Here is a 42,810-nt window from a genome sequence, read left to right on the forward strand (position 1 = left end):
TCCTTATGCAGGTCGGCCAGCAGCTCGTGCGCCAGCTTGGTCATGCGCACTTCGGTGTATCGCATGGCCGCGGCGTTGTCGCCGTCCACCGAACCGAAGTTACCCTGGCCGTCGACCAGCAAATAGCGCAGGGAGAATGGCTGGGCCATCCGCACGATGGTGTTGTATACCGCAGTGTCGCCGTGCGGGTGGTACTTACCGATCACGTCACCGACAACACGGGCGGATTTCTTGTATGGCTTGTTCCAGTCGTTACCGAGCTCGCTCATCGCGTAGAGCACGCGCCGGTGCACGGGCTTCAAGCCATCGCGCGCATCCGGCAGAGCCCGCCCGACAATTACGCTCATCGCGTAGTCGAGATAGGACTGTTTCAGCTCGTCTTCGATATTGACCGGGAGGATTTCTTTGGCCAGTTCACCCATGAGAAGCCTGATTCCTTTTTCTGGTGAAACTTCATTACATCCATATGGGACGAACGAAGCTCGCCGCTGCAGGCTGAGTGCCATGCACCGACTTACGACAAATCAACGAGTTATGCCATGGATCTGCGCAGTAAAGGCCGCCGCGTCGGGCAACCCTGGAAACCGCCGGATGTTATCACAAGAGCCGCCACGCACCTATCCCCCAGATGCGCATGGAGCATAGTTAGTTGACCGGTGACAGGCTTGAAGAGGACGTGAGGGGCTTAGAGCCGTATCAGATGAAGATTTGGCAACCAATTAGGCCTGTTTGCCGGTTTCGAGCCCCCTATCGCAAGCAGGCTCGCTCCCACAATGCCTTCCAGTGCGCCGACGATTGCGAACACACCTCTATTTACTGTGGGAGCGAGCCTGCTCGCGATAGCGGTCAGACAGACGCCAAAGCAATCAGTGCAGACGCTTGCGGCACATCAACTGCGCCATTTTCGCCGCATCCGGACGCTCGACAATGCCTTTTTCCGTGACGATGGCATCAATCAGGTCCGCCGGCGTCACATCGAACACCGGATTGAACGCATCGACCTCGGCGCCGACCCGCTTGCCGCTGACTTCCAGCAGTTCACGCCCGTCACGCTCTTCGATCGGAATGTCGTCACCACTGGCCAGATTCATGTCGATGGTCGAACTCGGCGCCACGACCATGAACCGCACGCCGTGGTGCATGGCATTGACTGCCAGTTGATAGGTGCCGATCTTGTTGGCTACATCGCCATTGGCCGTGATCCGGTCCGCCCCGACAATCACCCAGGTAATGCCCTTGGTTCTCATGATATGAGCGGCCGCAGAATCGGCGTTGAGGGTCACCGGAACCCCCTCGTTGGCAAGCTCCCAGGCCGTCAGCCGCGAGCCCTGCAACCACGGACGGGTTTCATCGGCGTAGACGCGCTCCACCATGCCTTCGATGAACGCGGCGCGAATCACCCCCAGCGCCGTACCGAAGCCGCCAGTGGCCAGCGCCCCCGTATTGCAATGCGTCAGGATCGCCTGGGCATTGCCCTGGTGCTTGCGGATCAGGTCCACGCCCAGTTGCGCCATGGTCAGGTTGGCCTCGCGATCACTTTCATGGATGGCGATCGCCTCGGCCTCCAGCGCTTCCACTGGATCGGCATTATCCTTCAAGCGATCCAGTCGATCGTGCATGCGACCCAGCGCCCAGAACAGATTGACCGCTGTCGGACGGGAGTCGGCAAGCAGTGCGAAGTCCTCTTCCAGCGCGGCGTACCAGTCACCTCCCTCGGCAATCCGGGCGCGGGCGGCCAACACAATGCCATAAGCGGCGCTGATACCGATCGCCGGGGCTCCGCGCACCACCATCGAGCGAATGGCCTCGGCCACGCCTGCCGCACTGGTGTAGGCGATCCAGGTTTCCTCGAACGGCAAAATACGCTGATCCAGCAGATACAGGGCGCCATCACGCCAATCGATGGCTTTCACCTTCTCCGCAGCCAACAGTCGATCGCGCATCCCACACCCCGCACTCATGAACAAAAGCCGCCGATTATAGCGATCCCCCCGCGAAGACGCTCGGGTATACTTCGCCATCTTTTACAAAAGCACTGGAACCGTCCCTCGATGCCGAACACTGCCGCTGCGCTCGACCTGTTATTGCTGCCGACCTGGCTGGTACCCGTCGAACCCGCTGGCGTCGTGCTCAAGGATCACGGCCTGGGCATCCGTGACGGGCGCATCGTTTTCATCGGCCCACGTTCCGCCGCACTGAAGCTTAATGCAAGCGAAGTACGCGAATTGCCCGACATGTTGCTCAGCCCTGGCCTGATCAATGCCCACGGGCATGCGGCGATGACCCTGTTCCGCGGCCTGGCGGATGATTTGCCACTGATGACCTGGCTGGAGAACCACATCTGGCCGGCCGAGGCCAAATGGGTCGACGAGGATTTTGTACGCGACGGTACGGATCTGGCCATCGCCGAGCAGATCAAAGGCGGCATCACCTGTTTTTCTGACATGTATTTCTTCCCGAAGGTTGCCAGCGAACGCGTGCACAACAGTGGTATTCGCGCGCAGATCGCGATTCCGATCCTCGACTTCCCGATCCCGGGCGCTGCAACCGCGGACGAAGCCATTCGTCAGGGCATCGAACTGTTTGGCGATTTGAAGCACCACGAGCGCATAAAAATCACCTTCGGCCCCCATGCGCCCTATACCGTTGGCGATGAAAACCTGGAAAAAATCCGGGTGATCGCCGAAGAGCTGGACGCTTCGATCCATATGCATGTGCATGAAACCGCCTTCGAAGTGCAGCAATCGGTCGAACAGCGCGGCGAACGCCCACTGGCCCGACTCGCCCGCCTGGGCATGCTGGGACCGCGCTTCCAGGCCGTTCACATGACCCAGATCAGCGATGAAGACCTGGCGTTGCTGGTAGAAAGCAATACCAGTGTCATTCATTGCCCTGAGTCGAACCTGAAGCTGGCCAGCGGTTTCTGCCCGGTAGAACGCTTGTGGCAGGCGGGTGTCAATGTCGCCGTCGGCACCGATGGCGCGGCCAGCAACAATGACCTGGACTTGCTCGGCGAAACCCGCACGGCCGCGCTGCTGGCCAAAGCCGTTGCTGGCTCCGCCACCGCCCTGGACGCCCATCGCGCCCTGCGTATGGCCACCCTCAACGGCGCCCGCGCCCTGGGAATCGATGCCGAAGTCGGCTCGCTCGAAGTCGGCAAAGCCGCCGACATCGTGGCCTTCGACCTGTCCGGCCTGGCCCGGCAACCCGTCTACGATCCGGTTTCGCAGCTTATCTATGCAACCGACAGGGACTGCGTGAAACACCTTTGGGTCGCCGGCAAGCAACTGCTCGACGATCGTCGCCTGACTCGCCTGGACGAACAACAGCTGATTTCCGCCGCCAAGGCCTGGGGCCAGCGCATCGGCGGCCACACCGAATAACGAGCCCCTGTGGGGCATCAGGACTTTTCAAGTTTTTCGAGGACTTAAACCATGAGCAACGTCGACTACGCCGAAATCGCCAAATTCGAAGCCCTGGCCCATCGCTGGTGGGACCGCGAAAGCGAGTTCAAACCCCTGCACGATATCAATCCGCTGCGGGTCAACTGGATTGACGAACGGGTCAACCTGGCCGGCAAGAAAGTCCTCGATGTCGGGTGCGGCGGCGGCATCCTCAGCGAGGCCATGGCCCAGCGTGGCGCCACCGTGACGGGTATCGACATGGGCGAAGCGCCTTTGGCGGTCGCTCAATTGCATCAGCTGGAATCCGGGGTGAACGTCGAATACCGGCAGATCACCGCCGAAGCACTGTCCGAAGAATTGCCCGGGCAGTTCGACGTTGTCACCTGCCTGGAAATGCTGGAACACGTGCCGGACCCCTCCTCGGTGATCCGCGCCTGCTTCCGCATGGTCAAGCCCGGCGGACAGGTGTTTTTCTCCACCATCAACCGCAACCCGAAGGCGTATCTGTTCGCCATCGTCGGCGCCGAATACATCATGAAGCTGCTGCCCCGCGGTACCCACGACTTCAAGAAGTTCATCCGTCCGTCCGAACTGGGTGCCTGGAGCCGTATGGCCGGCCTGACCGTCAAGGACATCATCGGCCTGACCTACAACCCGCTGACCAAGCACTACAAACTGGCGGCCGACGTGGACGTCAACTACATGATCCAGACCCTGCGCGAGGAGTAAGCCGATGCGTATCAGAGCAGTTCTTTTCGACATGGACGGCACCCTGCTCGACACCGCGCCGGACTTCATTGCCATTTGCCAGGCAATGCGTGCCGACCGCGGTTTGCCGCCGATGAATGACAAACACATCCGCGATGAAATCTCCGGTGGCGCCAAGGCAATGGTCGCCGTGACCTTTGCCATGGACCCCGAATCCCCGGGCTTCGAGGAACTGCGCCTGGAGTTCCTGGAGCGTTACCTCAAAGGTTGCGCCGTTCACAGCAAACTGTTCGACGGCATGGGGGAACTGCTGGCGGACATCGAGAAGGCCAATCTGGCCTGGGGCGTGGTCACCAACAAACCCGTGCGTTTCGCGGAGCCGATCATGCAGCAGCTCGGCCTGGCCGAGCGCTCGGCACTGCTGATCTGCCCCGACCACGTGAAGAACAGCAAACCCGACCCCGAGCCACTGATCCTTGCCTGCAAGATGCTGGACCTGGACCCGGCCAGCGTGCTGTTCGTGGGTGATGACCTGCGAGATATCGAATCGGGACGTGACGCCGGCACCAAAACCGCGGCCGTGACCTTCGGCTACATCCATCCGGACGACAACCCGCGGCACTGGGGCGCGGATGTGGTGATCGATCACCCTCTGGAATTGCGCAAAGTGCTCGATAACGCCCTCTGCGGCTGTTGAGCCGATCTGTTTTCTGTGGGAGCGCAGCTTGCAACGCCGAAGACGCTAACGGCGGCAAGCCGTGCTCCTGCAGGGGCCAATCCCTGAATTCGAGGTTTTTATGTTTGATTATTCCGCCCGCCCCGACCTGCTCAAGGACCGCGTCATTCTCGTCACCGGCGCCGGTCGCGGCATCGGCGCCGCCGCTGCCAAAACCTACGCGGCCCACGGCGCCACCGTGTTGCTGCTGGGCAAGACCGAAGCCAACCTGGCTCAGGTCTACGATGAAATCGAAGCCGCCGGTCATCCCCTGCCAGTGGTCATTCCATTCAACCTGGAAACCGCACTGCCTCATCAATACGATGAACTGGCGGCAATGATCGAAGGCGAATTCGGCCACCTCGACGGCTTGCTGCACAACGCCTCGATCATTGGCCCACGCACGCCGATCGAACAGCTTTCCGGCGAAAACTTCATGCGGGTGATGCAGGTCAACGTCAACGCCATGTTCATGCTTACCAGCACGCTGCTGCCCTTGCTCAAGCTGTCTCAGGACGCGTCGGTGGTATTCACGTCCAGCAGCGTCGGTCGCAAGGGGCGCGCGTATTGGGGAGCCTACGGCGTATCCAAGTTCGCCACCGAAGGCCTGATGCAGACCCTGGCGGACGAAGTCGACACCGTGGCGCCGGTACGCTCCAACAGTATCAACCCCGGTGCAACCCGAACCAGCATGCGTGCCCAGGCGTATCCAGGCGAAAACCCGCTGAACAATCCGACACCTGAAGAGATCATGCCGGTCTACCTGTACCTCATGGGTCCGGACAGCAGCGGCATCAACGGCCAGGCATTCAACGCTCAGTAGATACCGTACGTCGCTTTTGTGCCGTGCCAGCTTACTGTCACGGCACTTGGGGAATGTCGAATTCTCAGTCAATCAAATGTCGCGGAATCTGACCTCCCCATTTTCAACATAAATAATTCTTTGATTTATATACGTTTTTTAAACCACCCCTTGAATGGCACGACTTTCGCTGTGAAGTGGTCCAGACACACTGCGTGAAAACGAGCAGGGCGAGTTCGGGGTCGGCAGTCTCCTAATCTTGTACAAAGCAGATTAAACTTGTACGAATTGTCCTACGGGACTGACGGACCAGTATGACGCGCAGCCCAAAGCCGCTCTCACCCAGCTTGTAAGACAGCCTTACTGCTCAAGGGCGCATGCCATATGAAATCACCGTCCCAGACCAACGCAATTGACTTCGATAGCGCCAAATTGCAACGCCTGGGCTTTGGTCAGCAGCAACCAACTCTGGAAAGACCTGTCAGCCTTGCGCAATTGCGCCAGCAATTGAACATGCAGCTGCAAACCAGCCTTGAGCCACAACGCATCCTCGGACTGTTCTTCCACGAAATTCAGCGCCTCGTACCACTCGATGCATTGAGCTATGAGCACAAGAGCAGCGACTTGCGCCTGGAATTCGGTCAACGCGGCCACCATTCGATCAGTTACAGCCTCAGTCACGAAGGCGAACACCTGGGCGAACTGGTGTTTCGCCGCAACCAGCGCTTCAGTGAGCAGGAGCAGGGCAATCTGGAGTCGCTATTGGCTGCACTGCTCTACCCGATGCGCAACACCCTGCTCTACCGCGCCGCCACTCAAAGCGCACTGCGTGACCCGCTGACAGATACTGGTAACCGTATCGCCATGGACCAGACGCTGCTGCGAGAAATCGAACTGTCGCGACGCCACCTGCAGCCTTTGTCCCTGCTGATGCTGGATATCGATCACTTCAAGCAGATCAACGACAATTTCGGACACAGCGCCGGTGATGACGTGCTCAAGGCCGTTGCCGCCTCGATCAAACGTCAGTTGCGCAACGTGGACATGGTGTTTCGTTATGGTGGCGAGGAGTTTCTGATACTTCTGTCCAACACGAGCCGGGAAGCCGCTGCAATGATTGGTGAACGCCTGCGAATGGCGGCACAAGTCGAGGAGTATCTTGCCGATGGCCAGTCGATCGGGCTGACCGTAAGCCTGGGCTGCTCGACCTTGCTGCCCGGTGAGTCTGTCGAAAGCCTTTTGCGACGAGCCGATAACGCGCTCTATATCGCCAAGCGCGAGGGGCGCAACCGGCTCACGATGGCAGGTTGAGTTTTAGCCACACTACAAAACCGATGTGGGAGCGAGCCTGCTCGCGATGGGGTCGAATCAATCAACGAACATGTTGATGAGTCGATCTCATCGCGAGCAGGCTCGCTCCCACAGTTTATTGCAGGCTGCCTGTATCAGCTCTCCGCCAACTCCAGCCGCTCACGAGCCACCGGCGCTCTTTCAGCGTGCTCCAGTTGCATGCAGCGCTCCAGGAACAGGTACATGTAGTCGTAGCTCTTGCAAATCGCCTGGCGCAACTCCGTCTGCAGCGCCTTGCTCGGGTTCATCCCCGCCAGCGTGCAGATGATTTCAAGCGCTTCCCACGGGTGGGCATCGTCGTATTGTGCATGCATCTTCAACCACTTCATTGCACGCTTGCGATTTTCCTCAGGGAACGATGCTGCATACACGCCGCTGGAACAAACCACCGCCGACCATTCACCGGTTGCACCTTCAATGGCGTAGTTGGTGGCGGCAATGGCCACGATCAGCGAATCGGCGGAACTTGTGTGCCAGCACCAGTGACTCAGGGCATGAAGCTCCGGAGACACCTGCTGCGCCTGCAGATCCTCGAGACTGACACCGTGGGCCTGACTCCAGTTCAGCCAGTAGTCAGCGTGGTTCAATTCGACACGAATATTTCGCATCAGCCAGCGACGCGCCATGTCTTCGCCCGGATGACGGGCAAAACGGGTCTTGGTCAGGTTTTGTGCCATGTACAACGCGAACTGTTCGACCACCGGCCAGCCACCGATCAGGTACTGACGCATGGTCTTTGCACTGAGTTTGTTGTCACGCATGCGCTGATACAGTTCGTGTTCGACAACCCGGCGCTTGCTCTCGCTGCAATCCTGAATCAGGCGCTGGGCCCAGGCAGGATAACTGGCAGCTTCCATGAGTGGTCCGGTTCGGTTGAATGTGTCGATCACTGTCGGGCTCCTTTTGATTGTGATTGTCAGATCAACGCGAGACTTCAACGGAACGTGCCCGGAGCCTTGAACAACAGCGGCTGGGGCCTGGCAGGACGACTTTGCAAGCTGTCACAGGTAAACAGCTGAGGACGTTCAATGACATACCCTTGAGCGTAATCCACCCCGATCTCCAGCAATGCCTGCTCGATCTGAGGTGTCTCGACAAACTCGGCAATCGTACGCTTGCCCATGACATGTCCGATGTGATTGATCACCTCGACCATGGCGCGGTTAATCGGGTCGTCCAGCATATCCTTTACGAAACTCCCGTCGATCTTCAGGAAGTCTACAGGCAAATGTTTCAGGTAAGCGAATGAAGACATACCGGCGCAAAAATCATCCAACGAAAAAAGGCAACCCAAGCCTTTGAGTTCATTGATAAAACGAATTGCGCTGCCCAAATTGGAAATTGCGCTGGTTTCAGTGATTTCAAAACAAATCATTTCAGGCGGCACGGAATAAGCCACAAATTGTTCCCGCAGGAAGTCGAGAAACGCCTCGTCACCAATGGTTGTGCCTGACAGATTGATCGCACACATGGCCAGCGGCCCCTGACGGCGTTCAGCGTGACACTGGGCAATGATCTTGAAAACGTTCTCCACGACCCAACGGTCAAGGGACATCATCAACCCGTAACGCTCGGCGGCCGGAATGAAACTGTCCGGCAAGATCATCCGGCCGGCTTCATCATGCAAGCGCAACAGAATCTCGATATGCCCCCCGTCCTTTGCAGTACCGCCCAAAGGCGCGATTTCCTGGGCATACAGACAGAAGCGATCCTCCTCCAGCGCCATGTGCAAGCGCTGTACCCACGCCATTTCGCCGAAGCGCAGGGACAGCTCCGAATCGTCAGGATGATAGACCTGCACGCGGTTACGCCCCTTTTCCTTGGCCATGTAGCAGGCCATGTCGGCAGCACGCAGCGAGGCCTCCAGGGTCGTTGGATTTTGCGCGACATGAACCAGACCGATGCTCACCGTGGTCACGAATGGTCGGCCCTTCCAGACAAAATGCAGGTTTTGCACGGTCTGGCGCAGCGCTTCGGCGATTTTCTCCGCCGCATCCGGGGCGCAGTTCTCCAGCAAAATCCCGAACTCGTCGCCGCCCAGGCGGGCCAGGGTATCGCCTTCGCGCAACCCCGACTGCAACAAGGCGCAGATGTGCCGCAGCAACTCATCCCCTGCAGCATGCCCGCAGGTATCGTTGACCAGTTTGAACTGATCCAGATCGAGGAACATCAGGGCATGGCGCCCCGGATGCCGTGACAGGGTATGCAGCGCCATCTCCAGGCGGTACTCGAACTCGCGACGGTTGGCCAGGCCGGTCAGGGCGTCATGGGTGGCCTGCCAGGACAGGTTGGCGATGTATTGCCGCTCCTGGGTCATGTCGTGCAACACCAGCACCGTGCCGCTGACCTTGCCGGCATTGCGGATTGGCGCACCGACCAGCGTTACCGAGACGGTACTGCCATCCAGGCGCTGGATGAGTCTGGAATGCTCGCTGCCGCCGCTGAGTTGCCCGCTCAAAATGCGTTCGATCAGGGTAAAACCATCGGCCTGCGTATTCTCCTCCAGCAGATTGAACAGCGCCGCCAAAGGCAAACCCGTTGCCTGCTCGGACTTCCAGTGAGTCAAGGCTTCGGCGGCCGGATTCATGTAGGTGATGGCACCCTCCACATCGGTGGTGATCACTCCATCGCCAATCGATTGCAGGGTGATTTGCGCACGGTCCTTCTCCAACTGCAACGCGTCGGCAAACGCGTGACGCTGTTTGAGCAGCTTGTGCGTACGCATCAGCGCCAGGGCGATCAAACCCAGAGCGGTGGCGAGGTTGATCGCCAGCAACAGGCGAAGTATGACGCGCGACCCCTCACCCAAGGCATCGCTGAAGGCCTTTGCCGGCGGCGTCACTTCCTCATTGATTGCAAAAATCTGCTCCTTCCAGCGCAGGATATCGGCGCCGGTGGCCGGGCTGGCAGTAATGTGCCGGTGCATGTCCCGGGCAACATCATCGAGCTTGACCAGATACGCATCGCCCAGCGTCCAGAGGTCGATGGCTTTTTCCAGATAACTGAAGTGTCTGAAATTGAGGTAGAGCCAGATCAGGCTGGAAACATCATCCGGATGGTTGCCGCCCTTGAGGATCGCCGCACGCGCCGCTTCGATATCAGGTGGCTGAAGGTCCAGCGCCACGCGCAACTCATGGCCGCCCTGGGGCACGGCAATCGCACTCTGATACTTGTGGAAAATCGCCTCGTCACCGCTGTCGGCATAGAGGTTGAGGTAATAGATGGCGTCTTTCTGGCCCTTTGACCACAGGCTTTCGCCGCCGACATAGCCACGCACGGCCGACAGCACGTAAAGGCTGACACCCCCCAACAAGGCTTGAAATAACACAACGGCGATAAATGGCCAGACGATGCCCAACAACCGTGGCGTTCCGAGAGTCCGCGTTTGATTCATGTGGTCCCTTGCAATAGCACTGCTTGATCGTCATCCGGACGAATTCGCTATGGGTAGCCTAGGGGGCGTTGCAGGTCCCGGCAAGTAACGAATAAAAACGCACGTCAGTCCTTACGCCATACACATGTACCGCACGGACTCTCTTGCAGGCCGTTGTAATCGGTAGCACCCCGGTCAAGTACCGCAGGGAACCGACCGAAACCTGACAAGAGATGCCACATCATGCACACACCGCTTTCAAATGAAACGCCAAGCGTCCCGGACACCTCCAGGCCTGACACCGCCCAGGTGCATCAGGGTCAACTTCAGGACTATGAACTGTTGTTATCCACGTTGAAGGAGAAGGTGACTTCCCTGGCTCTATTTTCACAGACATTGATCAGGCCTCACCCCTCTTCACCTTTGGGGCAGGAAAACGCAATCGGCCAGGTCGCGTTACGATCGCTGATCGAAGATCCGGATTTCAAAGGGTTGTGCCTGGACAACGGCGTCTCTGCGAACAATCTGATCGTCACTCTGGAAGATGGGAACTTTGTGTATGAAACGTCAGATGCCGATGGAGCCAACAGGACCAGACTGTCGTTGCAAGGAAACTCGATATGGCAGGAACTGCGAATCGTCATCGAAAAATCTGTCGCCTGGATGGGCGGACAAATTCGCCATGACGGCCTGGTTTCAGTCCCGAGATTCGCCACCTTCCATGGCATGGCACCTTGGAATCCGACTGTCGCCGCCGAACATCAGACCGCCATCGAAATCCTTGAAGACATTCATGCAAGCTACCAATTGGGGTTGGAAGAAGACTTCAACCTGCTTGATCTGATCTCCAGCCCTTTCGAAGCAGCCGGACAACATTTTTTCCATGGCGATCAATCAGACGAATCCCGGGATGAACTGAATCGCCAATTCATGACGGGCGAAATCAAAAAAGTCATTCAAAGGGTATTGCCAGAAGAAATTGCATCTCCACTGTCCCATCTGGCCAATGACATTCTTTCTTCGGCATCGCTTGAGAGCGTCCGCATCCAGCCAGCTGTCTTCCTGCAAAAAATACTGCAAAGCGACGAAGCGCAGGAGTTGGGTGATACGTTGCTATCTGCGCTGGACTGGTACGGCACAAAACGTGGAGAAGAAACCGCGCCGAACATCCGCACCAAAGTAGTCGCCAACGCACTGCAGATCTGGTTTACGTCACAAGTCATTGAGTATCCCGACAGAATCGCCGGGTACGACCTGCAATCCCGCTTGAACTGGGGAAAGAGCTACAAAGCCATTTGGACCGATTTCGAGCAGCACTTGCAGGCTTCAAAACGAGCGGCGTCGGAAGCTGAAGCCATTGTCATGGCGAGATTATTCCTTTGCCGGTTCCCAACCGAATTCCAGATTCGCGATATCCCCGAAGAGCTGCCTTACAGAGGCACGGTGGCCTGGGTCAATTTTGTGAATGGCGTAAACCTCGTTCATGCGATCTCCTCCCGGGCGCTAAGCGGCTATAGGTTTGAGCGGTTAATTAACTTGCCACTGAAAATCAGCGAGACAGCATCGCAAGACCAGCTTTACGGAGTAGCACTTGCACGACTGCGACCGACGATGGAATGGGCGACAAGCCAGAACATTATTCCTGAAAAGCCATTTGAAGAATACACACAGGCTCAGATTGATATTGCCGTGTCAGAACTGGACAAATGCACCCGCGAACTGACCGATACCCCCGCAGAACTTGACAAGTTACCGCCCGAACGCCTGGCCCTCGCAAAAGCTGTTATCGAAGATATTCCCCCGAAACTTTCTGATAAAAACAGCCTCTTCAACAACTTTTCCTGGAACGACCATGAACTGGCACTTTTCACCCAAGATCGTTATTGGGAGAGAGTGCGCTATTGCATTGATGACATCGTGGCGGAAAACAAACTTGGGAACAACGAACACTGGGTCGTATTCAAAAAAGGCACCAACACCGAAAATTTCGCTTTATTCATCGATGAGCATCGAAACCTTCATGTCGAAACGCGTAATACATGCAATGCATACGGAGTCATTCCCGATATCAAGAAACTGTTTGAAAAAAAATTCGGCGACTACATGGCTTCACTGACTTCTGCCTATGAAACGCTGATACGTCATCTTCTGTCCTCACTGACCTATTCCGACCGCGAGGCCCTTGAACGCGGCACACTCAAAATTTACACATTGAGGAGAAAGAGTGATGAATTATCCCCCCTGCAAAATAATCAAAAAAATGTCCTTCCACTTCGCGCCCGCAATGGCTTGCTTTTGACAACAAGGTATAACGGGATTGTCAGAACCTTTGAGCTGCTGCCAAGAGCCGCCGTTATACGCCGCATCAACAACCTGGATCCAGGTCAATTCGGCGGCGTTCTCAAAACGGAGACAAGAGGCATAGGGCTGGCTCAGTATCTCGCCAAATTCCTCGATCATCAGATGTTACCTTTTGACTGGAAGGCTCATTCAACGGGTAGCCTCCCCACAAATGCAGCCCGTTGCGAGGCAATCATCGAGCAACTGGGCGACTCATTCCATGCACCTGCCACCGTTCCCGAGGATGCCGACGACCTCGTTCTGACACTGAGTTCAAAACGGTGCAAGGAAATCAGTCATTTCATCGCTACCCATTTATTGTTCATTGACCCGGAAGCACTTCGCGAGTCGGCTTATGGCCAGACAAAATTTGACCGCGAAACTTCTTCCCGGAAAAAAATTCAAGACTTTTTCACATCGCTCGTACCCATCTGGGGTGCTATCGACAACATGACCTCCAATGATTTGGAACGTAAGGTGAACGGTGCATTCGGTCTGGGAATGGATGTCGCACTCTTCATCGCGCCGATAGGAAAACTTGTCTCGGGCTCGGTGAAACTGCTGCGCAATACAGGTCAACTGACGGTAGGTGCACGACTGATTGCGTTTTCGACGCTGGTCAAAGACGTGACAATCCTGGCTCTGCAATCACTCAATCCACTGTTGCTGTTCCAGGCATTGGGAAGCGTCGCGCTAAAGTTGGGAAAGTCAGGCATTTTCAGAATCAAAGCCACCGCTGGCATGGCCGGCGACTACAACTTCGTCAAAAGCGTTCCACGAATAAACAACGCAGGCCGCTGGAAACCTTTGTCGACCAGCGATCAACTGGCCACGGTCAGGGGTGTGGACGATGTCCATGTGCGCACCGCCCTTCCCTTGCGTTCCGGGTTTTACCTGATTGATCCGCGGTCCTACCGCCCATTCGGACCTCGCCTGCTGACTTCATCGGGTGAAGTCTCCCAGGGGCGTTCCAACTACAGCATCGTGAAAAGAAACGAAGAACTGGCTTTTGTCGAAGTCCCTGGTCAGACGCGGTCTCGACAGGTTCTGGAAATCGACGGCCGCACAACCGTATTCATAGACGACGTGCCCTATCGTATAGATCGCAACGCACTGCGCCGCTTCGACCTGATCGATGATAGCAAGCAATGGACACCAATACCTTGCCGACCACGAAGGGTGCCCGGTCACTCGGGGGAGTGTCGTGTCAGCTATGTGGCCGGCAATGAACCCGCCCCCACGCCACCAATCGACACAATCGACAAAAAAAAGGGCTACGCCCCCTGGTTTGGCGACAGGGTATCCGAACCTGCCCCACTCCGGGGACACGAGGGGGAGTTTCTAGCGCTCGACAACCAGCTCTATCGCATCACTAACGATAAGCCGACGCTCTTTACCGGCAACCTTGCAATGCTCGGCTTTAAAAGGGGCAAGCTGATTCCAAGGCAACAGACCCGCGCGATATTGCAGTTTCGCAAAGGCATTTTTGCTCGAGTCAATGTCAAGGGGACCTACGACGGGATTGATGACTCCCACCGGGTCGGTGCCATTTTGGTGCCCGCAATCGACGACTCAGCGCAATACGCTTTTTTCAGGGTCAATACCCGCGAGTATTACCTGGCGACAATCCCCAAAGGGCAGACACCCGGAAAGGAACTGACATTCCATCGCATACCGCCGGACCAGATGGCCGAAGGAACGCTCGGAGCAGAATTACTGGTGGTGTATGAAGGCGGCTTGATGGCTAACAACAACGCGCGTATTCACAAACTTGAAGACATCGAACGCGCCATGAAAACCATGGAGGAAATTGCCCTGCCACTCGGTGTTCCGAGCGATCCCCCAATCACGATGAAATGGTTGAAACTGGACACCAGCCCTGGAGAAGCGTTGATGTACGATCATCGAACCCGAATGATTATCGCGCAGAAACAAGAAGGCGCGACTGCCTGGACCCGTAGCAAGGACGCTTCCCAGGCATTTCGGGAGAGGACAGCGGAAATATTCGATACCCTCTTCCTTTCGCCAGTCATCAATCCGGCGAATGCAGGCGCCTCACTGCGTATCGACAGCACCATGCAAAAACTGCAAACCCTGTTGCCCAGGTATGAGCGCCCGCTCAACGCGAGGAACATTGCCTATGCCGACGTTACCACCACCAATGGCAAACGGGAGATCTATGTCAGCGTATCGGGGGCACAAGGCTCCACCACCCGCCTACCGCTGTTCCGACATCTGGGCGCAAATCACGTGCGGATCGGCGACACAACCTACATCAACATCGACTACAACCAGTCCTTTCCCCGGACTTCGCTGGATCTGACAAACGACGATCATCTGCTGGCCGTGCCGCTGACCATCAAGAATATCGGCACGTATCATCCCTCGATGGCGGTACGCCCCACTTCACTGGACAGCGAAAGCAAACTGATTCGTGTGCTGCGCGAGAAATACCCCGACCCCAATGAACTTCGCTCAGTCGACATCGCGACCACCATGCGACCCTGCGAGTCATGTTCCATGGTCATGAAAGAGTTCGGTCATACGGGCGGGGCAGACGCCTTGAGGGTGCTGTGGCAGTGACTCAGTGCTGCTGCAAATGCCCATACAACTTGGCGTACAACCCACCCTCGGCAATCAACTGCTGATGGTCGCCATCCTCGGCAATTTGCCCGCCGTCGAACACCAGCACCCGGTCGGCCTGTTTCACCGCCGATAACCGGTGGGCAATGATCAGCGTGGTGCGGTGGCTCAGGAACCGCGCCAACGCCTGATGCAGGTTGTATTCGGTGGCGGCGTCGAGTGCCGAGGTGGCTTCGTCGAGGATCACCACTTTCGGCTCGGCCAATACCATCCGGGCAATCGCCAGGCGTTGCCGCTGCCCACCGGACAGGCGCACACCGGAGCGGCCGACAATGCTGTCCAGGCCATTGGGCAGCTCGGCAATGGTGGCGTGCAACTGGGCGATCTCCAGGGCCCGCCAACAATCGTCATCGCTGCGGCTGCGCCCCATGGTCAGGTTGGCGCGCACGGTATCGTTGAACAGCGCCGGGTGTTGCAGGACTACGGCAACGTTCTCCCGCACGGTTTCCAGGCCGATGTCCTGCTGAGTCGAACCACCGAAACGAATGGTCCCGGCCTGCGGTGTGTACAGCCCCAGCAGCAACTGCACCAATGTGCTCTTGCCACCGCCGCTGGCACCGACAATCGCGACCTTTTCACCGGGGGCGATGGACAGGTTCATCTGGTTCAACACCAACTCGTCGCCATAGCCGAAACTCAGGCCCTGAACCTCGATACCGACGGTTTCACGTCCATTGAACGGATCGACACCATTGGGATACTCCGGCTCGTCGGCACGCGACAGCAGTTCGTTGATGCGCGACAGCGCCCCACTGGCGGCGTAATAGGCATATTGCAGATTCAACAGCTGTTCTACCGGACCGATCATGAACCACAGGTAGCTGAACACCGCGAGCATCTGGCCGACGGACAGGTCGGAGAACAGCACGGTCAGCATCGCCGCCGCCCTGAAAATATCGATACCGAACTGGAACAGCAGGCCACTGGCACGGTTCGACGCGTCGGTCTTCCACTGCGAATTGACTGCATAGTTGCGCACTTCCTGGGCCCGCAAACCCAGCCGCCCAAGGAAATACCCCTGACGGTTGCCGGCGCGAACTTCCTGGATCGCGTCGAGCGTTTCAGTCAGGGCCTGGGTGAAGCGCGAAGTGCTGTCATTCTCGAGTTTCTTCAGGTGTTTGACCCGTTTGCCCAACTGCACCGTGGCGTAGATCACCAAGGGGTTGAACAGCAGGATCAGCAATGCCAGCTTCCAGTGCATCCACACCAGGATCCCTGCGGTGCCGACCAGCGTCAGCATGGCCACCAGGAATCGGCTGAGGGTTTCGCCGACAAACTTGTCCAGGGTATCGAGGTCGGTCACCAGGTGCGTGGTCACCGTGCCACTGCCCAGGCTTTCATACTCACCCAGGGAAATGCGCTTGAGCCGGTCGATCAAGCGGATGCGAATGCGGTACACGATGTCCTTGGCCAGGGCGGCGAACAAGCGCGCCTGGACCACGTTGAACAACAAGGCCGCGCACCGCAGGATCAGCGTCACCAGCAGCATCAGGCCGATGTAACCCGCTGCCTTTTGCCAGAACGCAGGCAACACGAGGTTCATGATCTTCAGCGCGGCGTCACCGTGCCCCAGCAGCACTTCGTCCACCAGCAGCGGCAGGAGCAGCGGAATCGGCACGCTGCACAGGGTCGCCAGAACGGCGACACCGTTGGCGATCCACAGGGATTTCTTGTGATGAAGGGCCAGGCGGCGGATTTCCGCCCAGCTCAGGCGGTCGACACGTTTGACGGTTGCAACGTCGTCGGGCATGTCATGCACAGGCAGCGCGCTCCAGCCAGCGGCCGAGTAGCGCAGACAAGACATTGAGCGGCTGATAGCCATTGGTCAGCAGTGCCAATTGCCCGTTCCGCTCTGCGAGCAGGGTCGGGAAACCGGCGATACCCAGATCCTGCACCCAGGTGAAATCGGCAGCGGTTGCGCTGTGCATGTCGGCGCGATCGAACGCGGCAGCGAACTCGATACGCGGCAAGCCGGCCTTTTCGGCCAGTTCGACCAGCACACTGGCGTGAGTGACGTCGCGACCTTCTGCATAAAAGGCATGTTGAATCAGGCCGAGCAGTTTCCAGGCACAGTCCGGCGCCAGGCTGCGCGCGGTGACCAGCGCGCGACAGGCAGGCTCCGTGTCATAGACAAATCCCTCGGGCAATGCACCCTCCAGTTTGAACGGCTGGCCGGTGGCCTCGGTGACTGCCTGCCAGTGTTCAAGAATGTAACGCCGGGTGGCCGGTTCAAGTGCTGCACCACTGCCGGTACGCAAACCACCCACCACCAGGTGCACATCCACGCCGGCGGCCGCCGCCTGCTCGACCAATGCGTTTGCAACCGGAGCAAAGCCCCAGCACCAGGAACACATCGGATCCATCACATAGAGCAGGCGTGCAGACATGGTTCAGGCCTCGGTGGATGCTTGCTTGTAGTTGTAGCCGATCGGGTGAGGCATGTTGCGAGCTTTTGCCAGTTCGATCTGTTTTTGCCGGTCGATGGCGCTGCGACGGGTTTTCTCGCTCAGCGTGTCCCAGCAATGCGGGCAACTGATGCCGGCCACGTAATGTTCGGAGGCGCGATCCTCGACGCTCACCGGAGTGCGGCAGGCATGACATTGATCGTAGTCGCCTTCGCTCAAGTCGTGACGCACCGTCACACGGTTATCGAACACGAAACAGTCGCCCTGCCATTTGGTTTCGTCCTGCGGCACTTCTTCGAGGTACTTCAGGATGCCGCCCTTGAGGTGATAAACCTCCTCGAAGCCTTCACCCAGCATGTAGCTTGAGGCCTTCTCGCAACGAATGCCGCCGGTGCAGAACATTGCGACCTTCTTGTGCACGGCCGGATCGAAGTTGGCTTTGATGTAGTCGGGAAATTCGCGAAAACTCGTGGTTTTCGGGTCGATCGCACCTTCGAACGTGCCAATCGACACCTCGTAGTCGTTACGGGTATCGATCAACAGTACTTCGGGATCGCTGATCAGCGCGTTCCAATCCTGAGGGTCGACATAGGTACCGACTTTTTTGTTCGGGTCCACGCCTTCGACGCCGAGGGTGACGATTTCTTTCTTGAGCTTGACCTTGGTGCGGTAGAACGGCTGCTCGTCGCAGTACGACTCCTTGTGGTCGACATCGTGCAGGCGAGAATCGTTCTTCAACCAGGCCAACAGCCCGTCGATGCCTTCGCGGCTACCGGACACGGTACCGTTGATGCCTTCTTCGGCGATCAGCAGCGTGCCTTTGATGCCGTTGTCGACCATTGCCTGGAGCAGTGGCTCGCGCAGGCTGACGTAATCCTCGAGGGTGACGAACTTATACAGTGCCGCCACGACAATCTGTTGTGTCATGGGTAAATCTCCAGGTGGCTACCCTCGCAAAGGGTGAACCGGATGCGAAAAAAAACGCGCCGGGTGAGCGGCGCGTTTCGCATTCTAACAAAAATGAAGGACCACGGCTTGCTGGAGATGACGTACTCAAGATCGCCTTCGCCGGCAAGCCGTGCTCCTACAAGTGTCGATTTCAGTGCTTGCTGCCACCGGCGCAGGTCGGCGAGGCCGGAGCCGCGTCGATCTGTGCCCATTCCTCAGGCGTATAGGTGTGCAGTGCCAACGCATGAAATTCGCCCATCAACTCGCCCAGCGTGGCATAGACTTTCTGATGGCGCTTGACGCGATTGAGCCCGGCGAACTGATCGCTGACGACCACGGCCTTGTAGTGGGTCTGCAAGCCGCGGCTGTGCATGTGGCTTTCATCCAGCACCTCAAGATGCTGGGGCTGCAGCAGAGCCAGCGTCGATTCGATGCGTTGTTGCATGGTCATACCCAACTCCGCTTAAGGCTTTTTCTTGGCTGGTGCGGCTGCGTCTTTCGGCGTCAGCTCGGCGGTCATGTCCGCCAGCAGCTTGTTGACCACGGGCACCGCGCTCTCAAGCTTGGCTTGAGTCATCTGGGCCGATTGCTGAGTCAGCTGCGGCATTTTTTCCATGACTTTCTTGCCCAAAGGCGACTGGTAGAACGCAACCAGGTCCTTGAGCTCGGATTCGGTGAAGTTGGTGGTGTAGAGCTTGACCATGTCCGGCTTCAGCTTGTTCCAGCCGATGGCCTGGTCCAGAGCGGCGTTGGCCTTGGCCTGGTAGGTTTCCAGCACGGCTTTTTTCGAATCCGGCGCTTTGGTTTGTTCGAAGCGCTGGGCGAACATCTGCTGGACTTGCATGTACACCGGAGTGCCCAATTTGTCAGCATGCGCCAGGGTCAGGAAAGCTTCGGCGCTGGCATTGTGGCTGGCAGTATCGGCAAAAACCTGGCCGCTGGCACAAACCAGTGCAACCGCGGTACAGATGGCACGAAGACGAGTCATCGAGTTTCCTTTTCTAGCAGGCGAGGTAAAACCCCAAGGGCGACCATTCTGCGCCTAAAAAAGTGTGTCACTCAACCCCAAGCCTTGTCGTGCCTGAATTAGAGGGGTTGAATGAAGAGAATCCAGACTGATGGAACCCCGGCCGTCGATCTCGGCCTAAACTGCGCAATCAGACCTGAAGGAGTGTGACCGATGAGCCGTATCGAAACCGACAGCCTGGGCCAGGTTGAAGTCCCGGACGACGCCTACTGGGGCGCTCAGACACAACGCTCGCTGGTTAACTTCGCCATAGGCAACGAACGCATGCCACTGGCGGTATTGCACGCCCTGGCACTGATCAAGAAGGCCGCCGCCCGGGTCAATGACCGCAATGGTGATCTGCCGGCCGATATTGCCCGGTTGATCGAACAAGCGGCCGATGAAGTGCTCGAAGGCACGCATGACGATCAGTTTCCACTGGTGGTCTGGCAGACCGGCAGCGGTACGCAGAGCAACATGAACGTCAACGAAGTGATTGCCGGTCGCGCCAACGAACTGGCCGGCAACCCGCGCGGTGGCAAGTCACCCGTCCATCCCAACGATCATGTCAATCGCTCCCAGAGCTCCAACGACTGTTTCCCTACCGCCATGCACATCGCCGCCGCCCAGGCGGTACAACAGCATTTGTTGCCGGCGATCGGCGAATTGTCCGGTGGACTGGCCGAGCTGTCTGCGCGCCACATGAAGCTGGTCAAGACCGGACGCACCCACATGATGGACGCAACGCCCATTACCTTTGGCCAGGAGATCTCGGCGTTCATTTCGCAACTCGATTACGCCGAACGCGCCATCCGCAGCGCCCTGCCGGCGGTCTGTGAACTGGCCCAGGGCGGTACGGCGGTCGGCACCGGCCTGAACTCGCCCCACGGTTTCGCAGAAGCCATCGCGGCAGAACTGGCTGCGCTTTCCGGCCTGCCATTTATCACTGCGCCGAACAAATTCGCTGCCCTGGCCGGCCACGAGCCGCTGACCACGCTATCGGGCGCACTGAAAACGCTTGCCGTGACCCTGATGAAAATCGCCAACGACTTGCGCCTGCTGGGTTCCGGACCACGGGCCGGTTTGGCCGAGGTGAAACTGCCGGCCAACGAACCTGGCAGCTCGATCATGCCCGGCAAGGTCAACCCGACCCAATGCGAAGCACTGTCGATGCTGGCCTGTCAGGTGCTGGGCAATGATGTGGCCATCGGTTTCGCCGCGAGCCAGGGGCATTTGCAGCTGAACGTGTTCAAACCGGTGATCATTCATAACCTGCTGCAATCGATCCGCCTGCTGGGTGACGGTTGCAGCAACTTCCAGCAGCATTGCATCGCCGGCCTGGAACCGGACGCCACACGAATGGCTGAACATCTGGAACGTGGCTTGATGCTGGTGACGGCGCTCAATCCGCACATCGGCTACGACAAATCGGCGGAAATCGCGAAAAAGGCTTACAGCGAAGGGCTGACCTTGCGCGAAGCGGCGCTGCAATTGGGGTATCTGACCGACGAGCAGTTCGACGCCTGGGTCAGACCCGAAAACATGCTGGAGGCTGGGGCCAAGGGCTGAATTCTGTAGCACCTGGCAGTCAGTCTTCGCGGGCAAGCCTCGCTCCTACAGGTCTAAACGAAAACCTGTAGGAGCGAGGCTTGCCCGCGAAGAACGATGATGCGATTAACCTGCCGCCATCCTGATCTTGCGCGCCTTGAGCCCGGCAATCAACGAAGGCCCGAGTGCCACCAGCGCCGATCCCAGCACCACCAGCACCGCCCCGCCATATGCCAGGCCATTGATGGTTTCGGCATGCACAAACTCCGGCCACAACCACGCCGCCAGGGCAACGGCGCCAAATGTCACCAGCGGCGTGATCGCCAACGTTGCACTGACCCGCGAGGCTTCCCAATGGGCCAGGGCTTCGGCAAATGCGCCATAGGCGATCAGGGTGTTCATGCAGCACGCCAGCAACAGCCAACCTTGCAAGGGGGTCAGTTGCAGCGCTTCGAGCGGGTGCACCCACGGCGTCAGCAGCAGCCCGCAAAACAGGTAGATCACCATCATGACCTGCAACGAATTCCACACCGTCAGCAATTGCTTCTGCCCCAGTGCATAGAACGTCCAGACGGTCGACGCCAACAACACCAGCAACACGCCGGCGGTGTAGTCGGTCAGGGACGTGAGCAGTTCACTCAGGCGTTGATTGAAAAACAGCGCGAAGCCGATCAACAGCACCAGCAGGCCAATGCCCTGCCCCAGGCTGAAGCGCTCCTTGAATACAAAGACACTGGCGATCAGCAACATGATCGGCCCCATCTGCACCACCAGTTGCGCGGTGCCCGGGCTGAGCAGGTTCAGCCCCATCAGGTACAGCACGTAGTTGCCCACCAGGCCCAGTACCGCCATCAGTACCAGCCAGCCGCCACGCGGTCCGAGTACTTTGCGGCTGGGAAGGCGTCTGGTTGCCGCCAGATAAACGAACAGACAGCCACCGGACACCATCAGACGGAACCAGGTGACTGTGACCGGGTCCATCACCAGCAATACCTGCTTGAGCTTGATCGGCAGGATTCCCCACAGCAGCGCGGTCAGCAGGGCCAGGAACAGACCGTAAACCCAGCGCCCCGATGAAATGTGCATGCGAACCCCGATAGCCAATGTCTGGAATCGACATTCTAGGCCCACAGGTGCAGGGCACACAGGGACAGTTTGCGTCTGGCCGTAAATGAAACTGTGCAGGTCGCACCCGCAATCCCGTTGCCCTCATCGCGAGCAGGCTCGCTCCCACAGGATTTGTGGCATACACAGCATTTGTGATCGCCGCTGATCTCTGTGGGAGCGAGCCTGCTCGCGATGGCTACCTGACCGGCAACGAGGACCGCGCGGTTTAACGCACCGCCTCAAACAATCCGGTCGCCCCCATCCCGCCCCCCACGCACATGGTGACAATGCCGTATCGCAGGTTGCGTCGCTGCAACTCGCGAACGATATGCCCGACCTGACGCGAACCGGTCATGCCGAACGGGTGGCCGATGGCAATCGAACCGCCATTGACGTTGTACTTGTCGTTGTCGATTTCCAGGCGATTACGCGCATACAGGCACTGCGAAGCGAACGCTTCATTGAGTTCCCACAAGTCGATGTCGCCAATCTGCAAGCCCTTGGCCTTGAGCAGCTTCGGCACGGAAAATACCGGCCCGATGCCCATTTCATCCGGCTCACACCCCGCCACGGTGAACCCGCGGAAAAACGCCTTGGGCGTCAAACCCAGCGCCAGGGCTTTTTCCAGGCTCATAACCAGGGTCATCGAGGCACCGTCGGACAGCTGCGAAGAGTTGCCGGCCGTGACCGAACCGTCCTCGGCGAAGACCGGTTTCAATCCCGCCAGGCTGTCCAGGGTGGTGTCGGGTCGGTTGCAATCGTCGCGATCGACAATGCCGTCGAGCACTTGCACCTGACCGGTCGCCTTGTCTTCGACACGATACTTCACGGCCATCGGCACGATTTCGTCATCGAACAGCCCCGCCGCCTGTGCCAGAGCCGTACGCTGCTGGCTCTGCAGGGCATACAGATCCTGTTCCTCGCGGCTGACGCTGTAGCGACGGGCAACGATTTCCGCCGTCTGACCCATGGGAAAGTAGATGCCCGGCACCTGCTCCTTGAGCAGCGGATTGATCAGGTTGTCCGTGTTGACGCTCTTCATGGTCAGGCTGATCGACTCGACGCCACCGGCGACGATGATGTCGCTGCAACCGGAAGCGATCTGGTTGGCGGCGATGGCGATGGCCTGCAAACCCGACGAACAGAAACGGTTGAGCGTCATGCCGGCCGTGCCGATGCCCAGGCGCGACAATACCGCGACATTGCGACCGATGTTGTAGCCCTGGGCACCTTCATTGGAGCCGGCACCAACGATGCAATCCTCGACACTGGCCGGATCGATGCCGGTGCGCTCCAACAACGCGTTGACACAGTGCGCAGCCATGTCGTCCGGACGAGTCTGATTGAATTTGCCGCGAAAGGATTTGGCCAGGCCAGTCCGCACGCCGTCGACGATCACCACTTCACGCATGGCATACCTCATTGTTGTTGTCGGTAGTAAGTGGACCGAGCATAAGTCCACGCAATTACCGACCGCGACAATCATTCACCCCGCGTATGCGTAACCATCGTTTCACCGCTTGTCTTTCTTCTCCTTGCGTGCGCGCTTGTCGGATCGCTCGAAGGCTTTCTCAAGCGCCTGATTGATCGTGCGCAATACCTTGACCCGCGCCCAGCGCTTGTCATTGGCCTCCACCAGGGTCCAGGGCGAGATTTCAGTGCTGGTGCGATCGACCATGTCACCGACGGCCGTGCGGTAATCATCCCATCTGTCGCGGTTGCGCCAGTCGTCCTCGGTGATCTTGAAGCGCTTGAAGGGTATTTCTTCCCGCGCCTGGAAGCGCTCCAGTTGCGTCTGCTTGTCGATGGACAGCCAGAACTTCACCACGACCACGCCGGCATCGGTGATCTGCTCTTCGAAATCGTTGATTTCACCATAGGCGCGCAGCCAGTCCGCCGGGCTGCAGAATCCCTCGACGCGCTCCACCAGCACGCGGCCATACCAGGAGCGATCGAATACGGTGAATTTCCCTCGGGCCGGTATGCGCCGCCAGAAACGCCACAGATACGGCTGCGCACGCTCATCTTCGCTGGGTGCGGCAATCGGCACGATGCTGTACTGGCGCGGGTCGAGCGCTGCGGCGACCCGCCGAATCGCACCGCCCTTGCCCGCCGCATCGTTGCCTTCGAAGACCGCCACCAGTGCATGGCGACGCATGCGCTTGTCGCGCATCAACCCGGAAAACCGCGCCTGCTCGGTAATCAACTGCTCTTCGTAATCCTCCTTGGTCAAACTCAAGGTCAGGTCGAGGCTGTCGAGCAGGTTCAGTTGATCGACGCTGGGTAAAACGGGAGCAGCGCTGACTTTTTCCGGGTGGATTTTCGGCCGTTTCAGGGCCGCCTGCAGGCCTTCGAGCAACAGCTTGCCCACCACAAGGCTGCGATAGTGCGCGTCCATTCCGGCGATCACATGCCAGGGCGCATAGTCGCGGCTGGTACGACGCAAAACGCGCTCGCCGTATTTCACGAAGTGGTCGTAGGTTTGCGATTGTTGCCAGTCCAGCGGGCTGATGCGCCAGCTGTGCAGAGGGTCGTCCGCCAGCGCCTTGAGACGCGCCTTCATTTGCTTTTTGGAGAGGTGAAACCAGAACTTGAAAATCAGCGCGCCTTCATCGCACAACATCTTTTCCAGCCGTTCGGCAGCGTTAATGCTTTGATCGAATCGAGGATCCTTGATCACGCCATGAACCCGCGCCTGCAGCATCTGGCTGTACCAGTTACCGAAAAAAATCCCCATGCGCCCCTTGGCCGGCAGCATCCGCCAATAACGCCACGCCGGAGGCCGAGCCAGCTCTTCATCGGTTTGCTGATCAAAGGTGCGCACTTCAATCAGGCGCGGGTCCATCCACTCATTGAGCAACTTGACGGTCTCACCCTTGCCGGCGCCTTCGATGCCGTTGATCAGGATGATGACCGGAAACCGGCCCTGCTGCTGCAGTTCGAATTGTGCTTCGAGCAAGGCTTCACGCAGGGCTGGAACTTCGGCGTCGTAGGTGTCTTTGTCGATAACGTGGTCGATTTCAGCGGATTCGAACATGGATGGCTCCCTTCCAGATGTGAGCAAGACTAGCGGATAGACATCCCCCACGGGGGAGAAATCCGATTTTCGCTGCCGGCTCCCCCCTCGACGTTGCCATGGATCAAGCACCCCGCCCGCGATCGGCTAGAATGGCCGCCTTGACGTTGCCGAGCCTGCCATGAAACCTGTAATGCCCCACGCCCAACTCGACTGGGACGACCAAGGTCGCCCGTACTCGCGAGTGTTCGATGATGTCTACTTTTCCGATCAATCGGGGCTGGACGAAACCCGCTACGTGTTCATCGAACAAAACCGCCTGGCCGAGCGTTTCGCCGCATTGCCGGACAACGGTCGCCTGGTCATCGGCGAGACCGGTTTCGGTACGGGGCTGAACTTTCTGTGTGCCTGGCAGGTGTTCGAGCAGCACGCGACGGCGAGTGCGCGATTGCATTTTGTCAGTGTCGAGAAATACCCGCTCAGTCCTGCCGACCTGCAACGCGCCCTAGCGCTATGGCCCGAGCTCAAGGTGTTTGCCGATCAACTGCTGACGCAGTATGTAGCGATTCACCAGGGTTTTCAGCGCCTGACCCTGGCCGATGGCCGGGTGACACTGACCCTGCTGATCGGCGATGCCCTGGAACAGTTGCCGCAACTGGATGCACGAATCGATGCCTGGTTCCTCGATGGTTTTGCTCCGGCGAAAAACCCCGACATGTGGACCGCCGAATTGTTCGCCGAACTGGCACGATTGGCTGCCCCCGGCGCAACCATCAGCACCTTCACCAGTACCGGTTGGGTTCGACGCCTGCTCAATGCCGCCGGCTTCAAGATGAAACGCACGCCGGGTATCGGCCACAAATGGGAAATACTGCGCGGTGAATTCATCGCTTGGCCACAGGACGTTCCCGCCCCGGCGCCGGATAAACCCTGGTTCAGCCGACCTGCACCGCAAACCGGTGACCGCCGGGCGCTGGTGATCGGTGCCGGGCTTGCCGGTTGCGCCAGCGCTGCCAGTCTGGCGGCGCGGGGCTGGCAAGTGACCGTGCTGGAACGCCACAACGACATCGCCCAGGAAGCGTCGGGCAACCCCCAAGGCGTGCTTTACCTCAAGTTATCCGCCCACGGCACCACGTTATCGCAAATGATTGTCAGTGGTTTCGGTTACACCCGGCGCCTGCTCGAACGCTTGCAGCGCGGCATCGACTGGGACGCTTGCGGCGTTCTGCAGCTGGGTTTCAACACCCGGGAAGCCGAACGTCAGGTGCAGTTGGCTCAAGCCTTTCCGGAAGATCTGTTGCAGTTGCTCGATCAACCTCGAGCACAGGCACTGGCCGGTATCGGGCTGGCACAGGGTGGTCTGTACTTTCCGCAAGGTGGCTGGGTCCATCCGCCCGCCTTGTGTCGATGGCAGGCATCGCAACCCGGCATTCAACTGCTGACGCATCACCACGTGCTGGAACTGCGCAGGATCGAGGGTCAATGGCAGGCCTGGGACGCAGAACGTCTACTCGCCAGCGCACCGGTGGTGGTAGTGGCCGGCGCCGCCGAGATCCAGCAACTGGCGCAATGCGAGGGGCTGCCGCTCAAACGCATTCGTGGGCAAATCACCCGTCTGGCGCAAACCCCGCAAAGTCAGGCACTGAATATGGTGGTCTGCGCCGAAGGCTATGTCGCTCCCGCGCGCCTGGGTGAACACACCCTGGGTGCCAGTTTCGACTTCAAGAGCGATGACCTGACGCCGACCACGGCTGAACACCAGGGCAATCTGGCCATGCTCGAAGAAATCTCCCACGATCTGGTCACCCGTTTACAAGCCGACACGCTTGATCCGCAGAGCCTCCAGGGCCGCGCCGCGTTTCGCTGCACCAGCCCCGACTATTTGCCCATTGTCGGTCCCTTGGCCGACAACCAGGCCTTCGCTCAGGCTTTTGCAGCACTGGGCAAGGACGCAAGGCAGGTACCGGATATCGAATGCCCATGGCTCGATGGCCTGTACGTCAACAGCGGCCATGGCTCCCGGGGACTGATCACCGCGCCGCTGTCCGGTGAATTGCTCGCGGCCTGGCTCAATGACGAACCGCTGCCGATCCCCAGAAGCGTGGCCGAAGCCTGTCACCCCAACCGTTTTGCCTTGCGGCGCTTGATCCGGGGCAAATAGCCCCGGTCAATCAATCTTCCGGCATTGCACAGATACCCAGGTCGGCCACCCTGATTGCCGCTTCGGTCAAGCGTTCAAGCACCGCGTTTTCCGCGTCCTCTTTCGCAACCTTGATCGCATCGAGTTGCGTGAGATAGGAGCCGGAAGTGAGGCGGTCGGCCTGATCGAACACTGCGTCGATTTTGCTCGACCAGGTTTCATTGATTGAGTTGAACTGCCGTGGATACTGCCGCTTCAGGTAATCGCACCAGAACGGTTGCTGCGCCAGGAACGTGAGCAACGCAGGCGACAGTTCGGCGCGGGTGACTCTTGATTTCGCGGCTTCCAGAGCACTGGCCGTGACTCCACTCAACGATGCGTAACGCATATGCCTGGGTTGACCCGGCAACTGAAAGTGCTCGGCCAGCCCGGTTCGATAGGCCAGGTTCACTTCCAGTGGATCGACAGAAGGATGGTCCCTGACGTGTTCCCGGGCGATTCGATCCAGTTGATCCAGTCGAAACAATCCACGACCCAGCGTCAACAAGGCCCGCATGGGCGAACGGGCGTAAGTGGCAGGATGGCTCGCCTTGTCGACTTCAACCGCCACCTCCAGATGACTGAAATTCAGGGCTGCCGAATCCGTACAGTTGATCGGATTGGCCGCCAGTTCCAGTACCTGCTCGCGCAAGGCTGAATCGCCCTCGACCGCTTCGAGCACTTTCCACACACGGCGCGACATATCTTCCTGAACCTGCTCGGAATCGGCCGTGTGAATCAACTCCGACAACAGCCGAAACAACCCGTCCGACTGCGGGTCATCCTTGAGCGCAGTCCAGATCGCGCTGCGCCGGTCAAAGGTTTCGCCCACCTGCTCGGGCAACCAGAGTGCCCGTGCCGCTTGTTCGTTCAGACGTGTCATGTCGTCTTCGATATAGCCCATGCCGTTGCCCACGCTGTCGCGATACGTCTTCAATCGATCGCTGCTGGCACCCGACAAAGGATTGTGGCGCAGGTTGATCGTTTCGCTGAAACGTCGAGGGCTGGAAAACAGCCAATCGGGCAACTCCTTGATGTCGTTGTCCCGCAAGTCCACCCGGTCCAGATTGGGCAAGCGGGACAACCCCTTGGGCAGTTCCGTGGCTCGGGTTTCGCGAATGGAGAGATAGCGCAGGTCGAACATCCCACCGACGTCCAGCGTTGCACCCAGCGGGTTGTCATTGAGAATCAACACTTCCAGGTTGCGTAACCGGGACAGCTTGAGCAGGGTCTGCTCGGTCAGTTGCAACCGGTTGTTCGAAAGATTGAGCCGCTTCAAGGCGGGCATCAGTGAGATCACTTCCGGCAACAGGCCAATCTTGTTGCGTTCCAGTTCAAGTGACTCGATCTGCTTGAATGCCTTGAGAAAATACGCGACGTCATTGTCCAGCTCCATTTTCCCGAGCGAGAGCTGCTTTACATGATCGAACGTCAGGTCTGCCGGCAAAATCGGCAGCTTGCCGACCCGCATGCCATCCAGGCTCAACGAAGGCACACGCTTGCCCTGTTCGTTCGATGCAAGCGTAATGCGCCGCCAGCTGTCTTCGATCAGGTCAGCCACTTGCCGACGACTGTGTCGGGCCTCGGCCAGGTTTCCCCCGAGTGCCTTCAAGGCGCTTTCATCTTCACTCCAGCTTTCGAGAACCTGACGCAGTTGTTTCAGCTGCTGTTGCAACTGCCTGACCCGGTTCGCTCTGCTCAATGGGTCGTTGCCCAGGCCATCGAGAAGGCTTTTGGCCTCCGTTTCGGTCAATAGCGGATAAAGCCTCTTGATCTTGCGCATTAGCGCACGCGAATGAGTGAAGGCCCCTGCGGGTGAATCACTCTGGACACAGACGGGCTCTGCAACCGCTGTATCGAGTTGACCGGTAGCCAGTATCCGAACGGCATGTTCCGGCGTCTCCAGGGCGACATCCAACAATTTGCCACGCAGACGCGTACCGTCATTGGCTTGCGCTTGCGCGAACCCCATGTCGATTCGTTGTTGTGGCGGGATCGCTTTCAAAATGGCCACACACAGGCCGTCCGGTCCCGGTTGCGCCGGGCCAGACGATTGACCCTGCTCATCGAGCGCTGCGTACCCCTGGGGTGATTTGACGACTGTGCATTTGCGCTCCGGTAACTCGCCTCGCGCGCCTGCAGTCTCCAGCAGCCGGCCGTTGACGCTGGCTTCCCGTATTTCCAGACGAATGCTCAGGTTCCAGCCATGGAGACACGGCAGCAACTGCACCAGCAGTTTCTCGGTATCGGCATTGGCGATGTTCGGTATATGAAGCCCCAGCAGCGCCCGGTCGATACGCGCGGCACTTGTTGCTTCGCGCAACTGCTGCGCCAGCCGCATGGGCACACGACCGGTCGTTCGCAAATGCGCGCGCTCCAGACTGGTCGCCCGGGATATCAGATCCTGCGCCTGTCGGCTCGGCACATCGGCAAATACGCGTTGCACCTTCAACACATCGTCCGCCAGGCTTTGCTCAGCGTGCGAATACAGTTGATCGAACACAACCCGACGCTCTTTTTTCAGCGCAGCGCCCAGTTTCCTTGCCAGTAACGAACCCTCGCCTCCCTTGGCGGCCTTTCCCCCAAGCAGCTTCTCCACCTGTTGGGGGTACAGGCCATCGATGACCGTTTGCAGCAGCTCGCCTCGCGCCAACTGATCCTCGGTCACACGGACACTGAGTGCCTCGTCGGCCACTCGCGTCGGTGGGTAAGTCGCAGTGATTTTCAGCGCCTTGTCGATCACCTCGATGTAACGTCCGCTCGGCCAGCCGGGAAGCGTCGGCAACGTATGCAACTGCGTCAGGGCAAGTTCGGGCCCACCGGTTTCGCCGCGCGCCATGACAGCGATGAACTGGCGCAGTTGCTGATCCAGCCGGACCCGCTCGATCATGTCTTTCAAGCGCGCGGACAATGGCAAGCCCTCTGTACTTGAACGCTGCAATGGTTCGAGTGCAGTGCCCGTGACCCGCGCAATGAACTTCAGCGTCGCGTCATCGAAAGTGCTCAGTCGTGGATCGAGACGCCTGAGTGTGTAAGCCACGGATGTCCATTGTTCCGGCTGCTCGTGCAAGTGACGCCAGCCGCCTTCATGGCTGCGATTCAACGTGGGGCCGTAAGCATCGTTTCGTGCGGGATGCCTGATGCGCCATAGCTTCGAAACAGGCTCCCACTCAACCGCATAAGCAAGCTGGTCGATGTGAACACCAGGCTGATCGCCAAGCCAGACAATGCCCTGTTCGTCGGCAACGCTCCCTTGCCCGGCAGCGAGCGGCTGTTCGTAGCCCCTCAAGTCGGACTTCCAGAGACGTGGTTGGCCGCCCTTGTTGAAGATCGCGGCAAAGGCCTCGAAGAATTGCGGGTGCTGTCGAACGGTTCGACTGACCACGGAGCCCACCACTTTCTGCCCCGCCACCGCCGCCGCCATCAGCGCAATGTTCTGAGCAATGTCGATCAGGTGAGCCAAGGCTTCATCCTTGTCCCCCTGGCGCCAGTCCTCAACGCCCTCGTAGACCTCTCCAAGTAATTGTCCAACGGCCACACCCGTCATCAGTTGCCCGAGAACCGGCACGAAAAGCCCCGCCAGCGAGGCGACCGTGACACTGACCTCAAGGTACTTTTGCAGGCGCTCGCTGCGTACCTCTTCGTCGACATCGGCAGTGGGAACCGCCAGCGCTCGGGCATCTCTCTGCAACTTGCCGAGATGACTGTGCAACATGAAATCGAAGAGCGACACCTGGATGGATCGGGCCTTGATGAAACCCAGCTGACGGGTACTCGCAAAGGAGGTCATGAAGTCCACCTTGCTGTCTTCATCCAGGGTGTTGGCGAAGTAATTCTTGTAATCGCGCCCGTTCAACTTGAGCGTCAAATATTGTTTGAACGCGTTGAAAGTCGGGTACTCGTACAAGGGCCGATGCGGCTCACCAGGCATGTAGACCAGGCACCACTCATCAGGATGAAGTTGAACGGAGCGGGCCGAAAACACCACCACGCCCCAAATGCAGACCTCACCTATCTCAATGCTTTGCATGATCAACGGCCGGCCCTCGTAATGCAGGCTTTGCGGGCCGACGACGCCATTGGCATCAATCAGTCGTTGCAGCATCGATTGACCAGCGGGCCAGAGATTGCCCTTTAGCCCAGCCAGATGCAGATCCAGTTGCAACAAAAGCTTTTTCATCTGCCTGATATCCCGCGCCACGGGGTCGCTCACGATGACCGTACCGTTGTGGGTCTGCACACCAAAAACCTGCTCAAAATGCTCCTGATAAAGCCGGCCGAGATCCAGCTCTCGACAAAGGCTGGCGAATGCCACCGGCGTGAGGCCGACAACACCCTCGGGTGCGCTGGCTATGCGCACGACACTTTCTTCGGGGAAGCCGCCATCCTGGGTCTCATCCGCAGAGAAGTTCTGCATGGCGACCTCCAGCAAGCTACAGCCGCACTCCACACCCGGAATTTGCAGGTAATCGCCTTCGACGTTGAATGTGACCGGCCATTTTTTTGTCAGGGCATTGTCGAGATGCGTCATGCAGAATGCTTTCAGCGGCTGCAAACGCCCAAGCGTCGGCGCGAATCTTTCTCCACAGGTTTGAAGTTCGCTGGCGACCTGGTCCAGCGCCGCGAGGGAAGCGCTAGACGCCTTGAGTAGCCAGTCGGGCAGGGTTTCAAGCAGTACATCGGCTTTATCCAGATCGCCGGTGGCCTGCAGCAAGGCGATTCGAATCGCATCCTGACTCATGGGCATCGTGCTTTGAGTCGGTTCATGGATTGGCATTGGCAATGTCCTTATTGCGGTGTTTTGCCAATACCCTACCGAGCGGGAAAACGGATTAAAAACTCGATTTCCTGTCCGGTCGAAGTGCATTTCGAGCAGAAATCTTCATGCTTAAAACATCTATTTACCGCCACCGGTTTTGTCGCCAACGCTAATGGCGTCCCGCTCGTGAAAGGATCTTGAGGACGACATCCCGTCTCGCACTAGCCGCGAAACTGCTTTGGTCGTAGCATCGCGCCATTGCTTACCCGAGGTGCCCATGCTGATTCCCCACGACATGCTTGAAGTCGACACCCTGACCCGCCTGATCGAAGATTTCGTGACCCGCGACGGCACCGACAACGGCGATGAGACACCGCTGGAAACCCGTGTATTGCGGGTACGCCAGGCCTTGATCAAGGGGCAGGCCCTGATTGTCTTCGACCCGGAAAGCGAGCAATGCCAATTGATGCTCAAGCATGACGTGCCCAAACATCTATTCGACTGATTTTTTCTCCAGGGCGCGTTTGCGCAGGATGCGCGCATAGATTTCTTCGCGGTGCACTTTGACGCTTTTCGGCGCTTCGATGCCGAATCGAATGTTATTGCCGTTGATGGCAACGACGCGTATGGAGATGGTGTCTCCGATGGAAATCAATTCGCCGACAACACGACTGAGTACAAGCATGGCCTTCGTCCTTCAGGATTAGCGAATCCTGAAGATGCCCGCCCAGGGAAGGCCCTTCAAGGCAGCGGCGGCAATCGGGAACGAACTGACAGTCAGCGGCCAATACCGCTGACGGAAACGTCTGATAGGACGCTGGCGTGAAGGCGTGATCCGTCAGGGCGCGGTAAAGCGCGGACCGAACAGAATGACGCTCGCCCCGATCACGCACAGCGCCACGCCGATCCAGTCGGAACCCAGCGGGCGAATCCGTTCGACCACCGCCAGCCAGGCAATCGATGCAATGATGTAGATACCGCCATAAGCGGCGTAGGCGCGACCGGCGTAGGCGGCTTCGATGCGGGTCAGCAACAGCGCGAACAGGGTCAGGCTGAGCAGCGCCGGCAGTACCCACCAGGCGCTCTTGCCCTGGCGCAACCACATCCAGAACGCAAAGCAGCCGGCGATTTCAAACAGCGCGGCGAGAAAAAACCACAAGTAGTTGAGCATGCGAATGTCTCGCGAGGATGGTCGATGGCGGCCACCCTAGCGAGGCTGTCGTTCGGCGGCAAGTTCAGCCAGCGGACTGCTTGGCCTTGGCGCGCATCTTGTCGGCCATGACGGTCATTTCGTTGTAGAGCAACTGCGGGTTCTTCTGCTTGAGCGCCCAGGCCATTCGGCCCTGCTCGTGGGGCAGAATCATGAATTGGCCGGCGGCGACCTGCTGATAGATGTAGTCGGCAATGTCGGCAGCGCTGATCGGCGAACTCTCCAGCAGCTTGCCCACCTGGGCCTTCATGGCCGGGGTCGGGCCGCGGAACGAATCCAGCAGATTGGTCTGGAAGAATGACGGACAGACCACGTGCACACCGATTTCCTGATGCGCCAGCTCGATCAGCAGGCTTTCGGACAACGCCACCACGCCGGCCTTGGCCACGTTGTAGTTGCTCATCGCGGGGCCTTGCATCAATGCCGCCATCGAGGCGATGTTGATGATCTTGCCCTTGCTCTGTTCCAGCAACGGCAGGAACGCCTTGCAACCTTTTACTACCCCCATCAGGTTGATCGCAATCTGCCAGTCCCAGTCCTCCAGGGACAGTTCACTGAAGAACCCGCCGGACGCCACGCCCGCGTTGTTGACGATGATATCGATACCGCCAAGCTTCACCTCACAGGCTTGGGCAAAGGCAGTCAACTGGCTGTAATCGCGTACGTCGCAACGCTGGACAAAACCATCGCCGCCGGCTTCGCGCACCATTTTCAGGGTTTCCTGCAGGCCAGGCTCGCTGACGTCCGACAGGGCCAGTTGCCAGCCTTCGCGCGCCCAACGCAGCGCGATTTCGCGCCCCAGGCCGGAGCCCGCACCAGTGATCATCATGCGATTTTGCATAGCAAACAGCCTTGTTGTTCCGGGGGAAGTTGCAGCGAGTGTAGCGAAGGATATTGCCCGACCCACGCTCCATCAGATTGCTGAATGGCCCGAGCAAACCGCACAAATGTCACTCGCAACGACTACCGGTTCAAACGGAAGGGTTTGCAGTGCAAAAAACATTGAAAAAAAAACGGAATTTTCTTTGCGACAAGGCAGTCGGAAATTTTAAGCAGCAAGTATTCACTGCGCTCCGCAACTAGGTCGTTCCTGAACTCTTACAGCAAGGAAACAGACATGGGCACAATACTTCTGATCATTCTGATCCTGTTACTGATTGGCGGTTTACCGGTCTTCCCGCACTCCAGAAGTTGGGGTTATGGTCCGTCCGGCATTATCGGCGTGGTGCTGGTGGTGATACTGATCCTGGTATTGCTTGGCCGAATATGACATTCGACACATAAAAAAAGAGGCCCTTTTGCAAGGGCCTCTTTTGTATTGCGTCAGCGTTTAATCCGGCTTGCTTTCGACGACACCGGCGGTGTTATCGAGCAGGCTCTTGGTCGCTGTTTGCAGGAACGCTTCGAGCTTGGTTTTCAGCTCGGCGGTGCGGGGTGCATCCGGCACCACATCAGCGTGCGGATTGGTGCCCAGTTCATACTGGTACACCTTCGGCTGCATGTCCTTGTCCTTTGGCAGTACCAGAATCTGGTCGCCGGTCACGATGGCCGTGGTCTGTTCGCTGCCCGATGGCTTGATCACGCCAAACCCGGCATCGCCTTCAGGCAGGTTGAGCAGGTCGCGTCCCCAGCACTGATGACGGACTTCGCCGCCCAGACGGCCCATGATGGTCGGTACGATGTCGATCTGTGTGCCCACGGTGTGGTCACGCTGGCCGAATTTTTCCTGAATGCCCGGTGCGATCATCAGCATCGGCACGTTGAAACGCCCCAGGTCCATTTCGGTAATCTGACGCTCGTTGCCGAAACCGTGGTCGCCGACGATGACAAACAGGGTTTCCTTGAAGTACGGCTCCTTGCGCGCCTGTTCGAAGAACTGCCCCAGCGCCCAGTCTGCGTAACGCATGGCCGTCAGGTGTTCGTTCAGGCTGCCCCGATCCGTCACGCGCTCGACCGGCAATGGCGTCGGCAAGGCATACGGTGTGTGGTTGGACAGGGTTTGCAGCAAGGCATAGAACGGTTTCTTGTCCTTGCCGTCCCGGGCTTTGAGTTCTTCCAGGCCACGATTGAACATGTCCTGGTCGGACACGCCCCAGGTAGGGTCGGAGAACACCGGGTTGACGAAGTCGTTACGGCCGACGAAGTTGGTCATGCCCTGGTTGCTGAAGAAGCCCGACTGGTTGTCCCAGGCGAAATCGCCGTTGTAGACATAGACGTCGTCATATTGACGGGCACTGAGCAACTGCGGCAGGCCCGACAGCTTGTGGCTGCCTTCCGGTGTCTGCATCAGGTATTCGAAACCCGGCAGGTTCGGAAAGCAGGACATGGTGGCGAACATGCCCTGGTGGGTGTGGGTGCCGTTGGAGAAGAAGCGGTCGAACAGCAGGCCTTCCTTCGACAGTTTATCGAGGTACGGCGTGATGTTACCCGGTGCGCCCAGCGCGCCCACCGAGTGACCGGCCATGCTTTCCATCAGGATGACAACGACGTTCTTGATCGGCAGGGTCTTGTCCGCCGGTGGCGTGTAATCGCGGCGTATGGCTGCGATGTCGGTGTCCACCAGTTTTTCGTCCTTCATCACCAGCATGTCGCGCACGGTTTGCTGCGCCATCGGTTGCGGCAATGTGGCTTTCCAGATGTTGTCGCGATCTTCGGACATCCGGCTCTTCGCCGCCGCCGCCAGAGACAGGGCGCCATTGAGGCCCAATTGGTTGGCGAAGTTGGAGTTGGTGGTGTAGACATCACCCCAACGCATCGGCGGGCCCTGGCGCAATGTGCCGCGAGCCGCAACGACGAAAACCAGCAGGCAAACAACGAATACAACGGCACGCGTGTACCAGGGTGCAACCTGCCGGGTACTGATGTTGCCGCCACTGAAGGGACCACGGGGACGAGTGGCGCGATCAGCGCCCTTGAACGCCAGGCTGAGGATCCAGGTGCCCACGGCCCAGGCCAACAGGTAGCGAACCACCGGGAAACCGTACCAGAGCATGCTCATCACGGTTTTCGGATCTTCCTTCACGTACTGGAATACCAGACCGTTCAGCCGCTGATGGAATTCGCGGTAGAAGTCCATTTCCATGAGCCCCAGAAACAGCGCGATGCTGGAGGTCACTGTCAGCCAGAAACGGAAAACGCCGCGAGCCGCCATGGCCCTTGCACTGAGCAGGGCCAGCACCAGCGGAACGCAGATATACACCACCAGGCGCAGGTCGAAACGCAGGCCGTTGGCGAACGCTTCGAGGAAGGTCGAAGCCGGCGTATCAAGGATCATTTCGCGGTTGTAGACCAGCAGCGCGAGGCGCAGCGCGGATAACATCACCATCATCACCAAAGCGCACAGCAGCGTGTACGCCAGATGCGATTTGACGGTGGGTTGCAGCAGGCGATTCGAGGCTCGCTGCTGGTTCAGGGCGTCCGGGATTGCCATGTCGTTTTAGGACCCATTGGAAGTTGAAGTTTCAAATATGGAGCTGCGCCCTGCCCTCTTTTGGCCGGTGTCCGACCCTGGGGGTTTGCGCGGTGCGCAAATGTTGCACGATCAACCGCGTCATTGCCATTGATTACTGTTCGGCCATATCACGCGGGCGAATTGTCTTGGAGGCGCTGTGAAAATTTCGTACAACGCATATTCGGATACAAATTAAAGCCTGAGCCTCTGTGTAAAAACACAAACGCCCCGAACCGGTCGGGGCGTTGCTGCAACGCTTCGATCAAGGCCTCTCGGCGCGTGCCTTGAGGTTTTTCAGGGTATTGAACGGCGCATCGACCACAAACTTGTTGGCAACCATCGACGGCACGCTGCCGCCAGGCTCGGTGTGTACCTGGTAGGTCACTTCGACCTGATCACCCTTGGGAACAAACTTCCAGAAGCCATCGACCCTGGCGACCCGCACAAAGCCTTTTTCTTCGGGCAGATACTTGGGCACGCCTTCGAGCTTGCGAGTCAGGCTGCCGTCGGCGCCTTCGATGGTGGTCACGTGCAACACCGAATCACGCGGCGTGACCGGCCAGGGCGTATTGAACTGAGTGTAGGTCCAGCTCTGATCGCCTTCGTGCTTGAGCAGCTTCTGAGTCTTGCATTCGTGAATCCAGGCGCAGGCACCGGCCACATCCTCTTGCAGCGCCCGCAACTTGGCCACCGTGGTTTTCATCAGGGTGACGCCCTGGTAGGCCTTGTAGTCGGAACCGGCCACTTCACTCAGGGACACCTTGATGCCGTCTTCATTCCTGGCGACTTTCCACTCTTCGGCCTGGGCAGCCGAAGTGGCCAATACCGCCGTCAAACCACACAACACAGCCAAACGATGCAGCGAACCCATAATCTTATTCCTTATTGTTTAAGTTCCGTTCGTTGAACACATCACGCGGCGGTCATTTGCTCCCACCAGCCCAGCAGCCGGATCGCTTCTTCATTGCTGCTTCCGCAGACTTCGGGATCGGCCTGGAATCCCGAACACACAGCCGGGCGCTCCGGTTGGCCGAAAATATTGCACAGATTGTCGGCTGACAGTTGCACGCAGCGTTCCCCGGCGGCCTTGCCATTGGGCATTCCGGGAATGGGAGAACTGATGGATGGGGCAATGCAGCAGGCGCCACAGCCTTCACGGCATTTCATGACGACGAGCTCCTCGCGACAGACAATGTGTTTAAGGACGGGCACAGAGTACCCGTTAAAACGGTTGTTTTAAATTGCTGGCCAGCGGGTTTTTGCCCGCAATCGGGTGTGACCGGGCAGTCTCCGACAAAGTGTCCGGTTTGCGACTCACGGATTGCCTCGATTTACTGCTTGAATTCGAAATCCAGGGCCGCGCCTTCGACTTCCCGACGCTCTTCATTACGCAATTGCAGCTGCATTTCGTTGTTGAGCAGGCGGCCGTTGAGCTGGAAGGGACTGTTCTTGTCGCCGAACATTTGCGGCAACACCGGATCGTGCTTGGGCAATGGTACGGTACCCACCGGCTTCAACTCCTGGACCATGTCCCTGGGCAATCGCAGATCCAGGCTGGCGGAAGGAAGTTCGGTTTTCACCACTTCACTGGCCGGTTTCGATTTGGACGCAATCGGCGCACGTTTTTTCTCCACGACGGCTTTCTTTTTGACCGGCGCAGTCTTTTTTGCGGGTGTATTTTTTTTCACAGGGGTGCTTGCTGCCGGTTTTTCCTGAGGGGAAGCAGCTAAAACGGATACCGGCTGAACGCTGATCAGCAGGCAGATCAACAGCCAGGCGGCAGGAAAAATCGGTTTCATGGATCCAACGGCGCACAACGCGCAAGCGACAGAGGGTGCCTATGCTCGCTTGTTGCAGGCGCCATGACAAGCTTGGGCAGAAACAACCTGCCCGACGTTCAGAAACCGCCGGCCATCTCCTGGCATAGCTGGGTTGCCAGCATGCCCAGGGTCATCAATGCACGCTCGGCTTCCCGGTTCCAGGGGGTGCCGCAATTGAGCCGGATACAGTGATTGAATTGCTCGGTGTTACTAAAAATGAGCCCCGGCGCGATGCTGATGCCCTGTTGCAGTGCACGGACATGCAGCTCCTGGGTATTGACCCGCCCGGGCAGGCTCACCCACAGAATGAAGCCGCCTGTGGGCCGGGTCATTTGCGTGCCTTCGGGAAAATACTGCTGCACGGCCAACTGAAAGGCGCTGAGGTTCTTGCGGTACTCCTGGCGGATGAAGCGCAGATGCCGGTCGTAACCGCCATTTTCCAGATAGGCGGCAATGGCCATTTGCGTGACGCTGCAGGCCGAATGCGTGCTGAACGTCTGCAAACGCTGGATTTCCTGCTGGTACTTGCCCGCAATCATCCAACCGATACGTACCCCCGGCGACAGGGTCTTGGAAAAGCTTGAGCAATAGATCACCCGGTCCAACCGGTCATAGGCCTTGAGCGCCTTGGTGCGCCCCTGCTCGAACATCAGCTCACCGTAGATATCGTCCTCGACAACCTGAATATCGAAATCCGACGCCAGGCGCAGCAGTTGTTTCTGCCGCTCTTCGGGCATGGTGCCACCCAACGGGTTGCTCAGACGCGTGGTCAGCACCAATGCCTTGATCGACCACTGGTTGGCCGCCAGCTGCAGCGCTTCCAGGCTCATACCGGTGGAGGGGTCGCTGGGGATCTCGATGACCTTCAGCCCCAGCAAATCGGCCAATTGCAGCAAACCATAGTAGGTCGGCGACTCGGCGGCGATCAGATCACCTGGGCGGGTCAATACCCTCAGGGACATCTGCAAGGCATCCACACAGCCGTGGGTGATCACCACTTCCGACGGATCGACCACCACGCCGGCATCCCGCATGCGAATCGCCACCTGTCGACGCAACGGTTCGAAACCGGGGCTGAACATGTAGCTGAAGGCACGGGGACTATGGAAACGGGTGACTTTGGCCAGTTGCTGATGCAACGCCCGCACCGGCAGATAATCGACGCTCGGTACCGCGGCCCCCAGGGGGAAAACACCTTCGCGACGGGACTCGACCAACACTTGTTGAATAATGCTGCTGCGGGTAACCAGGCCAGGACGCTCGACCCGCGCGATGTCGGGCGTCGGAGCGGTCAGGGCCGGTGTCTGGTGCACGTAATATCCCGACTGCGGCCGGGCACGGATCAGCCCCTGATCTTCAAGGTTGGCGTAAGCCTGCAGCACCGTGGCATGACTGACATTGAGCTGCGAACTCATCTTGCGCACCGAAGGCACGCGCTCGCCCGGCTGATAGACGCCACGGCGGATGTCTTCGGCCAGTTGCTGAGCAATACGTTGGTAGAGCAAGAGATTGGTCATGACGCAGCACTCGATTTCACGGGCATTTTATTCTTGTGGGAAACGATACCGGAACAGTTTAGAAGTGTACTGGGACAGTTGCCACAATAGTCGACCATACAGTGCAGTGTCAGCAAAATCTGTACTGTTTTGTTAACTGTTTGGCAGGCGTAAAAAAACCCGGCGCTGCATGGCAGGCCGGGTTTTTCGCTCACGCCCCCTCAGCGGGCGGCGCCGAGCTGACCCTTTTCGTCGGAGAACACAATTTCCACCCGGCGGTTCTGCGCACGTCCCCGTTCGGAAGCGTTGGCGTCTACCGGGTATTCGTCGCCGTACCCCTGCACCTCGATGCGTTTGTCATCGATGCCCAGGTCCATCAGCGCGTCCGCCACCGATTGCGCACGGTCACGGGACAGCTTGAGGTTTTCCTGCTTGCCACCGGTACTGTCGGCATAGCCTTCGATACGCACCACGCGTTTGGGGTTGAGCTGCAGGAACTGCACGATCTTGAGCACCACGCGGTTAGCCGAGTTGTTCAGCTCCGCTTCACCGGTATCAAACAGCACATCCCCCAGCGTCAGGACCAGGCCACGGTCAGTCTGGGTGGTGGCCGTGGCGATGATCTGCTCCTCCAGCCACTTGCCCTGCTGCTGCACACTGAGCAGTTTGGATTCACGCAAGGCCAACTGCAGGCGCTGGCGCTCCAGTTCAAGCTTCGCCGCGCGCTCTTCATTGAGTACCAGATTGGTATGTTCCCGGGCGATTTCACTGTAGCGCTGACTCAGATAAGCGTAATGCGCCACATCCCAACCGCTACCCCAGTAGCTGGACAATCGGTCCGCACGTGCCAGCGATTCGCCCGCACGAATCACGTCTTTGGGGGCGATACGCAGCACGTTGGAGTCTTCCTTGACCTTCTGGAAGTCGGCACTGGCCTGTTGCAGCGCCACTTCGCCGCGCTGACCGGCACAACCGTAAAGACTCGCGCAACCCGCCAGTATCAAGCCGCCGATGACTTTGGACCTGTAGTTCATTGGGCATCTCCCAGTTGCTTGCGCAGACGGGCGATGCGGGTATTGAGTACGTCCAGCTGCTCCTCGCTCTTCTGGGTCAGGACCCGAGCCTCGGCCAGACGCGCATCAAGCTCGGCCTGTTCGGCCCGAGTGCGGGCGTTCTTGTATGACTGGTCGGCCATGCTGCCCTTGGCGCGATTGTATTTCTCTTCAGCCAGTTTCATTTCCGGCACATCGTCGGCAGTGGCGCCAACAGCCTTGGCTTGTTCCAGCGCCTGAGCGGTCAGGCGCATTTGTTCATTCGGCGCCGGATCGGCTGCACACCCCGCCAGAGCCAGAACGGCCAGGGCAGCGAAAAGAGGTCGAATACTCACTAAAAATCCCTACTGTTTTGGGGCGCTGACAGGTTGTTTCTGCGGTTGAGACAGTTGTGCGTTCCAACGCTCGACATTGCGCAGCAAAACGGTCTCCGTCAGTCCGGAGGCGGGCAATTCTGTCATCTTTTTGGCCAACTGTCCGCGCAACCAGGGATCGTTGCAGGCCGAGTTGTGAGAAATCGCCAGAAACAGTCCCGGCCTGTCGACCGGTTGAGCCCTCGGCACAAGATCATTGGACATGCCCAGTGTCCTGGCCATTGCCATGCCCGAATATCGAGCGGCCAGGACATACTCCACCTCGCCCAGCAGCAACTTCTGCAAAGCCTGGGTCAGGTTGGGCGTATGGGTGAGCGTCAACTGCTGCTCGGCGTAGGTGCCGAATGCCGAGGTCAACCGGGACTTTTCCGACAAGGCGCCAGGATGGCCGTGCAGATCCTGCACCTCGTTGTAGACCAGTGACGAGTCCTTGCGGGTCCAGACCAGATAGTCATTCTCCAGCATCGGCGGATGAATGTAGTCCAGAGATTCCAGATCACTGACAGTCAAGACAGCGTCGGCAAGCATGTCCATGCGTCCACTGCGCACTTCTTCCAGCGCCTGGGAGCGTTTGCCGGCATAAAGCAGTTCGACCTTGATGCCCAACTCCCCCGCCACCTGCTGCAACAAATCGGCGCTGGCGCCGATCAAATGCCTGGGGTTTTGCGGGTCTTGCCACAGAAAGGGTGGCGCATCCGGACTGCCGGTCACCACCAGGCGCTCGCACTTGCCTGCTGCAAACGACAGTGCTGGCAATAGCGCCAGTCCCAGAAAACTCCACGCAAGACGCAGCTCCATGGCAATGCGCTCCTCAAGCTCGGTTGGGTCTTTTACCTGTAGGAGCGAGCATGCTCGCGAAAAACCATTGGACGCCGCGGGGTGTCAGCATGCCAGCGTCATCGTTGGCGTTCATCGCGAGCTTGCTCGCTCCTACAGGAAAAAAAGCAAAAAATCCGATCGGATGGTTAGCCTCTAACTGTAGGAGCGAGCATGCTCGCGAAAAAACACTAGGCACCGCGGGGTGTCAGGCGGCCAGCGTCATCGTTGGCGTCCATCGCGAGCTTGCTCGCTCCTACAGGAAAAAAAGCAAAAAATCCGGCCGGA

At 58.5% G+C, this 42,810-nt stretch carries 35 protein-coding genes; 11 read left to right on the forward strand and 24 right to left on the reverse strand.

Features of this window, described 5'->3' with window-relative positions:
- Positions 1-422: DNA gyrase subunit A (locus ACQKP2_RS18520; protein WP_427578470.1), on the reverse strand; the 422-nt coding region annotated here is incomplete at its 3' end.
- Positions 423-866: 444 nt separating this feature from the next.
- Entirely contained in the window at positions 867-1,943 is a 1,077-nt protein-coding gene (gene mtnA / locus ACQKP2_RS18525) for an S-methyl-5-thioribose-1-phosphate isomerase (RefSeq protein ID WP_427578471.1), read from the reverse strand.
- A gap of 108 nt (positions 1,944-2,051) precedes the next feature.
- Here mtnA and ACQKP2_RS18530 point away from each other — a divergent pair, with 108 nt between their 5' ends.
- The 5 genes from ACQKP2_RS18530 (at position 2,052) to ACQKP2_RS18550 (ending at position 6,940) form a co-directional block, all read left to right on the forward strand.
- Positions 2,052-3,383 carry a TRZ/ATZ family hydrolase gene (locus ACQKP2_RS18530; RefSeq protein WP_427578472.1) on the forward strand — a complete coding sequence of 444 codons (1,332 nt, stop codon included), beginning with the start codon at positions 2,052-2,054 and terminating at the stop codon, positions 3,381-3,383.
- Between the two features lie 51 nt (positions 3,384-3,434).
- Positions 3,435-4,133 (forward strand): bifunctional 2-polyprenyl-6-hydroxyphenol methylase/3-demethylubiquinol 3-O-methyltransferase UbiG, encoded by a 699-nt coding sequence (ubiG, locus tag ACQKP2_RS18535; protein ID WP_427578473.1) that lies wholly within the window; start codon positions 3,435-3,437, stop codon positions 4,131-4,133.
- A gap of 4 nt (positions 4,134-4,137) precedes the next feature.
- On the forward strand, positions 4,138-4,809 hold the full coding sequence (gene mupP, locus ACQKP2_RS18540; RefSeq protein WP_427578475.1) for an N-acetylmuramic acid 6-phosphate phosphatase MupP: 672 nt from the start codon (positions 4,138-4,140) through the stop codon (positions 4,807-4,809).
- A gap of 100 nt (positions 4,810-4,909) precedes the next feature.
- On the forward strand, positions 4,910-5,650 hold the full coding sequence (locus ACQKP2_RS18545) for a YciK family oxidoreductase (RefSeq protein WP_427578476.1): 741 nt from the start codon (positions 4,910-4,912) through the stop codon (positions 5,648-5,650).
- A gap of 363 nt (positions 5,651-6,013) precedes the next feature.
- Positions 6,014-6,940 (forward strand): GGDEF domain-containing protein, encoded by a 927-nt coding sequence (locus ACQKP2_RS18550; RefSeq protein WP_427578477.1) that lies wholly within the window; start codon positions 6,014-6,016, stop codon positions 6,938-6,940.
- A 134-nt stretch (positions 6,941-7,074) separates the two neighbouring features.
- Here ACQKP2_RS18550 and ACQKP2_RS18555 read toward each other — a convergent pair whose 3' ends face one another.
- Both ACQKP2_RS18555 and ACQKP2_RS18560 read right to left on the reverse strand, forming a co-directional pair.
- On the reverse strand, positions 7,075-7,836 hold the full coding sequence (locus ACQKP2_RS18555; RefSeq protein ID WP_427578510.1) for a TenA family transcriptional regulator: 762 nt from the start codon (positions 7,834-7,836) through the stop codon (positions 7,075-7,077).
- A gap of 77 nt (positions 7,837-7,913) precedes the next feature.
- Positions 7,914-10,373: an EAL domain-containing protein gene (locus ACQKP2_RS18560; RefSeq protein WP_427578478.1), complete on the reverse strand. Its 2,460-nt coding sequence runs from the start codon at positions 10,371-10,373 to the stop codon at positions 7,914-7,916.
- Positions 10,374-10,595: 222 nt separating this feature from the next.
- On the opposite strand from ACQKP2_RS18560, the gene ACQKP2_RS18565 reads away from it, so the two are divergent.
- A complete protein-coding gene (locus ACQKP2_RS18565; protein ID WP_427578479.1) occupies positions 10,596-15,275 on the forward strand; it encodes a hypothetical protein in 4,680 nt (1,559 codons plus the stop codon).
- A 1-nt stretch (position 15,276) separates the two neighbouring features.
- Here ACQKP2_RS18565 and ACQKP2_RS18570 read toward each other — a convergent pair whose 3' ends face one another.
- The 5 genes from ACQKP2_RS18570 to ACQKP2_RS18590 form a co-directional block, all read right to left on the reverse strand.
- The gene (locus tag ACQKP2_RS18570; RefSeq protein WP_427578480.1) at positions 15,277-17,085 is read right to left on the reverse strand and encodes an ABC transporter ATP-binding protein; all 1,809 of its coding nucleotides are present in this window, start codon (positions 17,083-17,085) and stop codon (positions 15,277-15,279) included.
- A 1-nt stretch (position 17,086) separates the two neighbouring features.
- Positions 17,087-17,689: a DsbA family protein gene (locus ACQKP2_RS18575; protein ID WP_427578511.1), complete on the reverse strand. Its 603-nt coding sequence runs from the start codon at positions 17,687-17,689 to the stop codon at positions 17,087-17,089.
- A gap of 36 nt (positions 17,690-17,725) precedes the next feature.
- Positions 17,726-18,667: a rhodanese-related sulfurtransferase gene (locus ACQKP2_RS18580; RefSeq protein ID WP_427578481.1), complete on the reverse strand. Its 942-nt coding sequence runs from the start codon at positions 18,665-18,667 to the stop codon at positions 17,726-17,728.
- A gap of 172 nt (positions 18,668-18,839) precedes the next feature.
- Positions 18,840-19,139, reverse strand: a complete 300-nt coding sequence (locus ACQKP2_RS18585) for a BolA family protein (RefSeq protein ID WP_427578483.1) — start codon at positions 19,137-19,139, stop codon at positions 18,840-18,842.
- 12 nt (positions 19,140-19,151) lie between these two features.
- Positions 19,152-19,676 (reverse strand): DUF2059 domain-containing protein, encoded by a 525-nt coding sequence (locus ACQKP2_RS18590; protein WP_427578484.1) that lies wholly within the window; start codon positions 19,674-19,676, stop codon positions 19,152-19,154.
- Between the two features lie 192 nt (positions 19,677-19,868).
- Between ACQKP2_RS18590 and ACQKP2_RS18595 the strand changes: the two genes are divergently transcribed.
- Complete coding sequence (locus ACQKP2_RS18595; RefSeq protein WP_427578486.1) at positions 19,869-21,263, forward strand: class II fumarate hydratase; 1,395 nt, start codon at positions 19,869-19,871, stop codon at positions 21,261-21,263.
- Positions 21,264-21,368: 105 nt separating this feature from the next.
- On the opposite strand, the gene ACQKP2_RS18600 is transcribed toward ACQKP2_RS18595, so the two are convergent.
- The 3 genes from ACQKP2_RS18600 to pap form a co-directional block, all read right to left on the reverse strand.
- Complete coding sequence (locus ACQKP2_RS18600; RefSeq protein ID WP_427578487.1) at positions 21,369-22,328, reverse strand: DMT family transporter; 960 nt, start codon at positions 22,326-22,328, stop codon at positions 21,369-21,371.
- Between the two features lie 247 nt (positions 22,329-22,575).
- A complete protein-coding gene (locus ACQKP2_RS18605) occupies positions 22,576-23,760 on the reverse strand; it encodes a thiolase family protein (protein ID WP_427578488.1) in 1,185 nt (394 codons plus the stop codon).
- Between the two features lie 102 nt (positions 23,761-23,862).
- Positions 23,863-25,386 carry a polyphosphate:AMP phosphotransferase gene (gene pap, locus ACQKP2_RS18610; protein WP_427578489.1) on the reverse strand — a complete coding sequence of 508 codons (1,524 nt, stop codon included), beginning with the start codon at positions 25,384-25,386 and terminating at the stop codon, positions 23,863-23,865.
- Positions 25,387-25,546: 160 nt separating this feature from the next.
- Here pap and mnmC point away from each other — a divergent pair, with 160 nt between their 5' ends.
- A complete protein-coding gene (gene mnmC / locus ACQKP2_RS18615; RefSeq protein ID WP_427578490.1) occupies positions 25,547-27,526 on the forward strand; it encodes a bifunctional tRNA (5-methylaminomethyl-2-thiouridine)(34)-methyltransferase MnmD/FAD-dependent 5-carboxymethylaminomethyl-2-thiouridine(34) oxidoreductase MnmC in 1,980 nt (659 codons plus the stop codon).
- Positions 27,527-27,536: 10 nt separating this feature from the next.
- Here the strand turns inward: mnmC and ACQKP2_RS18620 are convergent, their stop codons facing one another.
- Positions 27,537-32,321, reverse strand: a complete 4,785-nt coding sequence (locus ACQKP2_RS18620) for an NEL-type E3 ubiquitin ligase domain-containing protein (protein WP_427578491.1) — start codon at positions 32,319-32,321, stop codon at positions 27,537-27,539.
- A gap of 259 nt (positions 32,322-32,580) precedes the next feature.
- Between ACQKP2_RS18620 and ACQKP2_RS18625 the strand changes: the two genes are divergently transcribed.
- Entirely contained in the window at positions 32,581-32,808 is a 228-nt protein-coding gene (locus tag ACQKP2_RS18625; protein WP_427578493.1) for a YheU family protein, read from the forward strand.
- On the opposite strand, the gene csrA is transcribed toward ACQKP2_RS18625, so the two are convergent.
- The 3 genes from csrA to ACQKP2_RS18640 all read right to left on the reverse strand — a co-directional run bounded on the left by csrA (position 32,797) and on the right by ACQKP2_RS18640 (position 34,354).
- Positions 32,797-32,988, reverse strand: a complete 192-nt coding sequence (gene csrA, locus ACQKP2_RS18630) for a carbon storage regulator CsrA (protein ID WP_427578494.1) — start codon at positions 32,986-32,988, stop codon at positions 32,797-32,799. The genes ACQKP2_RS18625 and csrA overlap by 12 nt on opposite strands.
- A gap of 153 nt (positions 32,989-33,141) precedes the next feature.
- Positions 33,142-33,474 carry a YnfA family protein gene (locus ACQKP2_RS18635; RefSeq protein WP_427578495.1) on the reverse strand — a complete coding sequence of 111 codons (333 nt, stop codon included), beginning with the start codon at positions 33,472-33,474 and terminating at the stop codon, positions 33,142-33,144.
- 64 nt (positions 33,475-33,538) lie between these two features.
- Positions 33,539-34,354, reverse strand: coding sequence for an SDR family oxidoreductase (locus tag ACQKP2_RS18640; protein ID WP_427578497.1), 816 nt, complete (start codon positions 34,352-34,354; stop codon positions 33,539-33,541).
- Between the two features lie 276 nt (positions 34,355-34,630).
- Between ACQKP2_RS18640 and ACQKP2_RS18645 the strand changes: the two genes are divergently transcribed.
- The gene (locus ACQKP2_RS18645) at positions 34,631-34,783 is read left to right on the forward strand and encodes a DUF3309 family protein (RefSeq protein ID WP_427578498.1); all 153 of its coding nucleotides are present in this window, start codon (positions 34,631-34,633) and stop codon (positions 34,781-34,783) included.
- 60 nt (positions 34,784-34,843) lie between these two features.
- On the opposite strand, the gene ACQKP2_RS18650 is transcribed toward ACQKP2_RS18645, so the two are convergent.
- The 8 genes from ACQKP2_RS18650 to ACQKP2_RS18685 form a co-directional block, all read right to left on the reverse strand.
- A complete protein-coding gene (locus ACQKP2_RS18650) occupies positions 34,844-36,943 on the reverse strand; it encodes an LTA synthase family protein (RefSeq protein ID WP_427578499.1) in 2,100 nt (699 codons plus the stop codon).
- Positions 36,944-37,226: 283 nt separating this feature from the next.
- The gene (locus ACQKP2_RS18655) at positions 37,227-37,835 is read right to left on the reverse strand and encodes an START domain-containing protein (protein ID WP_427578501.1); all 609 of its coding nucleotides are present in this window, start codon (positions 37,833-37,835) and stop codon (positions 37,227-37,229) included.
- A 41-nt stretch (positions 37,836-37,876) separates the two neighbouring features.
- On the reverse strand, positions 37,877-38,131 hold the full coding sequence (locus ACQKP2_RS18660) for a YkgJ family cysteine cluster protein (RefSeq protein WP_427578502.1): 255 nt from the start codon (positions 38,129-38,131) through the stop codon (positions 37,877-37,879).
- Positions 38,132-38,295: 164 nt separating this feature from the next.
- On the reverse strand, positions 38,296-38,763 hold the full coding sequence (locus ACQKP2_RS18665; protein ID WP_427578503.1) for a translation initiation factor 2: 468 nt from the start codon (positions 38,761-38,763) through the stop codon (positions 38,296-38,298).
- Positions 38,764-38,861: 98 nt separating this feature from the next.
- Complete coding sequence (locus ACQKP2_RS18670; protein ID WP_427578504.1) at positions 38,862-40,301, reverse strand: PLP-dependent aminotransferase family protein; 1,440 nt, start codon at positions 40,299-40,301, stop codon at positions 38,862-38,864.
- 200 nt (positions 40,302-40,501) lie between these two features.
- The gene (locus ACQKP2_RS18675; protein WP_427578505.1) at positions 40,502-41,314 is read right to left on the reverse strand and encodes an OmpA family protein; all 813 of its coding nucleotides are present in this window, start codon (positions 41,312-41,314) and stop codon (positions 40,502-40,504) included.
- Positions 41,311-41,667 (reverse strand): DUF4398 domain-containing protein, encoded by a 357-nt coding sequence (locus ACQKP2_RS18680; RefSeq protein WP_427578507.1) that lies wholly within the window; start codon positions 41,665-41,667, stop codon positions 41,311-41,313. The genes ACQKP2_RS18675 and ACQKP2_RS18680 overlap by 4 nt, the downstream gene beginning before the upstream one ends.
- Positions 41,668-41,676: 9 nt before the next feature.
- Positions 41,677-42,504 carry a substrate-binding periplasmic protein gene (locus ACQKP2_RS18685; RefSeq protein ID WP_427578508.1) on the reverse strand — a complete coding sequence of 276 codons (828 nt, stop codon included), beginning with the start codon at positions 42,502-42,504 and terminating at the stop codon, positions 41,677-41,679.
- Positions 42,505-42,554: 50 nt separating this feature from the next.
- Between ACQKP2_RS18685 and ACQKP2_RS18690 the strand changes: the two genes are divergently transcribed.
- A partial coding sequence (locus ACQKP2_RS18690; RefSeq protein ID WP_427578509.1) for a hypothetical protein occupies positions 42,555-42,810 on the forward strand: 256 nt, incomplete at its 3' end.

Origin of the sequence: Pseudomonas sp. NPDC089569 (assembly GCF_050280625.1) — a bacterium.
Taxonomy (GTDB): Bacteria; Pseudomonadota; Gammaproteobacteria; order Pseudomonadales; family Pseudomonadaceae; genus Aquipseudomonas.

Bases quoted from the DNA above. Each gene is read 5' to 3' on its own strand.
- mtnA (WP_427578471.1), bottom strand. From the start codon at position 1,943: ATGCGCGATCGACTGTTGGCTGCGGAGAAGGTGAAAGCCATCGATTGG.
- ACQKP2_RS18530 (WP_427578472.1), top strand. From the start codon at position 2,052: ATGCCGAACACTGCCGCTGCGCTCGACCTGTTATTGCTGCCGACCTGG.
- ubiG (WP_427578473.1), top strand. From the start codon at position 3,435: ATGAGCAACGTCGACTACGCCGAAATCGCCAAATTCGAAGCCCTGGCC.
- mupP (WP_427578475.1), top strand. From the start codon at position 4,138: ATGCGTATCAGAGCAGTTCTTTTCGACATGGACGGCACCCTGCTCGAC.
- ACQKP2_RS18545 (WP_427578476.1), top strand. From the start codon at position 4,910: ATGTTTGATTATTCCGCCCGCCCCGACCTGCTCAAGGACCGCGTCATT.
- ACQKP2_RS18550 (WP_427578477.1), top strand. From the start codon at position 6,014: ATGAAATCACCGTCCCAGACCAACGCAATTGACTTCGATAGCGCCAAA.
- ACQKP2_RS18555 (WP_427578510.1), bottom strand. From the start codon at position 7,836: ATGGAAGCTGCCAGTTATCCTGCCTGGGCCCAGCGCCTGATTCAGGAT.
- ACQKP2_RS18560 (WP_427578478.1), bottom strand. From the start codon at position 10,373: ATGAATCAAACGCGGACTCTCGGAACGCCACGGTTGTTGGGCATCGTC.
- ACQKP2_RS18565 (WP_427578479.1), top strand. From the start codon at position 10,596: ATGCACACACCGCTTTCAAATGAAACGCCAAGCGTCCCGGACACCTCC.
- ACQKP2_RS18570 (WP_427578480.1), bottom strand. From the start codon at position 17,085: ATGCCCGACGACGTTGCAACCGTCAAACGTGTCGACCGCCTGAGCTGG.
- ACQKP2_RS18575 (WP_427578511.1), bottom strand. From the start codon at position 17,689: ATGTGTTCCTGGTGCTGGGGCTTTGCTCCGGTTGCAAACGCATTGGTC.
- ACQKP2_RS18580 (WP_427578481.1), bottom strand. From the start codon at position 18,667: ATGACACAACAGATTGTCGTGGCGGCACTGTATAAGTTCGTCACCCTC.
- ACQKP2_RS18585 (WP_427578483.1), bottom strand. From the start codon at position 19,139: ATGACCATGCAACAACGCATCGAATCGACGCTGGCTCTGCTGCAGCCC.
- ACQKP2_RS18590 (WP_427578484.1), bottom strand. From the start codon at position 19,676: ATGACTCGTCTTCGTGCCATCTGTACCGCGGTTGCACTGGTTTGTGCC.
- ACQKP2_RS18595 (WP_427578486.1), top strand. From the start codon at position 19,869: ATGAGCCGTATCGAAACCGACAGCCTGGGCCAGGTTGAAGTCCCGGAC.
- ACQKP2_RS18600 (WP_427578487.1), bottom strand. From the start codon at position 22,328: ATGCACATTTCATCGGGGCGCTGGGTTTACGGTCTGTTCCTGGCCCTG.
- ACQKP2_RS18605 (WP_427578488.1), bottom strand. From the start codon at position 23,760: ATGCGTGAAGTGGTGATCGTCGACGGCGTGCGGACTGGCCTGGCCAAA.
- pap (WP_427578489.1), bottom strand. From the start codon at position 25,386: ATGTTCGAATCCGCTGAAATCGACCACGTTATCGACAAAGACACCTAC.
- mnmC (WP_427578490.1), top strand. From the start codon at position 25,547: ATGAAACCTGTAATGCCCCACGCCCAACTCGACTGGGACGACCAAGGT.
- ACQKP2_RS18620 (WP_427578491.1), bottom strand. From the start codon at position 32,321: ATGCCAATCCATGAACCGACTCAAAGCACGATGCCCATGAGTCAGGAT.
- ACQKP2_RS18625 (WP_427578493.1), top strand. From the start codon at position 32,581: ATGCTGATTCCCCACGACATGCTTGAAGTCGACACCCTGACCCGCCTG.
- csrA (WP_427578494.1), bottom strand. From the start codon at position 32,988: ATGCTTGTACTCAGTCGTGTTGTCGGCGAATTGATTTCCATCGGAGAC.
- ACQKP2_RS18635 (WP_427578495.1), bottom strand. From the start codon at position 33,474: ATGCTCAACTACTTGTGGTTTTTTCTCGCCGCGCTGTTTGAAATCGCC.
- ACQKP2_RS18640 (WP_427578497.1), bottom strand. From the start codon at position 34,354: ATGCAAAATCGCATGATGATCACTGGTGCGGGCTCCGGCCTGGGGCGC.
- ACQKP2_RS18645 (WP_427578498.1), top strand. From the start codon at position 34,631: ATGGGCACAATACTTCTGATCATTCTGATCCTGTTACTGATTGGCGGT.
- ACQKP2_RS18650 (WP_427578499.1), bottom strand. From the start codon at position 36,943: ATGGCAATCCCGGACGCCCTGAACCAGCAGCGAGCCTCGAATCGCCTG.
- ACQKP2_RS18655 (WP_427578501.1), bottom strand. From the start codon at position 37,835: ATGGGTTCGCTGCATCGTTTGGCTGTGTTGTGTGGTTTGACGGCGGTA.
- ACQKP2_RS18660 (WP_427578502.1), bottom strand. From the start codon at position 38,131: ATGAAATGCCGTGAAGGCTGTGGCGCCTGCTGCATTGCCCCATCCATC.
- ACQKP2_RS18665 (WP_427578503.1), bottom strand. From the start codon at position 38,763: ATGAAACCGATTTTTCCTGCCGCCTGGCTGTTGATCTGCCTGCTGATC.
- ACQKP2_RS18670 (WP_427578504.1), bottom strand. From the start codon at position 40,301: ATGACCAATCTCTTGCTCTACCAACGTATTGCTCAGCAACTGGCCGAA.
- ACQKP2_RS18675 (WP_427578505.1), bottom strand. From the start codon at position 41,314: ATGAACTACAGGTCCAAAGTCATCGGCGGCTTGATACTGGCGGGTTGC.
- ACQKP2_RS18685 (WP_427578508.1), bottom strand. From the start codon at position 42,504: ATGGAGCTGCGTCTTGCGTGGAGTTTTCTGGGACTGGCGCTATTGCCA.